The 57,312-nt window shown below is 70.7% G+C and carries 56 protein-coding genes (2 of these 56 running past the window's edge); 37 read left to right on the top strand and 19 right to left on the bottom strand.

The window, feature by feature from the left end; genetic code table 11:
• Both CI089_RS03545 and CI089_RS03550 read right to left on the bottom strand, forming a co-directional pair.
• On the bottom strand, positions 1–159 hold the 5' portion of the coding sequence (locus tag CI089_RS03545) for a PAS domain-containing sensor histidine kinase (RefSeq protein WP_094260287.1). Its footprint begins 1,464 nt before the window's first position; the window shows 159 of its 1,623 coding nt (coding positions 1–159); the start codon lies at positions 157–159; the stop codon falls past the left edge of the window.
• Positions 160–249: 90 nt separating this feature from the next.
• Entirely contained in the window at positions 250–1,248 is a 999-nt protein-coding gene (locus tag CI089_RS03550; protein ID WP_094260288.1) for a glycerophosphodiester phosphodiesterase family protein, read from the bottom strand.
• 157 nt (positions 1,249–1,405) lie between these two features.
• Here CI089_RS03550 and CI089_RS03555 point away from each other — a divergent pair, with 157 nt between their 5' ends.
• From CI089_RS03555 to CI089_RS03595, 9 genes are all read left to right on the top strand, one after another.
• Positions 1,406–2,302, top strand: a complete 897-nt coding sequence (locus CI089_RS03555) for a Bax inhibitor-1/YccA family protein (RefSeq protein WP_179223216.1) — start codon at positions 1,406–1,408, stop codon at positions 2,300–2,302.
• A gap of 88 nt (positions 2,303–2,390) precedes the next feature.
• Positions 2,391–3,620: an ROK family transcriptional regulator gene (locus CI089_RS03560; protein WP_094260290.1), complete on the top strand. Its 1,230-nt coding sequence runs from the start codon at positions 2,391–2,393 to the stop codon at positions 3,618–3,620.
• 105 nt (positions 3,621–3,725) lie between these two features.
• Positions 3,726–5,084, top strand: a complete 1,359-nt coding sequence (locus CI089_RS03565; protein WP_094260291.1) for an extracellular solute-binding protein — start codon at positions 3,726–3,728, stop codon at positions 5,082–5,084.
• A gap of 7 nt (positions 5,085–5,091) precedes the next feature.
• Positions 5,092–6,036, top strand: coding sequence for a carbohydrate ABC transporter permease (locus CI089_RS03570; protein ID WP_094260292.1), 945 nt, complete (start codon positions 5,092–5,094; stop codon positions 6,034–6,036).
• A 1-nt stretch (position 6,037) separates the two neighbouring features.
• Positions 6,038–6,889 (top strand): carbohydrate ABC transporter permease, encoded by an 852-nt coding sequence (locus CI089_RS03575; protein ID WP_094260293.1) that lies wholly within the window; start codon positions 6,038–6,040, stop codon positions 6,887–6,889.
• A 27-nt stretch (positions 6,890–6,916) separates the two neighbouring features.
• Positions 6,917–9,943: an alpha-mannosidase gene (locus CI089_RS03580; protein ID WP_094260294.1), complete on the top strand. Its 3,027-nt coding sequence runs from the start codon at positions 6,917–6,919 to the stop codon at positions 9,941–9,943.
• 73 nt (positions 9,944–10,016) lie between these two features.
• Positions 10,017–10,616, top strand: coding sequence for a hypothetical protein (locus CI089_RS03585; RefSeq protein ID WP_094260295.1), 600 nt, complete (start codon positions 10,017–10,019; stop codon positions 10,614–10,616).
• Positions 10,617–10,829: 213 nt separating this feature from the next.
• Entirely contained in the window at positions 10,830–12,626 is a 1,797-nt protein-coding gene (locus CI089_RS03590; RefSeq protein ID WP_094260296.1) for a ribonucleoside triphosphate reductase, read from the top strand.
• A 1-nt stretch (position 12,627) separates the two neighbouring features.
• On the top strand, positions 12,628–13,353 hold the full coding sequence (locus tag CI089_RS03595) for an anaerobic ribonucleoside-triphosphate reductase activating protein (protein ID WP_094260297.1): 726 nt from the start codon (positions 12,628–12,630) through the stop codon (positions 13,351–13,353).
• A 30-nt stretch (positions 13,354–13,383) separates the two neighbouring features.
• On the opposite strand, the gene CI089_RS03600 is transcribed toward CI089_RS03595, so the two are convergent.
• From CI089_RS03600 to CI089_RS03620, 5 genes are read right to left on the bottom strand one after another with little or no spacing between them, the layout of a single operon-like run.
• Positions 13,384–13,980: a CbiQ family ECF transporter T component gene (locus tag CI089_RS03600; RefSeq protein WP_094261225.1), complete on the bottom strand. Its 597-nt coding sequence runs from the start codon at positions 13,978–13,980 to the stop codon at positions 13,384–13,386.
• Positions 13,974–14,678, bottom strand: coding sequence for an energy-coupling factor ABC transporter ATP-binding protein (locus tag CI089_RS03605; protein ID WP_256977447.1), 705 nt, complete (start codon positions 14,676–14,678; stop codon positions 13,974–13,976). Before CI089_RS03605 ends, CI089_RS03600 begins: the two co-directional genes overlap by 7 nt.
• On the bottom strand, positions 14,675–15,799 hold the full coding sequence (locus CI089_RS03610) for a thiolase family protein (RefSeq protein ID WP_094260298.1): 1,125 nt from the start codon (positions 15,797–15,799) through the stop codon (positions 14,675–14,677). The genes CI089_RS03605 and CI089_RS03610 overlap by 4 nt, the downstream gene beginning before the upstream one ends.
• The gene (locus CI089_RS03615) at positions 15,792–16,901 is read right to left on the bottom strand and encodes an AMP-binding protein (protein WP_256977450.1); all 1,110 of its coding nucleotides are present in this window, start codon (positions 16,899–16,901) and stop codon (positions 15,792–15,794) included. Before CI089_RS03615 ends, CI089_RS03610 begins: the two co-directional genes overlap by 8 nt.
• Positions 16,898–17,572: a biotin transporter BioY gene (locus tag CI089_RS03620; protein WP_094260300.1), complete on the bottom strand. Its 675-nt coding sequence runs from the start codon at positions 17,570–17,572 to the stop codon at positions 16,898–16,900. The genes CI089_RS03615 and CI089_RS03620 overlap by 4 nt, the downstream gene beginning before the upstream one ends.
• Positions 17,573–17,623: 51 nt before the next feature.
• On the opposite strand from CI089_RS03620, the gene CI089_RS03625 reads away from it, so the two are divergent.
• Positions 17,624–18,274: a TetR family transcriptional regulator gene (locus CI089_RS03625; protein ID WP_094260301.1), complete on the top strand. Its 651-nt coding sequence runs from the start codon at positions 17,624–17,626 to the stop codon at positions 18,272–18,274.
• Here the strand turns inward: CI089_RS03625 and CI089_RS03630 are convergent.
• On the bottom strand, positions 18,210–18,614 hold the full coding sequence (locus CI089_RS03630) for a DUF2809 domain-containing protein (RefSeq protein ID WP_094260302.1): 405 nt from the start codon (positions 18,612–18,614) through the stop codon (positions 18,210–18,212). The two genes, CI089_RS03625 and CI089_RS03630, sit on opposite strands and share 65 nt — an antisense overlap.
• A complete protein-coding gene (locus CI089_RS03635; protein WP_094260303.1) occupies positions 18,611–19,501 on the bottom strand; it encodes an NUDIX domain-containing protein in 891 nt (296 codons plus the stop codon). Before CI089_RS03635 ends, CI089_RS03630 begins: the two co-directional genes overlap by 4 nt.
• 93 nt (positions 19,502–19,594) lie before the next feature.
• Between CI089_RS03635 and CI089_RS03640 the strand changes: the two genes are divergently transcribed.
• Together CI089_RS03640 and CI089_RS03645 are read left to right on the top strand one after the other, a co-directional pair.
• The gene (locus CI089_RS03640) at positions 19,595–20,014 is read left to right on the top strand and encodes a GNAT family N-acetyltransferase (RefSeq protein ID WP_094260304.1); all 420 of its coding nucleotides are present in this window, start codon (positions 19,595–19,597) and stop codon (positions 20,012–20,014) included.
• Between the two features lie 99 nt (positions 20,015–20,113).
• Complete coding sequence (locus CI089_RS03645) at positions 20,114–21,499, top strand: HNH endonuclease signature motif containing protein (RefSeq protein ID WP_256977453.1); 1,386 nt, start codon at positions 20,114–20,116, stop codon at positions 21,497–21,499.
• A gap of 45 nt (positions 21,500–21,544) precedes the next feature.
• Here the strand turns inward: CI089_RS03645 and CI089_RS03650 are convergent, their stop codons facing one another.
• Complete coding sequence (locus CI089_RS03650; RefSeq protein WP_094260306.1) at positions 21,545–22,939, bottom strand: glycoside hydrolase family 30 protein; 1,395 nt, start codon at positions 22,937–22,939, stop codon at positions 21,545–21,547.
• A 182-nt stretch (positions 22,940–23,121) separates the two neighbouring features.
• Between CI089_RS03650 and CI089_RS03655 the strand changes: the two genes are divergently transcribed.
• From CI089_RS03655 to CI089_RS03685, 7 genes are all read left to right on the top strand, one after another.
• Positions 23,122–24,114: a LacI family DNA-binding transcriptional regulator gene (locus tag CI089_RS03655; RefSeq protein WP_094260307.1), complete on the top strand. Its 993-nt coding sequence runs from the start codon at positions 23,122–23,124 to the stop codon at positions 24,112–24,114.
• 106 nt (positions 24,115–24,220) lie between these two features.
• Entirely contained in the window at positions 24,221–25,555 is a 1,335-nt protein-coding gene (locus CI089_RS03660) for a Gfo/Idh/MocA family protein (protein WP_094260308.1), read from the top strand.
• Positions 25,552–26,487 carry an NAD-dependent epimerase/dehydratase family protein gene (locus tag CI089_RS03665; protein WP_094260309.1) on the top strand — a complete coding sequence of 312 codons (936 nt, stop codon included), beginning with the start codon at positions 25,552–25,554 and terminating at the stop codon, positions 26,485–26,487. Before CI089_RS03660 ends, CI089_RS03665 begins: the two co-directional genes overlap by 4 nt.
• Positions 26,484–27,383, top strand: coding sequence for a 5-dehydro-4-deoxyglucarate dehydratase (locus tag CI089_RS03670; RefSeq protein ID WP_094260310.1), 900 nt, complete (start codon positions 26,484–26,486; stop codon positions 27,381–27,383). Before CI089_RS03665 ends, CI089_RS03670 begins: the two co-directional genes overlap by 4 nt.
• Positions 27,380–28,498 (top strand): mandelate racemase/muconate lactonizing enzyme family protein, encoded by a 1,119-nt coding sequence (locus tag CI089_RS03675; protein ID WP_094260311.1) that lies wholly within the window; start codon positions 27,380–27,382, stop codon positions 28,496–28,498. The genes CI089_RS03670 and CI089_RS03675 overlap by 4 nt, the downstream gene beginning before the upstream one ends.
• Entirely contained in the window at positions 28,495–29,466 is a 972-nt protein-coding gene (locus CI089_RS03680) for a serine hydrolase domain-containing protein (protein WP_094260312.1), read from the top strand. Before CI089_RS03675 ends, CI089_RS03680 begins: the two co-directional genes overlap by 4 nt.
• Complete coding sequence (locus tag CI089_RS03685; RefSeq protein WP_179223217.1) at positions 29,463–31,715, top strand: beta-galactosidase; 2,253 nt, start codon at positions 29,463–29,465, stop codon at positions 31,713–31,715. Before CI089_RS03680 ends, CI089_RS03685 begins: the two co-directional genes overlap by 4 nt.
• Before the next feature lie 171 nt (positions 31,716–31,886).
• On the opposite strand, the gene CI089_RS03690 is transcribed toward CI089_RS03685, so the two are convergent.
• Positions 31,887–35,789, bottom strand: a complete 3,903-nt coding sequence (locus CI089_RS03690) for a glycoside hydrolase (RefSeq protein WP_094261226.1) — start codon at positions 35,787–35,789, stop codon at positions 31,887–31,889.
• Between the two features lie 112 nt (positions 35,790–35,901).
• Positions 35,902–36,945 carry a LacI family DNA-binding transcriptional regulator gene (locus CI089_RS03695; RefSeq protein WP_256977455.1) on the bottom strand — a complete coding sequence of 348 codons (1,044 nt, stop codon included), beginning with the start codon at positions 36,943–36,945 and terminating at the stop codon, positions 35,902–35,904.
• Positions 36,946–37,056: 111 nt separating this feature from the next.
• Between CI089_RS03695 and CI089_RS03700 the strand changes: the two genes are divergently transcribed.
• The 15 genes from CI089_RS03700 to CI089_RS16210 all read left to right on the top strand — a co-directional run bounded on the left by CI089_RS03700 (position 37,057) and on the right by CI089_RS16210 (position 50,794).
• Entirely contained in the window at positions 37,057–37,980 is a 924-nt protein-coding gene (locus CI089_RS03700; protein WP_023952517.1) for a carbohydrate ABC transporter permease, read from the top strand.
• The gene (locus CI089_RS03705) at positions 37,977–38,855 is read left to right on the top strand and encodes a carbohydrate ABC transporter permease (RefSeq protein WP_023952518.1); all 879 of its coding nucleotides are present in this window, start codon (positions 37,977–37,979) and stop codon (positions 38,853–38,855) included. The genes CI089_RS03700 and CI089_RS03705 overlap by 4 nt, the downstream gene beginning before the upstream one ends.
• A gap of 96 nt (positions 38,856–38,951) precedes the next feature.
• Positions 38,952–40,298: an ABC transporter substrate-binding protein gene (locus CI089_RS03710; protein WP_256977456.1), complete on the top strand. Its 1,347-nt coding sequence runs from the start codon at positions 38,952–38,954 to the stop codon at positions 40,296–40,298.
• Positions 40,299–40,372: 74 nt separating this feature from the next.
• Positions 40,373–41,911 (top strand): arabinosylfuranosidase ArfA, encoded by a 1,539-nt coding sequence (arfA, locus tag CI089_RS03715; RefSeq protein ID WP_094260316.1) that lies wholly within the window; start codon positions 40,373–40,375, stop codon positions 41,909–41,911.
• Positions 41,908–43,671, top strand: coding sequence for a glycoside hydrolase family 35 protein (locus tag CI089_RS03720; protein ID WP_094260317.1), 1,764 nt, complete (start codon positions 41,908–41,910; stop codon positions 43,669–43,671). The genes arfA and CI089_RS03720 overlap by 4 nt, the downstream gene beginning before the upstream one ends.
• A 40-nt stretch (positions 43,672–43,711) precedes the next feature.
• On the top strand, positions 43,712–44,692 hold the full coding sequence (gene galE / locus CI089_RS03725; protein WP_094260318.1) for a UDP-glucose 4-epimerase GalE: 981 nt from the start codon (positions 43,712–43,714) through the stop codon (positions 44,690–44,692).
• A gap of 56 nt (positions 44,693–44,748) precedes the next feature.
• Complete coding sequence (locus CI089_RS03730) at positions 44,749–45,117, top strand: DUF6507 family protein (RefSeq protein WP_094260319.1); 369 nt, start codon at positions 44,749–44,751, stop codon at positions 45,115–45,117.
• Positions 45,114–46,901 (top strand): alpha/beta hydrolase, encoded by a 1,788-nt coding sequence (locus CI089_RS03735; protein WP_094260320.1) that lies wholly within the window; start codon positions 45,114–45,116, stop codon positions 46,899–46,901. The genes CI089_RS03730 and CI089_RS03735 overlap by 4 nt, the downstream gene beginning before the upstream one ends.
• 17 nt (positions 46,902–46,918) lie before the next feature.
• Positions 46,919–47,362 carry a hypothetical protein gene (locus CI089_RS03740; RefSeq protein WP_143738864.1) on the top strand — a complete coding sequence of 148 codons (444 nt, stop codon included), beginning with the start codon at positions 46,919–46,921 and terminating at the stop codon, positions 47,360–47,362.
• Positions 47,363–47,895: 533 nt separating this feature from the next.
• On the top strand, positions 47,896–48,372 hold the full coding sequence (locus tag CI089_RS16195; RefSeq protein ID WP_143738866.1) for a hypothetical protein: 477 nt from the start codon (positions 47,896–47,898) through the stop codon (positions 48,370–48,372).
• Complete coding sequence (locus CI089_RS03750) at positions 48,369–48,773, top strand: hypothetical protein (RefSeq protein ID WP_094260323.1); 405 nt, start codon at positions 48,369–48,371, stop codon at positions 48,771–48,773. The genes CI089_RS16195 and CI089_RS03750 overlap by 4 nt, the downstream gene beginning before the upstream one ends.
• A 71-nt stretch (positions 48,774–48,844) precedes the next feature.
• Complete coding sequence (locus CI089_RS16200) at positions 48,845–49,237, top strand: hypothetical protein (RefSeq protein ID WP_143738868.1); 393 nt, start codon at positions 48,845–48,847, stop codon at positions 49,235–49,237.
• A gap of 118 nt (positions 49,238–49,355) precedes the next feature.
• Positions 49,356–49,784, top strand: coding sequence for a hypothetical protein (locus CI089_RS16205; protein WP_143738869.1), 429 nt, complete (start codon positions 49,356–49,358; stop codon positions 49,782–49,784).
• Positions 49,785–49,788: 4 nt separating this feature from the next.
• Positions 49,789–50,259, top strand: coding sequence for a hypothetical protein (locus tag CI089_RS03760; protein ID WP_143738871.1), 471 nt, complete (start codon positions 49,789–49,791; stop codon positions 50,257–50,259).
• Between the two features lie 142 nt (positions 50,260–50,401).
• On the top strand, positions 50,402–50,794 hold the full coding sequence (locus tag CI089_RS16210) for a hypothetical protein (protein WP_143738873.1): 393 nt from the start codon (positions 50,402–50,404) through the stop codon (positions 50,792–50,794).
• 98 nt (positions 50,795–50,892) lie between these two features.
• On the opposite strand, the gene CI089_RS03770 is transcribed toward CI089_RS16210, so the two are convergent.
• On the bottom strand, positions 50,893–51,864 hold the full coding sequence (locus tag CI089_RS03770; protein ID WP_094260327.1) for a LacI family DNA-binding transcriptional regulator: 972 nt from the start codon (positions 51,862–51,864) through the stop codon (positions 50,893–50,895).
• 64 nt (positions 51,865–51,928) lie between these two features.
• Here CI089_RS03770 and galT point away from each other — a divergent pair, with 64 nt between their 5' ends.
• Both galT and galK read left to right on the top strand, forming a co-directional pair.
• Positions 51,929–53,089, top strand: a complete 1,161-nt coding sequence (gene galT, locus CI089_RS03775) for a galactose-1-phosphate uridylyltransferase (protein WP_094261227.1) — start codon at positions 51,929–51,931, stop codon at positions 53,087–53,089.
• Entirely contained in the window at positions 53,086–54,276 is a 1,191-nt protein-coding gene (galK, locus tag CI089_RS03780) for a galactokinase (protein WP_094260328.1), read from the top strand. The genes galT and galK overlap by 4 nt, the downstream gene beginning before the upstream one ends.
• A 77-nt stretch (positions 54,277–54,353) precedes the next feature.
• On the opposite strand, the gene CI089_RS03785 is transcribed toward galK, so the two are convergent.
• Genes CI089_RS03785 through CI089_RS03810 form a run of 6 tightly spaced genes read right to left on the bottom strand, consistent with a single transcriptional unit; the run spans position 54,354 to position 56,854 of the window.
• Complete coding sequence (locus CI089_RS03785; RefSeq protein ID WP_023952533.1) at positions 54,354–54,524, bottom strand: CsbD family protein; 171 nt, start codon at positions 54,522–54,524, stop codon at positions 54,354–54,356.
• 57 nt (positions 54,525–54,581) lie between these two features.
• Entirely contained in the window at positions 54,582–55,196 is a 615-nt protein-coding gene (locus CI089_RS03790) for a hypothetical protein (protein WP_094260329.1), read from the bottom strand.
• Positions 55,193–55,777, bottom strand: coding sequence for a DUF6286 domain-containing protein (locus tag CI089_RS03795; protein ID WP_094260330.1), 585 nt, complete (start codon positions 55,775–55,777; stop codon positions 55,193–55,195). Before CI089_RS03795 ends, CI089_RS03790 begins: the two co-directional genes overlap by 4 nt.
• Positions 55,774–56,169, bottom strand: a complete 396-nt coding sequence (locus CI089_RS03800) for a hypothetical protein (protein WP_094260331.1) — start codon at positions 56,167–56,169, stop codon at positions 55,774–55,776. The genes CI089_RS03795 and CI089_RS03800 overlap by 4 nt, the downstream gene beginning before the upstream one ends.
• Entirely contained in the window at positions 56,166–56,357 is a 192-nt protein-coding gene (locus tag CI089_RS03805) for a DUF2273 domain-containing protein (RefSeq protein WP_023952539.1), read from the bottom strand. Before CI089_RS03805 ends, CI089_RS03800 begins: the two co-directional genes overlap by 4 nt.
• Complete coding sequence (locus CI089_RS03810) at positions 56,354–56,854, bottom strand: Asp23/Gls24 family envelope stress response protein (protein WP_023952540.1); 501 nt, start codon at positions 56,852–56,854, stop codon at positions 56,354–56,356. Before CI089_RS03810 ends, CI089_RS03805 begins: the two co-directional genes overlap by 4 nt.
• 139 nt (positions 56,855–56,993) lie before the next feature.
• Here CI089_RS03810 and CI089_RS03815 point away from each other — a divergent pair, with 139 nt between their 5' ends.
• Positions 56,994–57,312, top strand: the 5' portion of a protein-coding gene (locus CI089_RS03815; RefSeq protein WP_094260332.1) for an RNA polymerase sigma factor. The gene runs 254 nt beyond the window's last position; only the first 319 of its 573 coding nucleotides appear in the window; it begins with the start codon at positions 56,994–56,996; its stop codon lies off the right edge, out of view.

Raw genomic sequence — 57,312 nt, forward strand, 5'->3', positions numbered from 1 at the left:
TCCCATCGCGATGCAGGCCGCCACGATGACGCCGACGCCCGCGACGTACATCGCGGTGATGCGCGCGGGTTCGACGACCGCGACGGTCATGGAGATCATCGCGGTCGACGCCCCCATCAGATATTGGGCGTACGGCTGGATCCGGGGTCTGCTGAGCATCGGGCCTCATCCGCGGGCATCCGCTCGCCCGACGACGATCACCCTCGCGATCCGGCGGCGCCGCTGTCAAGTCCGAGAACGTCGGACGTGTCAGCGTCCGAAGACCTCGACCCCGAGATCGGGGTGGTCGACGAACACGCCGTCGACAGCGGATGCCGCGAGCTCGCCCCACTCGCCGCGGTAGTCCCCCCACGCGGTCCGCCCGCCGGCGCGTCGATGGCGCCGGACGAGGAAGGCGTTCTCGGGCCGTGCGGTCCACGTGAACACGACCAGCCCGCGCTCGTGCGCGGCGCTGACGAGGTCGCGCCCGCCGTCCGCGCCGCGCGGCGGGTCGAGGATCATCCGTTTGTCGAGGCTCACCCCGGCGACGCGTCCGCGGAGAGCGTCGAGCCCCGCCGGCGAGACCCACTCGCGGTAGCCGCGGGCCCGGCCGCCCTCGGTGGCGACCAGGTCGTACGGTGCGCCGTCGGCCTCGAGGAGGAAGATCCGGGTGCCGTCCACCCCGGCGGCGGCGAGCCGGTCGAGGATGGTCAGCTCGAACGACTCGATCCACAGCGGGAGGTGGGCCGCGTCGAGCCGGGCCGCCGCGAGCTCGGCGCCGATGAGGGCGGCCACGTCGAAGCCCGCGCCCGCGAAGAACGTCGCGTGCTTGATCTCGACGACGATGCCGGGTCTGCGCCCGGACGCCTCGGCGAACCTCGCGACCAGGTCGAACAGATCCCGCAGCCGCAGCATCGGCTCCGCCCCGTCGCTTCGGGCGCTGTCGGGCCGCAGCTGCGGGAGTCGCTCGCGGCAGCGCAGCCGCGACAGTTCGTCCCACGTGAAGTCTTCGGCGAACCAACCCGTGACCTCGACGCCGTCGACCGCCTTCGTCGTGCGCCGCGGCGCGAACTCGGCGTGGTCGGCGACGTCGGTCGTCGAGCCGATCTCGTTCTCATGGCGGATGATCGCGACGCCGTCCCGACTGAAGACGACATCGGGCTCGACGGCATCCACGCCGCTCTCGAGCGCGAGGAGATACGAGGAGCGCGTGTGCTCGGGCAGATACCCGGGCGCACCACGGTGGCCGATCACGAGCGGGCGGGTCACGGTCTCAGGCTAGGGCCGGGCGCGCCCGGTTTCGCTGAGGGCGATCGGCTTCATGGCCTGCTCACAGCAGGGAACGCACACCGCGGGAACCGGTTCCCGTAGGCTGGGTGAACACGGCATCCAGCTGTGTCGACCCTCGACTTGGAGTGTGAGAGCAGTGGCCCTCAATAACCCCGCATTCGACAATCCCGCGTTCAAGGAGCAGCGGCCGGGTCTGACGCCGCCCGCCGCCCCCGGCATGCAGACCGCCTCGGCGCAGCACGCCGGTGTGGATGTCGCCGCCCAGGCGCAGCTCGAAGGCATGTACGCCGCACCGGCCGCCGGTGCCCGTGAGACCTCCCGTATGACGGTCGAAGACACCGTCGTCAAGACGCTCGGGCTCTTCGCGATCCTCGTCGCAACGGCCGTCGTGGGTTGGGTCTGGACGCTCCTGCCGGTGACTCCCGCGAACCCCAACCCCACGATGATGCCCTGGATCATCGGTGCGCTGGGCGGCTTCGTCCTGGCGATGGTCGTCACCTTCACCTCGCGAAAGAAGGTCCGCCCCGGCCTGATCTTCGGTTACGCCGCATTCGAGGGCCTCTTCGTCGGCGGCATCTCCGCCTACCTGGAGTTCATCTTCCCGGGGATCGTCATGCAGGCGACCCTCGCGACCCTCGCCGTCGTCGGCGTGACCCTCGCGCTGTTCGCGAGCGGCAAGGTCCGCGCGTCGGCCAAGGCCACGAAGATCTTCATGATCGCGATGCTCGGCTACCTCGTCTTCTCGCTGCTCAACGTCGGCCTGATGCTCTTCGGCGTCATCCCGGGCGACCGGATGTTCGGCCTGCACAGCATGGAGGTGGCCGGCATCCCGCTCGGTCTCATCATCGGTGTGCTCGTGGTCATCATGGCCGCGTACTCGCTCGTGCTCGACTTCGACAACATCCAGCAGGGCGTGCGCAACGGCGCGCCCCGTCAGTACGGCTGGGTCGGCGCGTTCGGCATCATGGTCACGGTCGTCTGGCTGTACGTCGAGATCCTCCGCATCATCGCGATCCTGCGCGGCAACAACTGACGCTCCCCCGCGATCCTCGAAGGCCCGTCCGGTTCGCCGGGCGGGCCTTCGTCATGCGCCCGCGCAGTATGGTTCGACGGGAGGAACCATGAGACGCGGCTCGAATCTGCCGGCCGTCGGCACGTACAACCAGACGCTCGTGCTCGACCTGATCCGGCGCTCCCCCGAGGGCATCAGCCGTATCGAACTGGCCGCCCGCACGGGGCTCTCCGCGCAGACGCTCAGCAACGTCGCCCGCCGTCTCGTCGCCGAGGGCTGGGTACGCGAGGGCACCCCGGTCGTCACCGGCCCCGGCAAGCCCCGGACCCCGCTCCAGCTCGACCCCGCGGCGCGCTGCGCCGTCGGCATCCATCTCGATCCGGCCGTCGAGACGGTCGTGGTCGTCGACCTGCTGGGCCAGGTCGTCGCACAGACCGAGCGCACCCCACGGCCCGATGCGACACGCGAGCAGATCCTCGACGACCTCGTCGGCACCGTGGAGTCCCTGCTCGCCGAGGGCGGCCGATCGCGCTCCTCGGTGCTCGGGATCGGCGTCGCCACCCCGGGCCCGCTCGACGCAGAGGCGGGCGTCCTGTTCGAGCCCCCGCTCCTGCCCCCGGTCTGGCACGACCTCGCCCTGGGGGCTCTGCTGCACGAGGCGACGGGGCTGCCGACGACGGTCGAGAAGGATGTCGTCGCGGCGATGGTGGGCGAGCTCTGGCGGGACGCCGCCCAGGAACTGCAGGACTCGATCTTCGTGTACTACGGGGCCGGCGTCGGAGCGGGGCTCGCTGTGGACGGCACGCCGATCCGGGGCCGAACGGGCAACGCCGGCGACGTCGCCCACCTCGTCGTCGAACCCGGCGGTCCGGCGTGCGGATGCGGTCAGCACGGATGCCTCGGCGCCGCCATCGCGCCCGAGCGACTGCTCGTCGACGCCGGCGTCATCGACGGCGGAGAGCCGGTCGCCGCCTCTGCCCTCCGCGAGCACGTGCGCGATCTCGCCTCACGCGCGCAGCGCGGGAACGACCGCGCCATGACCGCCGTACGGCGCGCGGGGGCGAGCCTCGCGCGGGCCGTCGTGCAGATCAACAACCTCCTCGACGCGGATGTCGTGGTCGTCGGCGGCCCGCTGTGGACGCTGCTCTCGGCGACCGCGGGTCCCGCCCTCGTCGAGGCGGTCGCGTCCAGCACCGAGACGGCCACGGTCCGCGGCATCCGGGTGCTCGAGAGCGGCCTGGTCACCGACGCGGCCGCTGTCGGCGCCGCGTGTCTCGTGCTCGACGCCGCGATGACGCCGCGCCCGACCGACCTGATGATCGCCGGCACGACGGACTGACCTCGGCAAGAAAGGTCCGGCGAAGCCTTGTTCTTTTATTCCATTTGGTTTATAAAAGACGTGCGCGCGCACCAGCGCCCTCGTCAAAGCAAAGGAGCTTCGACCATGAAGAGATCCACCACGACCGCGGCGGTCGTCGGAATCGCGGCGTTCTCACTCGCTCTCACGAGCTGTGGCAGCGGTGGCGGGGACGGCGACGCGTCGTCCGACACGATCCGGGTCGCCTATCAGAAGACCACCTCGTTCACGGCGATGGACGAGCTGATGAAGAAGGTGAAAGAGGAGTACGAGGCCGCGAACGAGGGGATGACCGTCGAGCTCGTGCCGATCGAGGCCGAGCAGGACCAGTACTTCACCAAGCTGGCGCTGATGAACGGGTCGGCGGGGACCGCCCCCGATGTCATCTACGAGGACACCTTCCAGATCCGATCGGATGCCGCCGCCGGATACCTGCAGCCCATCGACGACTACCTCGCCGACTGGGACCAGTGGGAGCAGTACGACGACGGCGCCAAGCAGGCCGGCCTCGGCGACGACGGCAAGACGTACGGCGTCTCGCTCGGCACCGACACCCGGGGCCTCTACTTCAACAAGCAGCTCTTCGCTGCGGCCGGCCTGCCCGAGGACTGGGCGCCGAAGAGCTGGGACGACGTGCTCGAGGCCGCGCGGACCATCAAGGAGAGCAATCCCGACGTCATCCCGTTCAACATCTACGCGTCGCAGGCGCTGGGCGAGGCGACCTCGATGCAGGGCTTCGAGATGCTGCTCTACGGCACGGAGGACGAGCTGCTCGACACCGACACGAACAAGTGGGTCACCGGGTCGGCCGGGTTCCTCGACGCGCTCGAGTTCTACCAGACCGTCGCCGAGGAGAAGCTCGGCCCCGACCCCGCGCAGGCGCTCGACGCCGGTTGGGGCACGAAGGTCAGCACCGAGCTCCTCCCCCAGGGCGGAATCGCGATCGCGCTCGATGGCTCGTGGCTGCCGAGCAACTGGATCGACGGCGAGAACGCCTGGCCGGAGTGGGAGCAGACCATGGGCTTCGCCGCGATGCCGACGCAGAACGGCGGCGGCGACGGCTTCACCTCGATGTCCGGCGGTTGGACGCTCGCGATGGGATCCAACGCGAAGAATCCGCAGGCCGCGTTCGATTTCATCGCGCAGGCGCTGACCTTTGAGAACGCGCTGATGTACCACCAGGAGGCCGGGCAGATCGCGGTGCGCAAGGATGTCGCCGCCAGTCAGGAGTACCTCGACTACAACCCGTCGTTCGAGTTCTTCTCATCGCTCGTGCCGTACACCCACTTCCGGCCGGCGACGCCCGACTACTCGCAGATCTCGGCGAACATCCCGCGCGCGACCGAGTCGATCTTCACCGGTCAGGCGACACCGCAGGATGCCCAGGCCGCGTACGACTCCGCTCTCGTCGGCATCGTCGGCGAGGAGAACACGCAGGCGGGCTGATCCAGCGATGACCGCCACCGCCACCGTCACCACCGGCGGTCGGCACCGTCCGGGCCGGGACATCACCTCCCGGTCCGGCCGGTCGGCCGGCCGTGCCGCCGCACGACTGCTCCCGCTGCTGCCCGCGGTGCTCCTGCTGCTGGCCTTCATGCTCGGACCGATCGTCTACGCGCTCTACGGCTCGCTGACCGACCGCGCGATGACCGGCCCCCGCGCCGCGAACCCGCAGTTCATCGGACTCGACAACTACACGGCCCTCTTCACCTCGGGAGAGTTCTGGCTCTCTCTCGGGCTCACCGTCGTGTTCGTCCTCGCGTCCGCCGTGATCGGTCAGAACGTGCTCGGGATGCTGCTCGCCGTCCTCATCCGCAACTCGGTGAAGCCGCTGCGTTCGCTCGTCGGCGGACTCGTGGTGCTGGCGTGGGTGCTGCCCGAGATCGTCGCCGCCTTCGCCCTCTACGCCTTCTTCCAGACCGACGGCACGCTCAACACGTTCCTCGGCTGGTTCGGACTCGAGGGCACGAGCTGGCTGTACTACTTCCCGATGCTCGCGGTCATTCTCGCGAACATCTGGCGGGGTACCGCCTTCTCGATGATGGTCTACAACGCGGCACTCGCCGAGGTGCCGCCGGAGCTGATCGAGGCCGCGACGATCGACGGCGCAGGAGCCTGGCAGCGCTTCATCCGCGTCACCCTCCCCGTCATCCGCCGTTCCATCTCCACCAATCTGCTGCTGACGACGCTGCAGACGCTCGGCGTGTTCACGCTCATCTGGGTGATGACCGGGGGCGGTCCGGGAACGCAGTCGTCGACGCTCCCCGTGCTGGCGTTCCAGGAGGCGTTCAAGTTCGCCCAGGTCGGATACGGCACCGCGATCGCGGTCGTGACGCTCCTGATCGGCGCGGTCTTCTCCGCCGTCTACATCCGCATCCTCAAGCCGGAGGTCGATTGACATGGCCACCATCGCCACCTCCGTCTCGGCGCCGCGGAAGCGGGCTCAGACCGCGCTGTCATCGGTGATCCTCGCGGCCATCGGCGTGCTCTTCCTCGTGCCGCTGCTGTGGATCGTCTTCGCGTCGTTCGACGGCGACGCGAAGGTCACGATGAAGGTCCCCGAGACGTGGACGCTCGAGAACTACACGCAGGTGATGACGTGGGAGCTCACGTTCCAGCCCCTCCTGAACTCGATCCTCGTCTCGCTCGGAACCGCCGTCATCACCGTGGTCGTCGGAGTGCTGGCGGCCTACCCGCTGTCGCGCTACGCGATGCGGTTCCAGAAGACCTTCATGTACGCCATCCTCTTCGGCACCGGGCTGCCGATCACCGCCATGATGGTGCCCGTCTACGCGCTGTTCGTCTCGTTCGGACTGCTCGACTCGGTCTGGGGCGTCATCGTCTTCATGGCCGCGACATCGCTGCCGATGGCGATCTGGATGCTGAAGAACTTCATGGACTCGGTGCCGATCTCTCTCGAAGAGGCAGCCTGGGTCGACGGCGCCGGGTCGATGCAAGCCCTCGCGCGCATCGTCATCCCGCTCATGCGCTCGGGCATCGGCGTCGTGTTCATCTTCGTCTTCACGACCGCCTGGGGGAACTTCTTCGTCCCCTTCGTGCTGCTGTTCACGTCGTCGAAGTTTCCGGCGGCGGTGTCGATCTTCAATTTCTTCGGTCAGTACGGCTCGATCGCCTACGGGCAGCTCGCCGCCTACTCGGTGCTCTACGCCGCACCGATGGTGGTGCTGTACGTCCTCGTCCAGCGCTTCTCGGGCGGCTCGTTCGCCCTCGCCGGCTCCGTCAAGGGCTGACCCGCTTCCTCCGTGAAAGGCTCCTCCATGCACGACCGCTCCACCCTCGCGCTGCTGCGCATCGACCGATTCGTCCGCGAACGTCTGGCCCCCGCGATCCACCGCGCTTCGCATCCGGTCTCGGTCACCGCCTGGGACGCACCGGGCGAACCGGTGCCCTTCGACGAGGCCCGCGCAGGCGCTTACCGCCCGATCGAGGTCGGTCAGCCCTGGGGGCGCCCCTGGGGGACGACGTGGTTCCGCGTCACGGGCGATGCGCCGGCCGACTGGTTCGACGACGGCCGGCCGATCCCCGGGACGCGCGCCGAGCTCGTCGTCGACCTCGGCTTCACGTCCGGGCAGGCGGGCTTCCAGTGCGAGGCTATGGTGTGGTCGCTCGACGGCCGGCCGCTGCGCGGGATCGCCCCGTTCAACAATGCGGTGACCGAGGCGGTGTCGCCGGGCGGTGCGATCGACGTCTTCGTCGAGGGCGCCTCGAACCCCGACGTCGGGAGCATCTTCACCTTCGCGCCGACACCGGTCGGCGACCGGGCGACCGCCGGGGAGGATCCCGTCTACGTGCTGCGGACGGTCGATGTGCGACTGCGCGACCTCGAGGTCACGGCTCTCCTGGCCGACACGTCGGCGCTCCGGGGGCTCGCGGCGCAGCTCGACGCGACCTCTCCTCGGCGTGCCGACATCCTTCTCGCCTTGGAACGGATGATCGACGTCGTCGACCCGCACGACGTCGCGAGCACCGCGGCTGCGGGCCGCGCCGTGCTCGCTCCCGTTCTCGCGGCTCCGGCCTCGGCGAGCGCGCACACGCTGCACGCCGTGGGGCACGCCCACATCGACTCGGCGTGGCTGTGGCCGGTGCGCGAGACGGTGCGGAAGGTCGCCCGGACCTTCTCGAACGTCCTCTCGCTCATGGACGAGGATCCCGACTTCGTCTTCGCCGCGTCGTCGGCGCAGCAGTACGCGTGGGTGAAAAAGTACTACCCCGACCTGTTCGAGCGCATCCGGGCACGCGTGGCCGAGGGCAGGTTCGTGCCGGTCGGCAGCATGTGGGTCGAATCCGACACGAACCTGCCGGGCGCGGAGGCTCTGGCCCGGCAGTTCATCGCCGGCAAGGGGTTCTTCCGGCGCGAGTTCGGCATCGACACCCCCGAGGTGTGGCTTCCCGATTCGTTCGGCTACAGCGGTGCCCTACCGCAGATCGCGAAGGCCGCGGGCGCGCGCTGGTTCCTCACGCAGAAGACCTCGTGGAACGAGACGAACCGGATGCCGCACCACACGTTCCGGTGGGAGGGCATCGACGGCACGCGGCTGTTCACCCACTTCCCGCCGGTCGACTCGTACAACTCGGTCGTCTCGGCGGCCGAGCTCGCGCACGCCGAACGCAACTACGCCGACAAGGGGCGCGGCACCGTCTCGCTGCTCCCGTACGGCTTCGGCGACGGCGGCGGCGGCCCCACCCGCGAGATGACAGCCGCGATCGCCCGCACCACCTCGCTCGAGGGCTCGCCGCGTGTCGTCCACTCGACGCCCCGGCGATTCTTCGAGACCGCCGAGGCCGAGTATCCCGAGCCGGAGGTCTGGGTCGGCGAGCTGTACTTGGAGTTCCACCGCGGCACCTACACGAGCCAGCTCGCCACCAAGCAGGGCAACCGCCGCAGTGAGCACCTGCTGCGCGAGGCCGAGCTGTGGGCGACCACCGCGGCCGTGCGCACCGGCGCGCCCTATCCCGCCGAGAGGCTCGCCCGAGTGTGGGAGACGGTGCTGCTGCAGCAGTTCCACGACATCCTGCCGGGATCCTCGATCGCCTGGGTGTACCAGGACGCCGAGCGCAACTACGCCGCGGTCGCCCGTGAGCTCGAGGAGATCATCGGCGACGCGTTGACGGCGTTGGCGGGGGCGACCGCGCCGGGAGAGACGCACGAGCTCCGGGTCAATGCCGCGCCGCACGCGCGCGGCGGTGTTCCGGCGCTCGGAGCCGCGCTCGCGGCCCCGGCATCCCGCGTGCGCCCCGAACGCTCGCCCGAGGGCTGGGTGCTCGACAACGGCGTCGTGCGCGTGGTGGTCGACGATCGCGGCCTGATCGTCTCGGCGGTCGACCTGGCGAGCGGCCGGGACAGCGTGCCGCCGGGCGCGGCGTCCGCGCTGCTGCAGCTGCACCGCGACACCCCGACCCAGTGGGATGCCTGGGACGTCGACGTGCACTACCGGAACACCGTGACCGACCTCACCGACCTCGACGGGCTCGAGGTCGACGGCGACGAGATCGTCGTCACCCGGTCGTTCGGGTCGTCGCGGGTCGTCGAGCGCATCGGGCTCGATGCCGGGTCGCGCACCGTGTCGCTCGGGTTCGAGCTCGACTGGCACGAGTCGCAGAAGCTGCTCAAGCTCGCGTTCCCCGTCGACGTGCACACCGACAGTGCGACGTCGGAGGTGCAGTTCGGTCACATTGAGCGGAAGACCCACACGAACACGTCGTGGGATTCCGCCCGCTTCGAGACCGTCGCGCAGCGATGGGTGCGCGTGGGCGAGCCCGGCTTCGGTGTCGCGGTCGCGAACGACTCCACCTACGGTCACGACATCACGCGGGCCGAGCGCTCGGCCGGCGGCGGCACGATCTCGATCGTCCGCCTGTCGCTCATCCGATCGGCGCTGTTCCCCGATCCCACGCAGGATCAGGGCGCGTATGCCCTGCGGGTCGGCCTGGTCGTCGGCGCGGACGTCGAGGATGCCGTCGTCGAGGGCTATCGGTTGAATCTGCCCGAGCGGCTGGTGACGGGGAGCGCAACCGAGATCGAACCGATCGTGGCGGTGGAAGACCCGGGGGTCGTCGTCGAAGCGGTCAAACTCGCCGAGGACGGCTCGGGCGACGTCGTCGTGCGGCTGTACGAGGCACTCGGCCGCCGTGTCGACACGGTCGTGCGCCCCGGTTTCGACGCGCTCGCGGTGGTTCAGACCGATCTGCTCGAGCGCGAGGTCGCGGCATCCGCCCTCGTCGACGACGCCGTTCCCCTCTCCCTGCGCCCGTTCGAGATCGTGACGCTCCGCTTCGCCCGCTGACGACGCGAACCCCGGAGCCGCAGCACGGTGCCCGCCGGATGTCGCGATGTCGCGATGTCGCTAGCATCGTCGCGTGATGACCCGGCGCCTCGTTCCCCTCGTTCTGGTGTTCGCCGCCGCCGCGCTGACTGCGGGCTGCACCCCGGCTGCGGAGGGCACGGGCGCCGGCACCGACGGCTCGACGCCGGCCGCGAACGCGCCGGGCGCACCGAGCGCGGCCCCCGAGGACGAAGGGACGCGGGCGTTCGCGAGCCCGGACTGCACTGCCGTCGAGGCTGTCGTCGCGCCCTACATCGACGGCCTCGTCGCGCGCGAGGACAACGGATCGGACGAGTACGGCACGCTGTGCGGATGGGGTGCCCCCGAGGGCACGATCGACCTCGACGACATCCGCTCGGTCGAGGTGTCGATCAGCCCCGACCCGGCTCCCCCGCTGAGCGCCGCCGAGCTGGAGACCATCGGGTTCACTCCGATTCCGGATGCCGACGTCGAGGCCGCGGGCGGCATCGCGTACACCGCAGGCACGACGGTTGCGGTGGCGGGAGTGATCGTGACGACGGTCGCCCTCCCCGACGTCGAGGTCATCGTCACGGGCGGGCAGTGGGCCGACCGGCCGGCGCTCGACGGACCCGCCGCGGTCGACGTGGCCGCGCGCCTGCTCGGCCTCCGCTGACCTCGCGCCCCGCGGCGAGTCGCCAGCTTCGGAGGATCTCGCAAACGTCGGACCGACGCGCACGATGAGTCCGATGTTCGCGACATCCTCCGCCGTTGACGCGCGGGCCCTGACGCGTATTTGTTCCGGCGCGCCACGCGGATCGGGCACATCATGTAGTGGCTGAATCGAGATCCGACCCCCATATCTGGGAAATCTCGTGAAGGGACTCACATGACCACGCGCTCCATCGCCGTCCGGGCGACCGTCGACGAGTATCTGCAGAAGCACGACTGGCGCGTCAACGCGAACGCGAACCAGGGCTACAGCCTGGGCGGGCTGATCCTCAACGCCTCGGGCAAGCTCATCGCCAACTACTGGCTCGACGAGGTCTATGCGCCCGAGGCCGGAGCCGCGCACCGCGACGGTGACATCCACATCCATGATCTCGACGTGTTCGCCGGCTACTGCGCCGGCTGGTCGCTGCGACAGCTCCTCGAACAGGGGTTCAACGGCGTGCCCGGCGCGATCTCGTCAGCCCCGCCGAAGCACTTCTCGAGCGCCCTCGGTCAGATCGTCAACTTCCTCGGCACCCTCCAGAACGAGTGGGCGGGTGCCCAGGCGTTCAGCTCGTTCGACACCTACCTCGCGCCCTTCGTGCGGCTCGATGGGCTCGATGAGCGAGCCGTGCGCCAGGGCATCCAGGAGCTCGTGTTCAACCTCAACGTCCCCTCGCGGTGGGGCACCCAGACCCCGTTCACCAATCTGACCTTCGACTGGACCTGCCCCGACGACCTCGCCGACCAGCGCCCGCTCGTCGGCGGGCGCCTCGCCGACTTCACCTACGGCGACCTCGCGCCCGAGATGGCGATGATCAACCGCGCTTTCCTGTCGGTCATGACGGAGGGCGACACCGACGGCCGGGCGTTCACCTTTCCCATCCCGACCTACAACATCACGAAGGACTTCGACTGGGACGCCCCGGAGGTCGAGGCGCTGTTCGGGATGACGGCGAAGTACGGCCTGCCCTACTTCCAGAACTTCGTGAACTCCGACCTCGATCCCGGAATGATCCGCTCGATGTGCTGCCGCCTGCAGCTCGACCTCACGGAGCTCCTGAAGCGCGGCAACGGCCTGTTCGGCTCGGCCGAGCAGACCGGTTCGATCGGCGTCGTCACGATCAACTGCGCCCGGCTCGGGTTCGTGCACGCCGGCGACCGCGCGGGCCTGTACGCGCAGCTCGACCGGCTGCTCGAGATCGCCCGCGACAGCCTCGAGGCCAAGCGCATTGCCATCGGACGCCACCTCGACGCCGGTCTCTACCCCTACAGCAGGCGGTACCTCGGAACTCTCGCGAACCACTTCTCCACGATCGGGGTCAACGGTCTCAACGAGGCGGTGCGCAACTTCACCGACGACCGGCACGACATCACCACCGAGGAGGGGATGCGGTTCGCCGCAGACCTGCTCGATCACGTGCGCGCTCGCATGGTGGAGTTCCAGGAGCAGACCGGGCACCTCTACAACCTCGAGGCCACCCCCGCCGAGTCGGCGACCTACCGCTTCGCCCGCGCCGACATGGCGCGCTTCCCGAGCATCCGCCATGCCGGCACGGCGGCCAATCCGTATTACACGAACTCGTCGCAGCTGCCGGTCGCGTTCACCGACGACCCGTTCCTGGCGATGGAGCTCCAGGAGGGGCTGCAGCAGAAGTACACCGGCGGCACCGTGCTGCACCTCTACATGGGCGAGGCCGCACCGACGGCCGAGGCGTGCAAGGCTCTCGTCCGCCGTTCGCTCGAGCGGTTCCGCATCCCGTACATCACGATCACGCCGACGTTCTCGATCTGTCCCCAGCACGGGTACCTCTCGGGCGACCACGCGTCATGTCCGCAGTGCGGCGCCGGATGCGAGGTGTGGACACGGGTGATGGGCTACTTCCGGCCGGTCTCGTCGTTCAACATCGGCAAGCGAGGCGAGGCGGCCGAGCGTGTGCCCTTCTCGTACGAACGCGCCGCGGCGGTCGTGTGACGTGGCCGCCGTCGCGGGTCGCAGCGCCTCCGAGCTGCGCATCGCGGGACTCTCGCGGTTCTCGACCGTCGACTGGCCCGGCCGCCTGGTGGCGACCGTGTTCCTCCAGGGATGCCCGTGGGACTGCCGCTACTGCCACAACCCCGAACTGATCGATCCGCGTAGGCGCGGCAGGATGCCGTGGGAGGGGGTCACCGCCTTCCTCGGCGAGCGCCGCGGCCTGCTCGACGGGGTGGTCTTCTCGGGCGGTGAGCCGACGATGCAGCGCGCCCTCCCCGACGCGGTCGCACGGACCCGCGAGCTCGGGTTCGACGTCGGGCTGCATACGGGCGGCGCGTACCCGGACCTGCTCGAGGCCGTGCTGCCGGCCCTGTCGTGGATCGGCCTCGATGCCAAAGCGGGGGCCGACGACTACGCCGGCGTGACGGGCCGAGGTCCGAGCGGACGCGCCGCGCTGCGCTCGCTCGACCTCGTGCTCGCCGCCCAGCGCGAGCGTGCCGCCTCGCGGCATCCGCTCGACGTCGAGGTCCGCACGACGGTGCACCCAGACCTCATCGACGACGCCCGGCTCGGCGAGCTCGGCGAGCTGCTGGCCGACCGCGGGGTGCGGCGGTGGGCGATCCAGCGGTTCCGCGCGACGGGCAGTCGGTGCGGGGCGCCGGTCGCCGCCTCGCTGCGGCTCGACCGCGTGCCGCGGGAACGGTTCGAGCGCGTCGACGTGAGGTGAGACGCGGGGGTTGCGCGAACTCGGCGCGGTTCAGCGCACGCCTCGCGCGGTGAGGGCGTCGCCGAGGTCGTCGGCGTGCTTCAGGGCCAGAACGATGAAGGCGAACACCGACGAACGGATGCCGCGACCCGCGCCCCGCGCCCGGTGGGCGTCCCGGACGTCGCGGGCGAGCCGCGCGAGCGTGGGCACGGTTCCGAGCGCCACGACGAGCAGCAGCGCCATGCGCTCGGCATCCACCCCCACCCGGCGCGCCGGCCGGAGGGCGCGTTCGAACAGGTCGAGCAGCGCGGTGACGGGCGTGGTGAGGGCGAGGAGGGCGGCGAGGAGCACAGCGACGGCGACGCGCACGGTGCCGAGCACCGCCGGCTCGAGCCCCAGAAAGACGGCCTGCCCCGCGAACGACACGACCAGCAGCCACCGCAGCGCCCACACCTGGCGCCCGAGCTCGCGCCAGCCCGTGCCCGGCACGGCGTAGCAGGTCAGGGCGAAAAGGGCCCCGCCGAGCGCCGCGGGAACGCTCGAGGGCACGAGCGAGATACCGAGCACGAGCAGCAGGAGGATCGCCGTCTTCGGGCCCGCCGGCATCCTGTGCCAGCCGCGGTCGCCGGGGCGGTAGAGCGTCAGCATCCGCGCCACGACCGCTCGTACCCGTCGACGACCTCGTCGGCCGCTCCCCACGCGGCGACGCGACCGCCGGCGACGTGCACGGCCACCTCGCAACGTCGAGCGAGGGCGAGGTCGTGGGTCACGAGTAGCAGCCGGTGGCCGGTGTCGGCGAGGAGGTGTGAGGCGATCCGGTCGGCATTGCGCCCGTCGAGGAACGCGGTGGGCTCGTCGGCCACCACGAGCTCGGGATCCCGCACGAACGCGCCGCACAGCGCGAGCAGCTGCTTCTGGCCGCCCGACAGCTCGTGCGCCGGATGATCGCGCAGCCCGGCGAGCCCGAACCGGTCGAGCGCCCGGTCGACCCGTGCGGCGCGCTCGGCGCGGCTCGTCCGCTCGCTGCGCAGCGAGAACGCGACGTCCTCGGCGACCGTCGGCATGACGATCTGCGCGTCGGGGTTGCTGAAGACCACGGCGATGCGGCGTCGCAGTTCGGCGGCGTCGCGCACGGCGTCGAGGCCGAGGACCTCGACGCGTCCCGCCGTCGGGCGCGCGAGCCCGCCGACGAGCCGGGCGAGCGTCGACTTGCCCGAACCGTTGTCGCCGACGACGGCGATGAGGCGGGCATCGAGGTCGAGCGTGAGGTCCGCGAGCACGTCGGCGTCGCCGAGGCGCACCCCGACGCGGTCGAACCGGATGCCGCGCCCGTCACCGCGCGTCACCGGACGACCTCGACGACGAGCGCAACGCCCATCCCGCCGCCGACGGATGCCGCGGCGACACCGATCGATCCGGCCGGCGCACCGCCGCGGACGAGTCGGGAGAACAGCCGCACGACGGCGACGGCACCGCTCGCCCCCCACGGATGACCGAGGGCGAGCGCGCCGCCGTCCGCACAGACGCGAGGGTCGTCGTCGGCGATCCCGAGCCGGCCGAGCACTGCGAGCGACTGCGCCGCGAAGGCCTCGACGATCTCGAAGGCCGTCACGTCGGCGAGGGCGGTCCCCGCGTCGGCGAGGGCCGCCTCGATCGCGGGCGCCGCGCCGATACCCGGCAGCGCGGGGTCGCAGCCGACGACGGCGCCGCCGCGGACGAGGAGGCCGGCGGCATCAGGATGCGCGGCCCGGTCCACGAGCGCGACCGCGGCCGCTCCGTCGCCGATGCGTGTGGCCGTCCCCGCCGTGACGGTGCCGCCCGCGCGGACGGGCTGCAGCCGCTCGAGCACGCGGGTACCGGCACCGATCCCGTCGTCGTGGCGGACGCCGGCGATCGCGACGATCTCGTCGTCGAAGCGCCCCACGTCGCGGGCGCGCGCCGCGCGGTCGTGGCTGCGCCGGGCGGCGGCATCCTGTCGCTCCCGATCGATGCCGTCGTGCGCGGCGAGCGCGTCGGCCGCGTCGAGCATGTCGGGGTCGGCGACCCCCGCGGGAGCGAAGGGGGCACGCTCGTAGGCGACGCCGCCGACGCTGCGCACCGGCACGGTCGACGCGCTCTCGACCCCTCCGGCCAGGCGCGGCCGCGGGTCGCCGGCGGCGATCGCGCGCCACGCGTCGATGACCGCGGCGAGGCCGCTCCCGCACTGACGGTCGACGGTCGACCCCGTCACCCCGAACCCCCATCCCGCGGCGAGCGCGGCGACGCGGGCGGGATTGCCGCCGGGGCCGCGGCAGTTCCCGAGCACGACGTCGGCGACGTCCAGCGGCGCGCCGAGCACGGCGGCCGCATCGTCGGCCGCGGCGCGGAGGACGGGTGCGGCGAGACGGTCGACGCCCAGTCCCGCCAGGCCCCGTCCGCGCGTCGTGAGAGGGGTGCGCCGCGCGGCGACGATGACGACCTCAGGCACGCGACGCCCCGCCGCCGTGCAGCATCCGGCGGACGTCGGCCCGAGCCGGCTTGCCGGTCGTGGTGCGGGGCACGTCTCCGACGAACCACAGGCGGGGAACGTGCGCCGGGGCGAGGACGGCCGCCGCCGCCGCACGCAGCGCAGCAGGGTCGGGCGTCGCTCCGGGCCGGGGTTCGACAAGGGCCGCGACCAGCGCGCCGACGCCGAGCCTCGGCACCCCGACGACGACGGCGTCGGCGACGCCGGGGAGGTCTCGGAGGACCCGTTCCACGTCCGCCGGTACGACGGACACCCCGCCTGAGACGATGGCGTCGTCGGCACGCCCGTCGAGTCGCAGCACACCGTCGCCGATCGTCCCCCGGTCGCCGACGCTCGCCCACTCCCCCTGGCGTCGCAGGGGTCCCGCGGCGCCGAGGTATCCGTGCGCGACGAACGGCGAGCGCACCCGGACCTCGCGCGAGCGGACGTCGATCTCGACCCCGGGGAAGGCCCGCAGACCGCGCCCGTCCTCGTCCACCGCGACGAACGAGAGCTCCGCCGCGCCGTAGTACGACACGACGCGCACACCGGCGGCCTCCGCCTCGCCGCGCAAGCTCTCGTCGAGGTCCGCCCCGCCGACGAGCGCCGCCCGCAGGCCCGACGGGCGATCCGCCAGGAGGGCGCGCAGGTGCGACGGCGTGCCGTGGAAGAGCGTCGCCGCCGCACGGCTCTCGGATGTCACCGGGGGCGGGCCGCCGGCGAGCGCATGCGCCAGCGAGAAGAGCGTGAGCGATGACGAGGCCGGGCCCGGCAGCAGCATCCGGTCGTCGTCGCGGGCGTCCAGAAGGCGCTCGATCGCGGCGAAGGACGCCTCCCACGACGCCGCGGAGCGGATGACGATGCGGGGCGCCCCGGTTGATCCCGATGTCGTCGTCGCCCACGCGACGTCGGCGGGCAGCGTGGTATCGGCCGCGAGCCGCTCGATCTCCGCACGCATGCCCGCGGGCCACCGATCGTCGACGACGAGCGGCACGTCGCCGCCCTGTCTGACGGCCGCGAGCCGTTCGATGATTGCGGCGGGCTCCGCGGACTCGGCGCGGAGCGTGACGATGCGGGCGGTCACTCGGCGGAGGATGCGACGACGCGGTCGTCGGCGGACGATGCCGTGACGGGAGCGTCGGCCCCTTCCGTCTCGGCGGTGCGTCGCCGGGTCGTCCATGTGCGGCGGAACGCCCGGGGGTACCCGCGGACGAGCGCGCCCACGAGGGCGGTCGCGATGACGGCCTTGACGATGTCGCCGGGCACGAAAGCGAGGTTCGCGAGGGCGGCCTGCTCGACCGCGAGCCGCAGGACGAGGCTCTGCACCGGGATGCCGCAGGCGTAGACCACCAGCACGCCGCCGACGAGCATCCCCGCGGCCGTCCGCCACCACACCGGCCGACGTCCACCGGCGTGCACGATCAGACCGACGACGACCGCTCCGACCAGCCAGCCGAGCAGATATCCGCCGGTCGGGCCGACGAAGACGGCGAGTCCGCCGCGGCCGCCCGCCAGCAGAGGCAGCCCCACGGCGACGAGGGCCAGGAAGGTCGCGACCGAGGCCGCGCCGACCACCGGCCCGAGCACGGCACCGGCGAGCATCACTCCGAGGGTCTGGGCCGTGATCGGCACTCCGCCGAACACCGTGAACGAACCGGGCAGTCCGAGGACGGCGATGAGCGCGGCGAACACGGCGGCGCGGGCGAGATCGGGCGCATCGAGCGAGCGGCGGGCATGACGTCGGGACGGGGTCACTATTCCTCCTGAACACCGTTCACGTGAACGGCGTTCAGGTAGAGTAGCCTCATGATCGCCGACGACTCAAACCGAGGGGGCCGAGCGCCGCGACGCTCGCGGGACGACGTCGTCGACGCCGCTCTCGACCTGCTCGACCGCGTCGGGCTGCCCGACCTGTCGATGAGGCGTCTCGCCGAGCATCTCGGCGTGCAGCCGAGCGCGCTGTACTGGCACGTCGAGAACAAGCAGCAGCTGCTCGCGGCCGTGAGCGCGCGCATCCTCCGTCCGGTCAGCGCAGACCACGAGGCGGGCACGAGCCTCGATGTCGCCGCACGAGATGTCGCCGTGCGCCTGCACGACAGCCTGCTCGCCTACCGCGACGGGGCCGAGGTCGTCTCCAGCTCGCTCGCGCTCGGGCTCGTCGAGCCACCCGCGCACGCACGGCTCCGGGCCGTCGCACTCGAGCGCGGCGAGTCGGCCTCTCTCGCCGACACGATCGGCGACACCATCACCCATTTCGTCGTCGGCTTCACCTTCCACCAGCAGCAGCGCCGCAGCGCCGACGCGTGGGGCGCGGCCTCGGGCGGCGTCGCCGCCTCGCCCGAGCGCATCGCCGCCGGCGACGACGACGGCTTCACCGCGGCGCTCGACCTGATCATCGCCGGGGTGACGACGGTGCTCGCCGGCGGCGCCACGCGGCATCCAGCGCCCCGGCGATGACGATCGTCACGACGTAGACGAGCAGATCGCGTGCGTCGAAGACCGTCCCGAGCACCAGGACCGCCGGCGGGAAGACGGCAGCTGCCCGCGCGGGCAGATCGCTCAGCTGCAGCAGCTCGACCGCGAGGCACCAACCGCCGGCGACCGCCGCGACGACGACGGCTCCGGCACGGGGTGCGACGGCGACCACCAGGACGTAGATCAACACGGCGTACAGCGCGTCGCCGGCGATGTCGGTCGCGGCGGTGTCGGGCAGGATGCCGTGGACGACGAGTCCTGCCGCGACGACCGCGACGGCCAGCGCGGCCGCGCCCCAGCGCCGGGCGGCGGGGCCGGTCACAAGCGGTCGCGGAGCCACGACGTCGCGACCGCCCGGGCCCCCGCCGCCTCGACGCGAGCGCGCAGCTCGCGATCCGAGGTCACGACACTGACCCGCTCACCCGCGGCCACCGCGGCGGTGGCCGCCTCGACGATCGCGTCGTCACCGGAGGCCGGTGCACGACTGAGCTCGACCCCCGCCGGAGCGATGACGTCGCGGGCCTGCCCTTCGACGACAGCCACCACACGCGGGAACCAGACGTCTTCAGGAAGCTCCAGGCCCGCGGCATCCGTCCCCCGCTCGGCCAGCGCCGCCACCTCGGCGAGCAGCCGCGCGGCAGCGCCGGCGCGGTCGCGCCACCAGCCGTCGGGGACCGAACCGACCACGTTCGCGACGTCGACGACGACGGTCGGACGCACCGAGAGCAGGCTGCGCAGCCGCGGCCAGGATGCCGCGAAGCCGGGATGCAGCGGGAAGGACTCGACCTCGTCGATGGGAACCCACGCGAGCTCGCGGCTCTCGGGATCGCTGATGACCGGGCGGAAGGGCGTCGTGACGTCGGCCACGAGGGTGCCGTAGGTCCACACGCCGACATCGAGCACCGACAGGAACCGCGGCGCGACGGCATCCGCGGGAACGCCGGCCTCTTCGGCCGACTCGCGCAAGGCTCCGTCGCGCGCGGACTCCCCCGCGTGACGCGCGCCTCCGGGAAGACCCCAGGTGTCGCCGAAGTGGCTCCACGACACCCGATGCTGCAGCAGCACGCCGCGCTCCGGGTCGACGGCCAGCAGACCCGCGGCACCGAAGCGCCCCCAGTACCGCTCCCCCGAGGGTGCGACGACCCATGCGTCGCCCGGATCGCGCGGGCCGTGCGGCGGGCGCGGGGCGTCGGCGGGATCGTCGGTCATCCCCACAGCCTGACACAGCCGCGGTCCGCGGGCTCGTGATTGGCATCGTGTTACCAGCGGGTTCTCCCCGCGGCTGCGGCGCACAATGGGGACGTGGAGTACGAGATCGATGACTCACCCGCCCGCATCCAGCGCGAGGTCGTATGGCGCTGGCTCTCGTCCGAGGCCTATTGGGGCCGCTGGCGCGAACGCTCCGTGCTCGAGGCGCAACTCGACGCGGCCTGGCGGGTCGTCGGGGCCTACCGTGCCGACACCGGAGAACAGGTCGGCTTCGCCCGCGCGGCCTCCGATGGTGCGAGCTTCGCCTACCTCGCCGACGTCTTCGTCGTCGCCGAGCACCAGGGCGCGGGCGTCGCGCACCGGATCCTCCGCCGCATGATCGATGAGGGTCCCGGGCACGACTTCCGCTGGACGCTGTTCACGCGCGACGCGCACAGTCTCTACGCCGAGTTCGGCTTCGAGACGCCCGACGAGACCGCGATGGTCCGCCGGGCGGCACCCGCCAAGCGCTGAGAGAGCGAACACCGCCGGACGCGCTGCGGCAGTAATCAGCTCGGCGCCGCCTGTGGATGGTCGGGACGCGATGTCGGAGGTCCGTGACATGATTCGAACATGCATTCGAATGGCGGACTCGGCGGCGGGATGGGCAGCGACGGTGATGTCGACGTCCTCGCTCAGCTGGTCGCGGATGCCGAGGGGGTTTCGGATGCCGCGCGGGCGGTGCAGATCCGTGAGGTTCGGGTGCTCGCGGCAGCGGGGGTTCTCGCGGAGAAGCAGGCTGCTGGGGCATCCGAGAAGGTCAAGGCGCGGGAGATGGCGCTGCGTGGCATCGCGGCGGAGCTGGCCGGGGTGTTCGTCGCGACCGACCGGACCCTGCAGCGCCGGATCGATGAAGCCCGCGATCTGGTCGAGAACTACCCGGTGACGATGGCGGCCTGGGAGGCCGGGCGCATCGTCCGCGGGCACGTGAGGGTCATCCAGGAGGTCGGATGCCTGGTGCCCGTGGAGGAGCGGGCGGAGTTCGAACGCGTCGCGGTCGAACGGTGCGAGGGCGAAAGGCCCAACCGGGTGCTGGAGGCATTGCGGATGATCGCGGAACGGATGCACCCGCGGAGCTTCACCGAGCGGCACGAGGAGGCCGCGGCCGGTCGGTGCGTGCGGGTGCAGCCCAGTTCGGATGGGATGTCGGATCTCATCGCGACGCTGCCGACCGTCATCGCCGACGGGATCGTCGACCGGCTGACCCGGCAGGCGCGGGAGATCATCAACGCGCGCGCACAGGCCGACGAGGTTGTCGACGCTGGAACAGGCGACGGGTCGTCGTTCGTCGACGATGCGCGAACGATCGACCAGGTCCGCGCCGACGTGTTCTCCGACCTCTTGCTCGCCGGGACGCCGGCCCTCGATCCCACCGCGAGCGGTGACGGCGACGGAACGCTCGGGGCGATCCGCGCACACGTGCAGGTCGCGGTATCCGCGCTGACACTCATGGGTCAGGACGAGGGGCCCGCCGACCTCGCCGGGCGCTCCCCCATCGACGCCGCCACCGCCCGCGAGCTCGCGGGCAACGCGACCTCGTGGGACCGGCTGCTCACCCACCCCGTCACCGGAACCGTGCTGGAGTGCGACAGCTACCGGCCCACGAGCGCGATGATCAGACTGCTGCGAGCGCGGGACCGGCACTGCCGGTTCCCCGGATGCCGACAACCCGCCATCCGCTGCGAACTCGACCACACCATCGCCGCATCCGACGGCGGGGGCACCCACGTGTGCAACCTCGCCAACCTCTGCAAACGACACCACGACGTCAAACACCACACCCGCTGGCACGTCCAACAACTCCCCGGCGGGCGGCTCGTATGGACCTCACCGACCGGACGCATCTACCGCGAAGACGCACCACCACCACTCGTCGCCTTCACCATCGTCGTGCCGTCCGGCGGTGACGACCCGCCACCTGCGCCATCGGGAACCTGGGATGAACCGCCGCCGTTCTAGCGTGAGCCGCGGGACGCTCCGGCGCCGCGCACAATGGAGCGCGCGTCAGTCCGCGGCGATATGGATCGTGCTGAACGAGTCCGCGGGAAGGACGACGTCGAACGCCGCGCCGTCGAGAGCGACCGTCACCGGCAACTCGTCGGCGAGATCGTTCTGCATGACCACGACGATCGAGCCGTCGGGGTTCTCGAAGGCGAGCTGGTTCTCGTGACCCGTCCAGCTGAACGCGTCGATGCGCGTCGCGCCGGTCTGCACGTGGTGCGCGAGGTGCTTCATCACGAAGAACTCGTGGGTGTACCGGAATCCGTTGGTCTCGGGATCGACGACCACGAGCGAGTTCTGGGCCCATCCCCAGCGGCTGACGCCGCCCTCGTCGAGCGCGAGGTTCCAGTAGGTGTACGCGTTCGCGCCGGCCTCGAAGAAGCGCTTCATGAGAGACCAGGTGTACCGCGCGAAGCGCCAGTCGTTCCGACCATCACCGCACTCCTGCTCCGTTTGATAGAGCGACAGATGCGGCGCTATCCGGTGCGCATCGGCGATGGCGCCCTTCCCGGCCCACTGGAATCCCGCGCCGGAGATGAAGGGCCCGGCATCCGGATCGGCGAGCACGGCCGCCAGGTGCTCCGGCGCCGGGCGCTCCTGCGTCCCGAAGAACACCTCCACCCCCAGCTCCCGCATCCGCGGGCCGAGGACGGCGATGAAGCGGGCCAGCCCCTCGGGCGTCCACGTGCAACTCGGGAACACCTGCGGCGAGTTGAACTCGTTCTGCGGCATGACCATCGAGATCTCGATGCCCTCCGCGCGGTACGCCTCGACGAATCGCGCGAAGTACTCCGCATAGGCGGTCAGGTAGCGCGGCTCCTGGATCATCATGTCCGTACCCTCGGCACCGACCTGATCGGGCCGGAGCCCGTTGTCGATGTCGTTCCCGCGCCACGGCAGGGCGGCGGCGTAATGACCGTTCGTCTTCATCCACGACGGCGGGCTCCACGGCGATGCCCACAGCTTCAGGTCCGGGCGCCGCCGCAGGGCCTCGTGGATGTACGGGATGAGCGACGCGCGATCGTGCTCGATCGAGAAGTGCTCGAGGTCGAGATCGCCGTCGACCTCGTCGTACGAGTACCAGTCGGTCGAGAAGTCGTTCGCGCCCACCGGCATCCGGCACACCGAGAATCCCGTGCCTCGCCCCGGGGCGAACAGCTCGTCGAAGATCTCAGCCCGGTCGGCGTCGTCCAGCCGGGACAGCGCGCGCCAGCCGAGCTCGTTGAAGCAGACCCCGAACCCCTCGACGGTCTGGTGTCGACGGTCCGTGCGCAGCAGCACGTTGGGCATCCCCGTCAGCGGCGCGAAACGCGGGGGCGGCATCTCGACCCACGCGCGCTCGCGGTCGGTGCTGACCCAGCTGATGCGACGGTTCGGGGCGACGGCATTGTCGGACATGCGGGCCTTTCGGATATGCCTGGCGAACGCACCGCATCACGACGACGCGACGTTGCGTTCCCCGCCATCATGGCAGAGCCGCGTTCCGCGGCGCCCGCGATCGTGTTCCCGGCCACCATCGCCTCTCGTCATAAAACGTTTCCTCACCATAGGATGGCCGGACCGGAGAGGGCGGGGGCGCGATGGCCGGGGCGAAGCAGACGACGATCACGGACGTCGCCGCGCACGCCGGCGTCTCGCTCGCCACCGTCTCGCGCGTCATGAACGGCAATGCCACCGTCGACCCGGCCCTCGCCGAGCGAGTGCGGGCTTCCGCCGCGCAGCTCGGCTACTCGGCGAACCCGCTCGCCCGCAGCCTCGTGCTCGGCCGCACGCAGACCATCTCGGTGGTCGTGCCCGACCTGTCGAACCCCACATTCCAGGGGATGCTGCGGGGCCTGAGCCGGGCCGCGGTCGCCGACGGCTACCACGTGCTCATCGCCGACTCCGACGAGCACGTCGACGAGGAACGCCTGCTCGCCCTCGAGTCGCGGCGGCGTTCGGACGGACTGATCCTGTGCGCTCCGCGCATGAGCGACGAGCAGCTCGCAGAGGTCGTCGCCCAGGTCGCCCCCGTCGTCCTGGTGAACCGAACGGGCGACGCTCCGAGCGTCGCAGCCGACTATCGCGCACCGCTGCGGGCGATCATCGATCACCTCTACGCGCAGGGCCACCGCCGGTTCGCCTACCTCGCGGGTGCGGCGCTCAGCGCGTCGAGTGGCCAGCGCCTCTCCGCGCTCGACGACGCGCGACGCGAGCTGGCCGGCTGCGAGATCGTCGAGATCCCCGCTGGCGTCGACTTCGCGAGCGGGGCAGGCGCCCTCGACGACGTGCTGTCTTCCGGCGCGACGGCGGTACTGGCGTTCAACGACCTGTCGGCGATGGGCCTGCTGAGCGCGGCGACCGAGCGCGGCATCCCGGTCCCGGGCGCACTGTCGATCGCGGGCTTCGACGACATCCCGTTCGCCCGCTACACCTCACCGGCACTCACGACGGCCGCCGTGCCGATGGGCGAGCTCGGTGCACGGGCGTGGTCGGCGCTGCACGACCTTCTGAACGGCCGCACGCCCGAGCCCGCCGTCACGGTTTCGCCCGAGGTGATGGTTCGCGGCAGCACCGGGGCTCCGAACACCTGATCACCGCTCCCTCGCGCCCGCGGAATCGCCCGTGCTAGTCTCAGAAAACGTTTCCTGAGAGCGCTTTCCGCCAGCGGCGCCTCAGCTCCGGGCACGAAGGAGAGCCATGACCCGCACGCGCTACGCGCTCGTGGGCGCGGGACACCGCGCCCAGATGTACGTCGACGCCATCGCCGGGACGCACGCCGACCGGGCGGAGCTCGTCGCGATCTGCGAGCCCAACCCCGTGCGGGCCGAGCACTACCGCGACCAGCTGATCGAGCGCGGGCTCCCCGCCCCGACGCTGTGGTCGCCGGATGACCTCGAGCAGATGGTCCGGGAATCCCGGGCCGAACGAATCATCATCACGGCCCGCGACGATCTGCACGCGTCGCTCATCGTCCGCTCGCTCGACGCCGGCGCCGACGTCGTCGTCGAGAAGCCGCTCACGATCGACGCGCCGAGCGCCGCGGCGATCGAGGACGCCGTCGAGCGCACAGGTCGCTCGGTCGTGCTGACGTTCAACTACCGGTACTCACCCCGCAACAGCGCCCTGCGCCAGGTGATCCAGGACGGCCGGATCGGGCGCGTGACCTCGATCGAATTCTCGTGGCTGCTCGACACGAAGCACGGGGCCGACTACTTCCGCCGCTGGCACCGCGAGAAGGAGCACTCTGGCGGCCTGCTCCTCCACAAGGCCAGCCATCACTTCGACCTCGTCAACTGGTGGATCCGCGACGAGCCGCGCCGCGTGTTCGCATCCGGCGGCCTGCGCTTCTACGGGGCGGAGAACGCCCGATCCCGCGGGCTCGGCGAGCGCCCGCTCCGCGGCACGCACGACGGCAGCCGCGACCCGTTCGAGCTCGACCTCCGCGACGACGATCGCCTGCGCGCGCTGTATCTCGAGGCCGAGAGCCACGACGGGTACCTGCGCGATCGCGACGTGTTCGGCGAGGGCATCACGATCGAGGACAACCTCGCGCTGGTCGTCGACTACGCCGGCGGCGCGACGATGTCGTACTCACTGAACGCCCACGCCCCGTGGGAGGGATACCGCGTCGCCGTCAACGGCACCGAGGGTCGCGCCGAACTCGAGGTGGTCGAGCGCGGCGCCGTCCTCGAGAACGAGGGGCTGCACCCCGTGCTCGACCCCTCGGCCGTCGAGACCGGAGGGCCGGTCTCGCTCCGCCCGCAGGGCGAACGCCTGATCGTCCAGCGCCACTGGGAGGACGCCGTCGAGATCCCGATCGCCTCGGGCGAGGGCGGCCACGGCGGCGGCGACGAGCTGCTGCTCGCCGACGTCTTCGTGGGCCCCGGCGACGACCCGCTGGCCCGACCCGCCGGATGGGCCGACGGAGTGCGGTCGATCGCGGTCGGAATCGCGGGCAACCTGTCGCTGGCCACGGGTCTTCCCGTCCGCACGTGCGAGCTCGGCATCCGGCTGCTCGCCGACGGGCGATGAGTCGCGTCGTCGTCACCGGCGGCGCGGGCCGCCTCGGCCGCAGCCTCGTGGGCGGCCTCGTCGCGGCGGGCCATCGCGTGGTGTCCTTCGACCGGACGGTCTCGGACGCCCCCGAGCTGCGGGGAGCCGATCAGATCGCGATCGACCTCCTCGACGCCGAGGCCACCGTCGCGGCGTTCCGCGCGCAGCGGGCGACCGCCGTCATCCACCTCGCCGCGATCGCAGTCCCCTTCAGCGCCCCCGAAGACGTCATCATGCGCACGAACACGGCACTGGCCGCCTCGGTGCTCGGCGGTGCCGTGACCGTGGGGGTCCCGCGAATCGTCGCCGCCTCGAGCCCCACCGTGCTGGGCTACGGCGCACCGCGCGGCTGGGTGCCCGGCCGCTTCCCCCTCGACGAGGACACGCCGCCGCAGCCGTGGAACAGCTACGCCCTGTCGAAGCTCGTGATCGAGCAGACGATGCGGATGCTGCACCGCCAGACCGGCGACGCGGTGCGCTTCGCCGCGTTCCGCCCCTGCTACGTCATCGCCCCCGAGGAATGGCGCGGAGCGCCGACGCAGCAGGGGCACACCGTCCGCGAGCGCCTCGACGATCCGAGCCTCGCCGCGCCCGCGCTGTTCAACTACGTCGACGCGCGTGACGTCGCCTCGTTCGCCGATGCGCTGCTCGCCGCCCTGCCGACGATCCCGAACGCCGAGACGTTCTTCGTCGGGGCCGACGACGCCCTCGCCCGCCGCCCGCTCGCCGAGCTCATCCCCCGCTTCCACCCCGGCACCGAGGAGGTCGCCGCCGTCCTCACCGGCACCACTCCCGCCTTCTCCAACGCGAAGGCGCGGCGCCTGCTCGGCTGGGCGCCCCGTCATTCCTGGCGCGACGCCCTGACCGAAGACTCTTCCCCCACCGACATCAGAAAGGACGTGCCGGCATGAACTTCGGCGGCATCCTCTTCTTCCCCGTCACCCCGTTCGACGCCTCCGGCGACGTCGATCACGAACTGCTGGCGTCGCACGTGAGCCGTGGCGTCGAGCAGGGCGCCGGCGGGGTGTTCCCCGCGTGCGGCACGGGCGAGTTCCACGCGCTGTCGACCGCCGAGGCGGGTGCCGTCGTTCGTACCGCGGTCGCAAGCGTCGCGGGCGCCGTTCCCGTCGTCGCCGGCACCGGCGGCCCGCTCGGCCATGCCCGCGAGACGGCGCGCGCCGCCGCGGACGCCGGGGCCGACGCGCTCCTCGTGCTTCCGCCGTACCTCGTCGGCGGACCGCAGGCGGGACTCGTCGCCTACGTCGAGGCGATCGCCGCCGCGTCCGACCTGCCGGTGATCGTGTACCACCGCGCGAACGCGCAGTTCACACCCGAGTCGATGCGCCGTCTCGCCGACAACCCGCGGATCGTGGGGTTCAAAGACGGCACCGGCGACATCGGCGCGACGCAGCTCATCGTCCGCGCGATCGCCGATGCGGGCCGCGACGATTTCGCGTTCTTCAACGGTCTGCTCACCGCCGAGCTCACTCAGGCGGCGTACCGCGGCATCGGCGTGCCGCTGTACTCGTCCGCCGCCTTCGCGATGATCCCCGAGGTCGCGAACGCCTACTACCGGGCCTACGTCGAGCACGACGAGGAGCGCCGTCTCGCGCTGCTCGACGCGTTCTACACCCCGTTGGTCGCCCTCCGCGACGAGACGCCCGGATTCGGCGTCTCGCTCATCAAGGCTGGCCTGCGCCTGAGCGGACAGGCCGTCGGCGGCGTGCGCGCCCCGCTCGTCGACCCCACCGCCGTCCAGGAGCGCCGCCTCGCGGCGATCCTGGATGCCGGGCGCGCTCTGCTGTGACGGTGATCGCCGCGCTCGACGCGCGCCTGATCCGGGTCCCGCTCACCCGCCCGTGGGCCGCCGACGTCACCTCGGTCGGCGTCATCGCGACGCATCTGCGCCGCAGTGACGGCGCCGAGGGCTGGGGCTTCTCGTGGACCCCGCAAATCGGGGCCGAGGCGGTGCTCGCCCTCCTGCGCCACGACATCGCGCCCGCCGCCGTGGGGCTTCCCGCCGCCCCGGGCGAGGCCTGGCGGAGCCTCTGGGAACACGTGCACGAGGCGGGCGGCGGGGGCGTGACGACGATTGCGCTCGCGGGTCTCGACCTGGCGCTGTGGGATGCCGCGGCGCGCGCGGCGAACTCGTCGGTCTCGACCCTGATCGGACGACGGCGCGAGAGCGCACGCGTCTACGGCAGCGGCGTGAACCTCCACTACTCGATCGATGAGCTCGTCGCGCAGGCCGAGCGGTGGGTCGAGCGCGGCTTCGGCGCGGTGAAGGTCAAGGTCGGCAAGCCGGACGTCGCCGAGGACCTCGACCGGCTTCGCGCCGTCCGCTCGGCGCTGGGCCCGGATCGCGGCCTGATGATCGACGCCAATCAGCGCTGGGACCTGGGCCGCGCCACGCGGTCGCTCGACGTCCTCGCCGAGGTCCGACCCGCCTGGATCGAAGAGCCCTTGCGCGCCGACGACACCGACGGCCACGCCGAGCTCGCACGTCGGCTCGGCGGCGGACCGCGCATTCCGATCGCGGTCGGCGAGAACCTGCACAACGCGTACCGGTTCGCCGAGATGCTGCGCCGCGGTGGCGCGCAGATCGTCCAGCCCAACATCGTGCGCGTCGGCGGGATCACGCCGCTGCAGCGCATCGCCGCGATCGCCGAGGATGCCGGGGCCGAACTGCACCCGCACCTGCTGCCGGAGCTGTCGGGCCAGCTCGCGCTGACCCTCCCCGGCGGCATCGCCGAACCCTGGGTGGAGGACGTCGAGGATGCCGGCTTCGCCGAGCTCGGCGCCCTCCGCGATCCGTGCCCCGTCGAGATCCGCGACGGACGCCTCCGCGAGACCGACCACGTCGGGCTCGGCCTGCGCTTCCCCGCGCCTCAGGAAAGCGTTTCCCGTAGGCTGGCGCGATGACCTCGAGTTTCACGGCCGCGTTCGACTGGGCCCGCCGTCACGTCGGAGACGGCCGCCTGCCGTCCGCGGTCGTCGGCGTGGCGGACGCGCGCGGCATCCTCGCCCTCGACGCCGTCGCCGCGGACGTCGACGACCGATACGCGCTCTTCTCGATCACGAAGCCGCTGCTCGGCATCTCCGCTGCGCGCGCCATCCAGCGCGGCGAGCTCACGCTGCAGACTCCGCTGACCCGTGCCCTGCCCGAGTTCGGCCGCAACAGGGACGACATCGTGCGGCTCTCGCACCTCGTGAGCCACACGAGCGGCATCAGCGAGCCGCCGCTCGACACCCGGCTGCCGCTGCGTACCGAGCTGCTCACCCGCGGCCGCGACTTCGTCGCCGGAACGGCCTCGCGGTACTCCACACTCGCGGTCGAGGGCGTCGCCGCCCTCGTCGAGAACGCGGCCGGGCGCGCGTGGCACGACGACATCACCGCCTGGGCGTCGAGCATCGGCGCCGATGGCCTGTCGCTCGACCTCGACGGCACGGCGCCGATCGCGGATGCCGCCGCCGCGGGCGCCGACATGACGGCGTTCGCCGCGCAGCGCAATCCCGGTGCCGGCCTCGCCGGGAGGGCGCACGACCTGCTCGCGCTCGGGACCGAGCTGCTGCGGATCCACGGCGGCGCCCGCGACGGCATCCTCTCCCCCGCGACGCTCGCCATGATGCGGCGGCCGCTCACCGGCGACATCCCGCGGCTGGAACCGTACCCTGCCGAACGCGGCCAGGACTGGGGTCTCGCCTGGAACCTGCGCACCCGCGCGCCGGGCCTGATCGACCGCGACGTCTACGGCCACGGCGGCTGGGCGGGAACGGAGTTCTGGGTCCACCCGAGCGCCGGCATCGCGTGGGTGCTGCTGACCAACCGAGCGCTGCGCCCGGGCGTCGACATCGACGAGCTCGACAACGCGATCGTCGGGGCGCGGTGAGCGAGCTGCTCCGCGCCGAGCATTCCGCGTGGCCGAGCCCCGAACGGCCCGCACCGCTTCCGGCTCCCCACGAACGCGCCCGCGGAATCTCGGTCACCGACCGCGCCCTCTACCGACACGGTGAGGGATGGGTGCCGGTATCGGGCGAAGTGCACTACAGCCGGCTGCCGCGCGAGCGCTGGACCGAGCGGATGCGGCAGCTGCGCGCCGCCGGCGTCTCGGTCGCCTCGACCTACTCCTTCTGGAACCACCACGTCGCCGAGCGCGGGCACCCGCGTTTCGACGACAACCTCGACATCGGGGCGTTCATCGACGAAGCGGCCGCGGCGGGACTCGACGTCATGCTGCGGATCGGGCCGTGGGCGCACGGGGAGTCGCGCAACGGGGGCTTCCCCGACTGGGTGCAGGCGATGCCGATCGCCCATCGCAGCGACGATCCCGCCTATCTCGAGCTCGTTCGCGAGTGGTTCGGCCAGCTCGCCATGGCGCTCGGCGGCCGCGCACGACCGGGCGGGCCGGTCATCGGCATCCAGCTCGAGAACGAGCTCTACGACCGCCCCGAGCACCTCGTCACTCTCAAGCGCCTCGCGCGCGAGGCGGGACTGGCGGCGCCCCTGTGGACCGCGACGGCCTGGGGCGGGGCGATACTCCCCGACGGCGAGGTGATGCCGGTGTTCGGCGGCTATGCCGACGGTTTCTGGGTCGACCCCGCAGCCCCGTGGGATCCGACCTTCCGCGCGCACTACTTCCCCTCGCACGACTGGGACGACCCGGGGGTCGGCGCGGACGTGCGTGCGGCTCAGGGGTTCGCGGCGGCGAGCGCTGCCGCCGATCTGCACGGCTTCCCGCCGGCCACCTGCGAGCTGGGCGGCGGGATGGCCACCGCGTACCACCGGCGCCCGGTCCTCGCCGGGCGCGACGTCGCCGCGCTCGCCCACGTGAAGATCGGCAACGGGTCGGCCTGGCAGGGGTACTACATGTTCGTCGGCGGCCGGAACCCCGAGCCCGGACTGCAGGAGACCATCGACACGGGATACCCCAACGACCTGCCCGAGTTCGGGTACGACTTCCACGCGCCGATCGGACAATCGGGCGACCTCGCGGATTCGGCCGCCCTGCTGCGCGCACAGCACGCGTTCCTGGCCGCCTTCGGCGACCGCCTGTCCGGCATGTCGTCGTCGTTGCCCGAGATCCGCGCCACGTCACTCGACGACCGCAGCACCCTCCGGTGGGCGCTGCGATCGACCGGCGATGAGGGCATCGTCGTGATCTCGCACCATCAGCCGTTCGAGCAGGTCGAGGACGTCGCGGAGGTCCGGCTGCGCATCGTGCAGGGCGACGCGGAGACGGTGTTCCCGTCGCGCCCGATCACGGTGCCCGCGGGGACGCTCGCTCGGTGGCCCGTCGGGCTCACCGTGGGACGCACGCGCATCGCCTGGGCGACGGCATCCCTCATCACGGTGCTCACGGGCGCCGCTCGCCCGACGCTCGTGCTCGTCGAGGACCGCGGCGTCCCCGTCGAAATCACGGTCGGCGACTCCGAACCGCGGGATGTCGAACCGGGCCTCGTGCCGCTCCACCTCGGCGACCTCGACGTCCTGGTGCTGCCCGCCGGCGCCGCCGACCGTCTGTGGGTTCGGCCGGGCTCGCATCCGGAGCTGTGGCTGACCGACGGCGAGCTGGCCTGGGATGCCGACGGCGCGCTCCTCCGGGGCGCCGTCGAGGGCCACAGGTACGACCCGCACACGCGCGATTGGTCGGTCGCGAGAGCTGCGCCGGATGCCGCGGGCCGCGGTCTCGCGATGGAGAGCGCGGCGGCGGAGGTCGAGCTCGTCCGTCCGCCGGCCGCTCCGCCCGCGGACTACGGCTTCGGTGGGCCGCGCCACCGTGCGCCGTCGAGCGAGACGTTCGCCGAGCGGGCCGCCCACTACCGGGTGCAGCTCCCCGCGACCTCGTTCGAGCCCGAGGCGGACGCCGTGCTCGACCTCGACTGGGCGGGCGACGTGGGACGGGTCGTGGTCGACGGCCGCGTCGTCGACGACCGCTTCTGGGACGGCACGCGCTGGTCGCTGTCGCTTCGGGATGCCGGAGTCACCCCGACGAGCGAGCTCGCCGTCGAGATGCTGGCGCTGTCGCCGGCCTCGACGATCGCGCTCGCCGCCGGTGCCGAGTCACGTCGAGCGGACGCTGTGGCGACGAGCCTCCGCGCCTCGGTGCGCCGTCGTGGCCCCTGGCGGCGCCTCGTGTGATGCGCCGCGCGGCCCGCGCCGGTAGGGAACTCGGAGAATGGCGCGAGAACCGGATGCCGCGCGGGCCGAAGCTCCGTGAAACGCGGGATTCTCCGGAGACGACGCAGGCCGTGCCGATCGTTCCATCGATCGGCACGGCCTGCGTTGTCAGGCGCTCAGGCGCTCAGGCGCTCAGGCGTCTCTCGCTCCGACGCGACGGCGACGAAGCACGAGAGCTCCGGCGCCGAGCACGAGCAGCGCGAGCGCGCCGAACAGCGTCGCGGTGATGCCGTCGGCATCCCCGCCCGTGCGTGCGAGGTCGCCCGCACCGGTCGAGCCGGCCGCGCCGTTCGCTCCGGTGCCCGTGGCCGAGCCGCTGCCCGAGCCCGAGGTTCCCGCGCCACCGTCGGTACCGCCGCCCGCGCCACCGTCGGTGCCGCCGCCCGTTCCCGGGTCGACGACGGCGGCGGCCGGAACGATCGCCGCCGAGCGAGCGCTGCCGGCCATGAAGCCTGCCGCGTCGGCGGTCACCTCGACGGAGATCTCCCGCCCCTCGTCCGCGGCGGTCAGCGCGTAGCTGTCATCGGTGGCGCCGTCGATCGCGGCCCCGTCACGCAGCCAGACGAACGCGGGCGTCGCGTCCGCCGGATCGGTGACCGTCACCGCGCGAACGGTCGAGCCGACGCGCGGCTCCCCCGACACGACCGGCGTCGCGACGCCGACCGCCCGGTTCACCGCCACCGAGTACGTCTGCGAGGCGCCATCGGGAGCCGTGACCGTCACGGTCCCGACGCTGGTGATCACGTCATCCGCCGCGGCCGCGGCATCCGCCGCCATCCGCTGCGCGTCACGTGCCTGGTCGTCGCCGGGCTGCGTCACGACGACGGTGGCGTCCTCGTCGACCGCGAGCGCGTGGATCGTGGGCCATGCCGACCCCGTCGTCGTGACGGTGTACTCGAGCGTGTCCGGTGCGAACCCGTCGACGGGCTCGTCGCCGACGGTGAGACGCGCGAGGTCGGCGACGCCCGCCGGGGCTGCTGCGGCCGCGAAGATCTCGACCTCCGACACGATCATGTGCGTGTCGGGGCGCGCGTTCAGCACGACGCGCACCTCGTCGGCGGCGCCGGAGACCGGCACCTCGACGCGCGGCGCACCCGTCGCGGGCTCCGGCACGGTGACGAGCTCGCCCTCGACCCACTCCCCGCCGCTCACGCGGTGCTCGACGCGCATGGTCGCGGGCCAGCTCAGCGAGCTGCCGTCGCGGTAGAACTGCACAGCGACGCGCGTGAGGGTCTCGCGCTCGGCGAGGACGTAGCTCAGCGTGTCCTGCGGGTTCTTCGCACCAGAGCGCCAGTTCGACCATCCCTTGTCGGTCGAGCTGCCGTTGATCGTGTTCCGCACGTCGTATTGCGCGCTCTCGGTGAAGGTCGCGCTCGGAGTGCTCTCGGGAGCGACGTTGCGCTCCGACGCGGCCGTGACGATCACGGTCAACCGAGCATCGAGCTTCTCGCCGCTCGGACCGGTCGCGACGCCGGGCACCGAGACCGTCCCGGGCTCCGCGAACGCGTCATCGGCGATGCCGTCCCACATCCATTCGACCGGAACGGAGAAGCCTGCACCCGAGGGACGCAGCTCGGCCTGCACCGTGCTGTCGGCCTGGCTCCTGACGGTGTCGAGGGCGCTTCCCGCGGGGACGGTGACGGATGCCGGACGCGTCGCGGTGTACGCGCCGATCTCGACCGTCGCGGTGGCTTCGAACGAGCCGCCGAACAGCTCGGTGCCCGTGCCGCGAACCTCGACCGAACCGGTGCGCGAGAAGTCGACCCCGTCGAGCTGCCACGTCACCGGGGCCTTCCGGACGGTCCCTCCCGTGTACCGCACATCGACGGTCGCGGGCAGCGTCGGAACGACACCGACCGCGGTGGCGACGGTGACGGGCTCGGTGCCCGCGACGCTCGTGCTCGCGATGCGCCACTGCTGGTTCCCTCCGCCGTTCGAGGTCCACAGGCCCACTGCGGCGCCGGACGTCGTGCTGCCGCCGTTCACGTCGAGGACGCGCTCTGCGGCGACGTTCAGCACCGAGTAGTACGTGCCGTCCGTCGTCGAGGCCATCCATTGCAGTGCGGGATCGGCCGCGGCTGCCGCCGGATCCGCGTCCACGAGCGCCGTGGCCGTGCCGCGCGACGCGAGGAACTGCCCCGAACCGTTCTGCAGCGTGAAGCGGTGGCGGTTGGTGCCCGCACCCTCGATCGTGCGGACGGTCCAGGCCTGTCCGCGGGCGGACTCGGCCGTGGTGGCGAGCGAACGGACCGCGAGGGTCGAGCTGCCGTCGAGGGCGAGTCCGCTCTGAAGGCCCGTGAGCTGCACCGTCTCGCCGTCGCGGAAGGCGGCGGCATCCGGTGAGACGCCCGAGACGCCGTCGATCACGAAGGTCACGACCGACTTGGCGGGAACCGTGAGGGTGGCGGTTCGGGATGCCGCATCCACGGCGACCGGCTGCCCCTGCTGGAGCGCGTTGACGGTGGGCTCGGCCGCGGTCGACTGGGTCGTGACGACGGGGGTCACGGTCGCGCCCGGGGCGACGGTGCCGAAGTCGCTCAGGTCGATCTCGACGGTGCGGTCGGCGGCCTCGGCGTTGACGTGGACGATCGTGGCGCCCTCGCCGTCGGCGTCGATCGCCGCGGTCGACTGCGCGTTGTCGGTCGCGATCAGCCGGTCGCCGGGGGTGATGTAGTGCGTGAAGTTGCGGACGGTGTTGAACTTCTCGTTCGTCAGCACCTTGCAGGAGGGGTCGGCGTCGCCGTCGCGGAGACGGCGCTCGGACTGCCCGTCCTTGTTGCAGTCGAAGTCGATGAAGACGCTGCCCCAGTTGAGCTTCTCGACCTTCTCCATGTTGTAGAGGTCTTCGACCGGCTGCCAGAACACCCACGCGTCGGGCTCGAGCTCGCGCAGGTCGCCGACGATGTGCTGGGCCATTCCGAGGCCGTTCTCGATGTCGTCGGTGACGAAGCCCTTATCGCGGTCGGTCCAGTTGCCCTCGACCTCGCTCATCCACAGCGGCTTGTCGGCGGCCTTGGCGATGTCGCGGACGACCTGGCGCCCGCCGGTGCCGTACGTGTGGACGTTCAGCTGATCGACGAGGCCCTTCGCCTGCGCCGACCAGGTGTTCCAGTTGGTCGCGAAGATGCCGGGGTTGGTCTCGTCCATCGCCGAGATCACCGCCTCCGTGCTCGTCCCCGGCTGCGCGAGGCGCTCGGCGAGGGCTTTGATCATCGCGTCCTGCGCCTGCGGCCCGATGTGCGCGCCCTCCTGCCGGCCGCCGGTGGGCCAGGTCGCCCCGTCGGGGATCTGCGTGGACCAGTAGTTCGTGTTGGGCTCGTTGAACGGGTCGATCGTGTCGAACGAGATGCCGTGAACCCGCTCGAGCTCGTCGACGACGTTCACGAGGTAGCCGGCGAACTTCTCCATGTCGGCCGGGGCGAGCTGCTCGCTCGTGGCGTTGTTGATCCCGCCCGAGACGTAGCCGCTCTGGGTGAGGAAGTAGGGCGGGGAGTTGCTGAACGCCTCCCAGTGCGTGACCTTGTCCTTGAGTGCGTCGAGCCACCAGCGCTGCGCGGAGTCCTGCGTGAAGTCGTAGGCCTCGGGATCGTCGGGGTTCCAGGCATCCCGGTAGCGGTCTCGGTCGGCGAAGGTCGAGGTGATCGCGCCTTCGCCGTCCGTGGCCTGCAGGTCGGGGTTCCAGAAGCCGGGCACGGCTCCGCCCGGACGCAGGTACGGCGGGACGTCGGTGGCGTTGCCGCCGCCGATGTTGTAGCGCGCGATGTTGAGGTTGAGGCCCTCGTCGCCGAACACGGCGTCGAAGAGCTTCTGCCGGACGTCGGCGGGGTAGTTCCCGGTCGCGTTGGCGAACCAGACCAGGCTGGTGCCCCACCCCTCGAACGGCTTCTCCGAGGCGGTGGCGGGATTCGGGGTGATGCGCACGGACGCGGGGTCCGCGGCATGCGCGGGCGGGGGTGCGGCGGCGGCCGCGGTGGAGAGCCCGCCGGCCGCGAGTGCCACGGCACAGGTCATCGACAACAGTCGAGCTGACTTCATCGTCATTCCTATCCGGCCGCTCCGATGCGACCTCAGGGGGGTGATGTTGACGTCAACATGTTGACGTCAACACCGAGCCTAAGGGACTCCTGTGCACCGGTGCAACGGTTGATCAGCGGCGAGGGCCCGAGCTCGCGCGCACGACGAGCTCGGTCGGCACGAGCGTGCGCTCGGCCGGCACCTCTCCCCCGTCGATCTCGGTGAGCAGCGAGCGCACGGCGGCCGCGCCGATGCGGTCGAAGTGCTGGCGCACCGTCGTCAGCGGCGGCCAGAAGTTCGCCGACTCTGGGGCGTCGTCGTAACCGACCACGCTGACACTCGCGGGCACGGGCCGATCGGCCTCGTGCAGCGCCCGGAGCAGTCCGAGCGCCATGCGGTCGTTGGCGGCGAACACCGCCGTCACCGTGTCGTCGGCGGCGAGCGAGCGCCCGATCTCGTACCCCGACTCGGCGGTCCAATCCCCCACGTGCACCTCGGGCACCCGGGCTCCGCGTGCGACGAGCGTGTCGTGCCAGGCGACGCGTCGGCGCTCGGCGGCGAACGACTCCCTCGGCCCGGAGATGTGGTTGACCGTCTCGTGCCCGAGGTCGAGCAGATGCTCCGTCGCGAGACGCGCGCCCAGCGCTTGGTCGTTGTCGACCACGGGATACGGATAATCGGCGCTCGAGTCGACCACCACGACAGGGAGGCCCGTGGGCAGCGCGAGCTCGCGCTCGCCCAGCCGGTGCGTCTCGATCAGGATGATGACGCCGTCGACGGCGTGCTCGGCCAAGCGCACGAATGCGCCCGACACGTCGGACTGCGTGGCCGACTGCACGGTGATGACGGTGAGCGAGTACCCCGCCTCCGCGGCGACGGATGCCACGGCATCGAGCGTCCGCGTGTTGCCGTAGCTCGCGAGCGAGAACATGATCACGCCGATGCTGCGGAAGCGCCCCGAGCGCAAGGCGCGGGCCGCACTGTTGGGCCGGTACCCCAGCCGCGCCATCGCATCCTGGACGCGAGCCCGGGTCTCGGGGTCGACGTTCTCGCGACCGTTCGCGACGCGCGACACCGTCTGCCCCGACACGCCGGCCATCGCGGCCACGTCGGCCATCGACACCTCGCGGCGCCGTGGCCGCACGTCCGGGCCTGCGGCTGCTCGTGCTTCACCCATGCCCGGATCCTCCTCGATGTTGACGTTGACATGCTAGCGTGCCCGAGTTATGTTTACGTCAACATCCGCGCTCAATCGGCGAGCGCCTGCATCACAGAAGAGGCACGGACGATGACGACCACTACGGCACCCCCTCCCGCCGTGCGCACCGCGCGGAAGCGGCGGCGCGTCAGCGTCGAACAGCGCGGATGGCTCTTCGTCGGCCCGTTCGCCGTGGTGTTCGCCCTCGTCTTCCTCGCGCCCCTCGCCTACGCGCTCTACCTCAGCTTCTTCCGCGAGCAGATCGTGGGCGGCAACGCGTTCGTCGGGTTCGAGAACTACCTCACGGCCTTCGCCGACCCGAAGCTGTGGGACGGCTTCCTCCGCGTGCTGCTGTTCCTGCTCATCCAGGTGCCGATCATGCTCGTGCTCGCCCTCGCCGCCGCCCTCGCGATCGACAGCGCGCGCCTGCACGCGTCGGGCTTCTACCGGATCATCATCTTCCTGCCCTACGCCGTTCCCGCCGTCGTCGCGGTCCTCATGTGGGGCTACATCTACGGCGACCAGTTCGGTCTCGCCGGCAACATCAACGATCTCCTCGGCGCACAGGTCCTGCGGCCCTTCCTGCCCGAGTGGATGATGGTCTCGATCGGCAACATCGTCACGTGGCAGTTCGTCGGCTACAACATGCTGATCTTCTACTCGTCGCTCAAGACCATTCCCGGCGAGCTGTACGAGGCGGCGTCCCTCGACGGCGCCGGCGCCTGGCGCACGATCCTCTCGATCAAGATCCCCGCCCTGCGCGGCTCGATCGTCATCGCCACGATCTTCTCGATCATCGGCAGCTTCCAGCTCTTCAACGAGCCGAACATCCTCAAGCCCCTGGCCCCGAACACGATCACGACGTTCTTCACGCCGAACATGTACGCGTACAACCTCTCGTTCGCCGGCCAGCAGTACAACTACGCCGCCACCGTCGCGATCATCATGGGCGTCATCACGGCGGTCATCGCCTACGTCGTCCAGTTGCGCGGATCCCGTCAGGAGATGCGATGACCGCTCCCGCCCTCGCCCGCAGCACGCCGTTCGCCCGGCGGAAGTCCGTCGTGCTCACCGTCGTGATGAGCCTGTTCATCCTCTACACGCTGCTGCCGCTGTTCTGGCTGGTCATCAACGCGACCAAGACCCAGGGCGACCTGTTCACGACCTTCGGCCTCTGGTTCGGCGACAGCTTCAACCTGTGGAACAACATCGTCGACACGTTCACCTACCGCGACGGCATCTTCCTGCGGTGGCTCGGCAACACGCTCCTCTACGTGGTCGTCGGCGCGGGCGGTGCGACGGTTCTCGCGACGATGGCCGGCTACGGCCTGGCGAAGTACAACTTCCGCGGCCGCAAGGCGGTCTTCGCCGTCGTCATCGGCGCCGTGGCCGTTCCCGGCACCGCCCTCGCGGTCCCCACGTTCCTCATGTTCAGCCAGCTGGGCCTGACCAACACCCCGTGGGCGATCATCATCCCCTCGCTCATCAGCCCCTTCGGCCTGTACCTGATGTGGGTGTTCGCGAGCGACGCCGTCCCCACCGAGCTGCTCGAGGCGGCCCGCATGGACGGCGCCAGCGAGATGCGCACGTTCTTCACCATCTCGACGAAGCTCCTCATGCCCGGCATCGTCACCGTGCTGCTGTTCGCGGTCGTCGCGACCTGGAACAACTACTTCCTCCCGCTCATCATGCTCAGCGACCCCGCCTGGTACCCGCTCACCGTCGGGCTCAACCAGTGGAACGCGCAGGCCACGGGAGCGGCGGCGCAGCCGATCTACAACCTCGTGATCACCGGATCGCTGCTGTCGATCATCCCGATCGTCGTCGCGTTCCTCCTGCTGCAGCGCTTCTGGCAGTCCGGCCTGAGCGCCGGCAGCGTCAAGCAGTGAGCGCACCCCCAGACTCCGTATTCCGCACCACCTGAATCCACAACGACCCGAATCCACAACAACCCGAATCCACAACAACGAAGTGAAGGAACTCCCATGACACCCATGCGCAAGGGATCGGCGCTGCGTCGCGCCGCATCCGTCGTGGCCCTGACCGCAGCCGCCGGCCTCGTGCTGGCCGCCTGCTCGTCCTCCGGCCCCGCCGCGGGCAGCGGCAACCCCGACGACCTCGACGCGGCCCTGAAGGCCGGCGGCGAGATCACCTACTGGTCGTGGACCCCGTCCGCCGAGGCGCAGGCCGAGGCGTTCATGAAGAAGTACCCCGAGGTCAAGGTCAACGTCGTCAACGCGGGCACCAACACCGAGGAGTACACCAAGCTCCAGAACGCGATCAAGGCCGGCTCGGGCGCCCCCGACGTCGTGCAGATCGAGTACTACGCCTTCCCGCAGTTCGCCCTCACCGACGGCCTGCTCGACCTCGCGCCCTACGGCTTCGGCGACCTCGAGAGCGACTACACCGCCTCGACCTGGAACTCCGTCGACTTCGACGGCAAGATCTACGGCCTGCCGCAGGACTCGGGCCCCATGGCGCTGTTCTACAACAAGGCGGTCTTCGACCAGTACGGCCTGACGGTCCCGACGACGTGGGACGAGTACATCGCCACCGCGCGTCAGCTCACCGCCGCCGACCCGACGAAGAAGATCACGAACGACACCGGTGACGCCGGCTTCGCCACCAGCATGATCTGGCAGGCGGGCGGGCAGCCCTTCTCGGCCGACGGCACCGACGTGACGATCAACGTCGCGGACGAGGGCTCGAAGAAGTGGGCCGACACCTGGAACACGCTCGTCGAGGACGACCTGCTCGCCAGCACCCCGAGCTGGAGCGACGAGTGGTTCAAGGGCCTCGGCGACGGCTCGATCGCGACCCTCGTCATCGGCGCCTGGATGCCGGGCAACCTCGAGTCGTCGGTCGCCGACGCGGCGGGCGACTGGCGCGTGGCTCCCATGCCGACCTACGACGGCACCCCGGTCTCGGCCGAGAACGGCGGCGGCGGCCAGGCCGTCACGAAGCAGAGCGAGAACCCGGCCCTCGCCGCCGCGTTCCTGAAGTGGCTGAATAACGACGAGGAGAGCCTGACGATCTTCGCCGAGAGCGGCGGCTTCCCCTCGACGACGGCGCAGCTCGAGTCGGACGAGTTCCTGAACAAGGCACCCGAGTACTTCGGCGGCCAGAAGATCAACGAGGTGCTCGTACAGGCGGCCAAGGACGTGCGTCCGGGCTGGCAGTACCTGCCCTTCCAGGTGTACGCGAACAGCATCTTCAGCGACACCGTCGGGCAGTCCTACGCCTCGAAGTCCGACCTGAACGAGGGCCTCGCCACGTGGCAGGACCAGCTCGTGCAGTACGGCAACGACCAGGGCTTCACCGTCAACAAGTGACGCCCGACGAGGGGCGGGTCGCATCGAGCTTCGGTCCGGCCCGCCCCTCGCCATGTCCCCCCAGGAGAAGAACAATGACCTCCCCCACCCGCATCTCGCTCGACACGTCCACCCCGGGCCCTGTCGTACCCCGGCGACTCTTCGGCACCTTCGTCGAGCACATGGGGCGCTGCGTGTACGACGGCATCTTCGAGCCGGGTCACGCCACGGCCGACGACGCCGGCTTCCGCGAGGACGTGCTCGAGCTCGTGCGCGAGCTGGGCGCGACGGTCGTGCGCTACCCCGGGGGCAACTTCGTCTCGGGCTACCGGTGGGAGGACGGCGTCGGCCCGCGCGACCAGCGCCCCGTGCGCCTGGATGCCGCCTGGCACAGCACCGAGACCAACCAGGTCGGGCTGCACGAGTTCGCCGCGTGGGCCGAGCAGGCCGGGCTCGAGCTCATGGAGGCCGTGAACCTCGGCACGCGCGGCGTCGCCGAGGCGGCCGACCTGCTCGAGTACGCCAACCACCCGGGCGGCACCGCACTGTCGGAGCGCCGCCGCGAGAACGGGCGCGCCGAGCCCTTCGGCATCCGGCTCTGGTGCCTGGGCAACGAGATGGACGGTCCCTGGCAGATCGGCCACAAGACCGCCGACGAGTACGGCCGCCTCGCTGCCGAGAGCGCCCGCCTCATGCGGTTCATCGACCCCGACATCGAGCTCGTCGCCGCGGGCAGCTCGAACCACGAGATGCCGACGTTCGGCGAGTGGGAGCGCACCGTGCTCCGCCACACCGCGGGACTCGTCGACCACATCTCCGTCCACGCCTACTACGAGGAGACCCCGGGCGACCTCGCGAGCTTCCTCGCCTCCGGCGCCGCCCTCGACGCCTACATCGGCGAGGTCGCCGGCATCATCGACGAGGTGCGCGCCGAGCGCGGCATCACCGACCCCATCGGCATCAGCGTCGACGAGTGGAACGTCTGGAACCAGACCCGCTGGAACGAAGTGGACAAGCCCGAGGTGTTCACGGGCGACTGGCCCGTCGCCCCGCGCCTCATCGAGGACGACTACACCGTGACGGATGCCGTCGTCGTGGGGTCCCTGCTCATCACGATGCTCCGCCGCGCCGACCGTGTCTCGATGGCGAACCTCGCGCAGCTCGTCAACGTCATCGCGCCGATCCGCACCGAGCCGGGCGGCGCGGCCTGGCGGCAGACCACCTTCTTCCCGTTCCAGCTGACCGCGGCCGCAGCATCCGGGCACGTCGTGGTCCCGGCGATCGACACCGGCGTCATCCCGACCGCGCGCTACGGCGACGTGGGCGCCGTCGACGCCGTTGCGACGATCGCGGACGACGAGCTGTCGATCTTCCTCGTGCACCGGGGGCTCGACGCCGAGACGCCGGTCACGATCGACCTCGATCGCCCGGCTGCGGGCGCCGAGGCGCTCGTGCTGACCGTCCCCGCGGGCGGCGACCGGCACACCGTCAACAGCGCGTCGTCGCAGCCCGTCGCCCCGGCGCCCCTCCCCGTCGACGTCCACGACGGCGCCGTGACCCTGACCCTCCCCCCGCTCTCCTGGGCGCGCGTGAGCGTGCGCCTGAACCCCGGAACGAATCGAGTGACCCCGTGACGACCTTCAGCATCGGCGAGACCGACTTCCTCCTCGACGGGCGCCCCCACCGGGTCATCGCGGGAGCCCTGCACTACTTCCGCATCCACCCCGACCACTGGGCCGACCGCATCCGCAAGGCACGGCTCATGGGGCTCAACACGATCGAGACGTACGTCGCCTGGAACGCCCACGAGCCGGTGCGCGGCGAATGGGATGCCACGGGCTGGAACGACCTGGGGCGCTTCCTCGACCTCATCGCGGCCGAGGGTATGCATGCGATCGTGCGCCCCGGCCCGTATATCTGCGCTGAGTGGCACAACGGCGGGCTGCCGGTCTGGCTCACGAGCACGCCCGGTATCGGGCTGCGCCGCTCCGAGCCGCAGTACGTCGAGGCGGTCAGCACCTACCTGCGCCGCGTCTACGAGATCGTGGCGCCGCGCCAGATCGACCGCGGCGGCAACGTCGTGCTCGTGCAGATCGAGAACGAGTACGGCGCTTACGGCTCCGACCACGACTACCTTCGCACGCTCACCGACCTCACCCGCGCCTGCGACATCACGGTGCCGCTGACCACGGTCGACCAGCCCGAGCCCCACATGCTCGCGGCCGGCACGCTCCCCGACCTGCACACGACCGGATCGTTCGGCTCGCGCGCCACCGAGCGGCTCGCGACGCTGCGTGAGCACCAGCCGACGGGGCCGCTGATGTGCTCGGAGTTCTGGGACGGCTGGTTCGACTGGTGGGGCGGGGTGCACCACACCACGGATGCCGCGGCCTCGGCATCCGAGCTCGACGCCCTGCTCGCCGCGGGAGCGTCGGTGAACATCTACATGCTGCACGGCGGCACGAACTTCGGCACCACGAACGGCGCGAACGACAAGGGCCGCTACGCCCCCATCGTCACCTCGTACGACTACGACGCCCCGCTCGACGAATCGGGTCACCCGACCGAGAAGTACCACGCGTTCCGCGAGGTGATCGCCCGGTACGCCCCGGTGCCCGACGAGGTACCGCCCGCGCGGCCGGCGGCCCCCGTGCTGTCGGTTCCGCTGCGGACGACGGGCGACTGGCTGCCGACTGCGGATGCCGCGGCGGGTGCCGGCGCGAGCGCGGCGGTCACTCCCCCGACGTTCGAGGAGCTCGGACAGCTCGGACCCCTCGTGCGCTACGACGTCGCGCTGCCCGCCGAGGCGTTCGGAGATTCCGACAGCGCCGTGCTCGCCGTCGCGGAGGTCCGCGACCTCGCCTGGGTCGCCGTCGACGGCGCACCCGTCGGCCGCCTGCAGCGCGCGCTGCACGAGCGCTCGCTGCCGATCCCGCGCGGGTCGCGACTGACGGTGCTCGTCGAGGATCAGGGGCGCGTCAACTACGACGTCCGTCTCGGCGAGAACAAGGGCCTCGTCGGTCCCGTGACCCTCGGCGGCCACGAGCTGACCGGCTGGTCGGCGCAGCCCGTCGACCTCACGGCCGTCGCCGCCGGCATCCCCGCTGCTCCCGAGCACACGGCGGTGGGCCGCACCGGTCTCGTGGGCACGTTCGACCTCGACGAGCCCGCCGACCTCTTCCTCGACACGGATGCCTGGAGCAAGGGCTACGCGTTCGTGAACGGGTTCTTCCTCGGCCGGTACTGGCGCAACGGCCCGCAGCGCAACCTGTACGTGCCCGCTCCCGCGACGCGTGCCGGGTCGAACGAGATCGTCGTCGTCGAGCTCGAGCACGTCATCGAGCCCGACGCAGCGTTCGTCGCCGCGCCCGACCTCGGCCACCGCGAGGAGTGACCGTGAGGGAGCCCCGCCGCGATCGGGCAGGATGGATGTCATGAGCTGGATGGTCACCGGTGGTGCTGGATACATCGGCGCGCATGTCGTGCGCGCCCTCGCCGCGGCGGGTCTCGACCCCGTCGTCCTCGACGACCTGTCGAGCGGGCACGCCGGGTTCGTCCCCGAGGGCGTTCCGTTCGTCCGCGGCTCGATCCTCGACCGTCCGCTCGTCGAGGGCGCCCTGCGCGAGCACGGCGTCGAGGGCGTCATCCACGTCGCCGGCTACAAGTACGCCGGCGTCTCGGTGACCCGTCCCCTGCACACCTACGCGCAGAACGTCGAGGGCACGCGGATCGTGCTCGAGGCGATGGAGACCGCGGGTGTCGACAAGATCGTCTTCTCCTCCAGCGCCGCCGTCTACGGCACCCCCGACGTGCCTCTCGTCACGGAGGACCTGCCCAAGCGTCCCGCGTCGCCCTACGGCGAGTCGAAGCTCATCGGCGAATGGCTGCTGCGCGACCAGGCGGTCGCGACCGCGGACTCCCCCGCACCCCTGCGCCACACCTCGCTGCGCTACTTCAACGTCGTGGGCTCGGGCGATCCGTCCGTCTACGACACGAGCCCCCACAACCTCTTCCCCATCGTCTTCGAGAAGCTGATCGCCGGTGAGACCCCGCAGATCAACGGCGACGACTACGACACCGAAGACGGCACGAACGTGCGCGACTACGTCCACGTCGCCGACATCGCGGCGGCCCACGTCGTCGCCGCCCAGCGCCTCGCGGCGGGCGAGAGCGTCGAGCCGGCCTACAACCTCGGGTCGCAGAACGGCCTGTCGGTCCGCGAGATCATGGACGCGATGGCCCGCGTGACGGGCATCGACTTCACCCCGAGGATCGGCCCGCGTCGCCCCGGCGACCCCGACCGCATCGTCGCCACCGGCGAGCTCGCCGCCCGCGACCTCGAGTGGGCCAACCGCTACTCGGTCGACGAGATGGTGCGCACCGGCTGGGAGGCCCGCCGCGCGGCATCCGTCTGACCGGCCCCGCCAGCGGCGACCTGGATTCTCCGCCGCGGGCTCTCTAGGGTGGCCGTGTGCGGTATTCGATCGATCCCGGCGGGGTGACCGAGCTCGTCGCCGAGGTGTCGGCCCTCGCAGACGAGATCGAGAGCCATCGCACGGCGGCGCTTCAGGCCGTGGACGCAGCCGAGAGCGCTCTGCTCACCGGCGCTGACAGCGTGCGCACCGCGCTCGGCGAGGTGTTCGCGAGACGACGGGTCACCGCCACGGCAGTCAGCACACGGCTGTCGGAGATCCTCACCGGTATCGAGGACGCCACCCTCGCCTATGTCGCGGGCGACGACGAGATGGTCACCGGCACGGCTGCGGCCCTACCCGGCACTGCCCCGCAGATGCTCGAGGCCTCGGAGTACCACGGCGCCTTCTCCGGGGGGCCGCGGTGACCGAGCTCGTCGGCGTCGACGGCGTTCCCGACCTCCCCGCCGACGGGGCCGCGCTCGTTGCCGCCGCCGACACGCTGGCGGCATCCGGGCCCCTCGTCGGTGACCGTCTCGACGATGTCGGAGCAACGTGGCACCGGGTCCCGATGGTCTACGACGCGCCAGAGACCCAGACCGCTGCCACGGCGGTCCTCCCCGTGCTGCGGGTCGGGGAGGACTTCAGCGACGCCGCGCGCAGCGCATCCGCCGCTCTGCGAGAGCTCGGCGAAAGCCTCATCCCTCTCGAGCGCACGCGCAGCGCGCTGCTGGCCGATATCGAGGCCCATCGCACGCAGGTGCTGGCCTACCGCGCGAGCGACGCCGCGGCGGCCGAGGACCCGGCCGACCCGCTGGCTGGATGGGGGCCCTACGGTTACAGCGCGAACACCGAACTCCTGCTGCGGTGCCGCAGTCTGCGGGCGATGTTCGAGGATGCGGTCGACCGCTGCAGCGCGAGCCTCCGCCGCATCGGCGACGGCCCGTTCCTGATGACCGGCCTGGGACATGCGACGGCAGGCGTCGGTGTTCCGCGTACGACGTGGAGCGCTCGAGCCGACGACTTCCGGAACGCGCTCGGTATGCGTGCGCTCGAGCGACTGACCACAGCCGACGCCGACACGATACGCGAGCTGCTGGCCGCGCATCCGGAGTGGATCACGCTGCTGCGCGAGACCCCTCCGGCGCCGGCGCAGGTGAGCAGCTGGTGGACGGGACTGGATGCCGCGACCGCGGCGGCGCTGTCGGCCGCAGCGCCGGTCGTGCTGGGGTCGCTCGGCGGAGTTCCGGCGCAGGTGCGGGCGGCCGCCAATCGCGTGAACGTCGATTCGCGACGGAGCGAGCTGCGCGCCCTGATCGACAACCGCGGATACGTCCTGATGTCGGGTACCTATGAGCGTGTGCGGGCTCCGATCCCCGACGGCTGGCTGGCGGAGCTCGATTACCTCGATCGCGTTGCCGCGGGCGAGGTGCAGCTCTACCTCTACGATCCCGACCGCGAGCAGATCATCGAGATGTTCGGCGATCCCGACCGTGCGGATGTCATCATGTCGTTCATGCCCGGCACCAACACGACGATGGAGTCGTTCTACACCTCGACCGAGCAGAGCGGGATCACGGCGCTCACCCGGTGGCAGGTCGAGAACGCCCGATTCGACACCGCGGTTGCGGGGTTCGTGGTCAAGCAAGGGCCGTTCCCGCAGCTGACCTCCGACATCGTGGCGACGGGACCGCAGAACAACGACATGATGGAAGCCCTCGGTCGCTCCTACGCCGACTTCACCTTTGAGCTTGACGCGATCGCGCCTCGCGCGGCGGTGGTGAGCGTCGAGCACTCCGCGGGATCGGCTGCAGGCGGTGCGGCCGAAACCGCCGGGGCGCACTTCGACGCACGCGTCGCCCTGGCCGGCATCGGCATGACCAACGACTGGAAAGCGCAGGACGGAACCGAGTACTACGCCATGCAAGCACCCAACGACATCAACAAGAACGTCGACAACATGCAACTCGGCAACTGGGGCTACGGCATCCCGGCCACCACCGCGAACGGGTTCACCGAAATCGACTCCGGCCTGCCCGACACCCCCGCCTGGGTACACGGCCTCCGGGTCATCGACCCCACCCTCGGCACAGTGCTCGACCTCGCCGGGCAACTAGAAAACCACAACCGCATCATCAGCGCCGACCCTCGCCTGAACGGGGTTGTGCTGGAGGCAACGCAAGACGTGATCGCGGAGGTGGACGCGGGATGAGACGCAGGCGATGGTTTGTGACTCTGGCGGCCATGCTTGGAACGGGGATGATGATGAGCGCGTGCGCGGCACAGCTACCCACGTGGGACGATATCCGCGCCGAAACGAACGCAACGATGCAGGAGGTGGTGGATCTCCTGCCCCCCGAGGTGGTGGTCGACGACTTAACCAATTCCAGGCCGTACGGATGTGAGCGCGGCGTGATGTACACCGGTCACCTCGACATCGACCCCGGCCCGCATTTCGACATCCCAGCGTTCATCGAATCCCTCGACGACACACTCCCCGAGGGGTTCGAACCCAGAACGAGTCAAGTCCGAGTCAGTTTCGCCCGTGCCCTATTCACCGCAGAACCCTACGGAAGCACCCTGCTGAAGGTGACAGAGAACACAGCCGGCGGAAGGAACACGATCGATGTCTTGGCGATCTCCCGTTGCGGCGAACCACCCCAAGGCGACTGAGCGACCCGTGAACTGATGCGTTGCCGGGCACCACTAGTCATCATCGCGGCTGTAGCGATAGGAGCGCTAATGACGGGGTGTAGCGAGCAGCTACCCAGCTGGGATCAAGCACGTTCTGAGGCCGACGCCGCAATGCGGGAGGTCGTCGAACTCCTCCCCCCGAATCGGTCGTTGTCGACCTGACGGACCCCACCCCATACGGATGCTCGCAAGGAGTCATGTACACGGGGCACCTTGCCATCGACGCAGGGGCGGGCTTCAATGGACCGGCTTTCGTCGATGCTCTCCCTAGTCGTCTCGCGGGTTCATTCAGCCTGGAAGCATCCCCGGTCCCCGCACGCTACCCAGAGGTCAGTCTCATCGCAGAGGAACATGGTGACGCCTCGGTCACGGTGGGGGCAGGCGTCGACGACGATATGCACAGGATCGATATCCTCGTGATTTCACGCTGCGCACAGACGCCCGACGACTCCTGATTGGCGTGGACTTGCGGGAGGCTCACCCAGCGACAACACGGAGAAAGGGAGGCAGCTATGCGAGAACACAACGACGCACGGAAGAAACTCCTGACAAGCGGGACGCTCATCGCTTCCTTCTCCGCGGTGACAGGATGCTCGTCCCCCACGCTTCCCACCTACGACACCGTGCGCGGCGAGACTGAAGCCGCGATTCAACGCATCGCTGACGAGCTCCCTGCTGGAGCACGATTCAGCCCGCGCCCGGAGGGGAGCCCGTATGGATGCGACAGCGGCGGTGTGATGTACACCGGGCAGTGGGACATGTACCCCGCCCCTGGGTTCGACGGACGCCGCTTCATCGAGACGCTACCCGACCAGCTTGGTGACGGATTCACGGTCGAAGAGCTTGGGTTCGACCCCGGTTTCCCCGCGCTCGGCTTGATTGCCGACGCTTACGGCGGCACAGGGGTAAACGTCTCTGTGGGTTCGATAGACGGCGCGGACGTTGTCGGCATCACCGCCCTGTCGCGGTGCGCACAACCACCCGAATGACTCCGGGTGCGGCCGAAACCGCCGGGGCGCACTTCGACGCACGCGTCGCCCTGGCCGGCATCGGCATGACCAACGACTGGAAAGCGCAGGACGGAACCGAGTACTACGCCATGCAAGCACCCAACGACATCAACAAGAACGTCGACAACATGCAACTCGGCAACTGGGGCTACGGCATCCCGGCCACCACCGCGAACGGATTCACCAAAATCGACTCCGGCCTGCCCGACACCCCCGCCTGGGTACACGGCCTCCGCATCATCGACCCCACCCTCGGCACCGTGCTCGACCTCGCCGGGCAACTCGACAACCACAACCGCATCACCAGCGCCGACCCGCGCCTCAACGGGGTTGTGCTCCGCCGGCTTCAATACTTGCTCGCCGAGGTCCCGACTCCATGACCCGCCGATTCCGCGCTCTGGCGGCATGCACTGCCGGCCTCGCGCTCCTCTACGCCACGACGGGATGCACAGTGACCCGACTGCCAAGCTACGATGCTGTCCGCGCCGAGACTGAAGCCGCAATTCAACGCATCGCTGACGAGCTGCCCGCCGGAACGCGATTCAGCCAGCGACCCGAGGGCAGCCCGTATGGATGTGACAACGGCGGTGTGATGTACACCGGCCACTGGGATATCTACCCTGGCCCTGGTTTCGACGGCAGCCGCTTCATCGAGACCCTTCCTGACCGGCTCGGCGATGACTTTACCGTCGAGGATCTCGGATTCGAGCCAAGCTTTCCGGCCCTCGGCTTGATCGCCCATGCGTACGGCAACACCGGCATAAACGTTTCGGTAGGTTCGAAAGACGGTACTGACGTCGTAGACATCACCGCGCTGTCGCGGTGCGCACAACCACCCGAATGAGCCCGCCCACCCTCGAGCTACCCCAGACTTCGCGCGATACTGTTGATCGATGACGATGAGGAGACCGGTAGCCCTCCCGCTCGCCGCCACAATCGCATTGAGCCTAGGAGGATGCGCAATGTCTGAGCCTCTGCCGCTCTTCGAGGACGTACGCGACGAGGCAAACACAGCCCTTCGGGAGGTTGTTGCCGAGTTCCCGACCAGTGCACCCGTGGAACAGTTAGGCGAAGACTCATTAGGATGCCGGGGAACGGGCGTCCCATCAGGTTCGTCCGGAGTGACGTACACCAATCACATCGCCGTTGTGCAATCGGAAACTTTTGATGGCGCCGCTTTCATCGAAGCGCTACCCGATCGCCTGGGGGACGCATATGTCGCGCGCGAATCTGAGATAAAACTCAACACCCCGTCCATTGACGTCGTCGCGCGAGATCACGGCGGTTCTTTGCTCTCAGTCTCCGCACGCGAACACGAGGGGGAGAAGTTCCTAGAAGTCTACGTGTTCAGCCGATGCGGACAGCAGAGCGTGGACCGGGCCGCACGGTGAGGCCATGAGACGAGTCGCACCGCGCGCGGCGACCGCGACGCTCATCACGGGCGCTGCCGGCGCAGTGGTGGTCGGATGTGCGCCACAGCTACCCACGTGGGACGATATCCGCGCCGAAACGAACGCAACGATGCAGGAGGTGGTGGATCTCCTGCCGACCGAGGTGGTCGTCGACGACTTAACCAATTCCAGGCCGTACGGATGTGAGCGCGGCGTGATGTACACCGGTCACCTCGACATCGACCCCGGCCCGGATTTCGACATCCCAGCGTTCATCGAATCCCTCGACGACACACTCCCCGAGGGGTTCGAACCCAGAACGAGTCAAGTCCGAGTCAGTTTCGCCCGTGCCCTATTCACCGCAGAACCCTACGGAAGCACCCTGCTGAAGGTGACAGAGAACACAGCCGGCGGAAGGAACACGATCGATGTCTTGGCGATCTCCCGTTGCGGCGAACCACCCCAAGGCGACTGAGCGACCCGCCGGCCGAAGCGACTCGATAGATCGTGGATGTACTCGTGAGTGAACACAACGACACAACGACGCCTCGGGAAGACGCCGCCACGCGCTGGGTAGCGCGCTACTCGCCTCCCTTCTCGTCACGACAGGATGCTCGGTGAACACACTTCCCACCTACGACACCGTTCGAGACGAGACCGAAGCCGCGATCAAACGCATCGCCGACGAGTTTCCGCCGGGGACACGGGCGGTCCCACGACCCGAGCAGAGTCCATACGGATGCAGCGGAGAGGGCGTGATGTACACCGGGCATTGGGACATCTACCCCTCCCCAGGGTTCGACGCGGCCCGCTTCATCGATGATCTTCCCGACAAGCTCGGAGACGGCTTCGTCGTTGACGATCTCGGCGTAGACACCAACTTTCCCCTGGTCAGCTTGGTCGCCGACGCTTACGGCGGCGCCGGCATCGATGTCTCGGCGGGCTCGATAGACGGCGCCGACTTCGTGGACATCATCGCCATGTCCCAGTGCGCACAACCGCCCGAGTGACCTCGGATGCCGCTTCGGGCGCAGTTCTCGGCGTAGGGCGCGGCTCGAGGCGCGCTCGAAGCGCGTAAGTGCGCCCGAAGGGCACGCGCCGCGGCGGGTCAGGCGCGCGCCGAGCTGGCCCGGACGACCAGCTCGGTCGGCACCGTCTGCAGCGGGGCCGCGCCTCCGGTCTCGATGACCTCCACGAGCGCCTCGACGGCGCGCGCGCCGAGGGCGTCGAAGTCTTGCCGGACGGTCGTCAGCGGCGGCCGGTACTCCGCGGCATCCACCACGTCGTCGAATCCGACGACAGCGACGTCGTCCGGCAGCGCGCGACCGGCGTCGCTGAAGGCACGGAGCAGGCCGAGCGCCATCTGGTCGTTCGCGGCGAACACCGCCGTGGCGTCCGCGAGCGCTGCGCCGGCCGCGTGACCGCCGCGTGAGGTCCAGTCGCCGCGGACGACCTCGGGCACCGCGGCATCCGCGGCGATCAACGCCTCGCGCCAGCCGCGCTCGCGTTCTTGAGCCGCGAACGAGGCCGCGGGCCCCGCGAGGTGGTGCACCGTCGCGTGCCCCAGCTCGAGCAGGTGCTGCGTCGCCCGCCGGGCGCCTCCCGCGTGGTCGGTCTGCACGATGGCGAAGCGGTCGTCGGGCGGCGAGTCGACGACGACGAGGCGGAGGTCGGCGGGCGGTGCGGTGTCGCGAGCGAGCCGCGTCGCCTCGTTGAGCACGATCGCTCCGTCGACGCCCTGGTCGCGCAACTGGGCGAATGACTCCGTGATGTCGCGCGCACCGGCGACCGTCACCACGGCCAGAGCGTAGTCGCGCTCCCCCGCCGCGTCGGCGATGGCCTGCAGCATGCGCGAGTTGCCGACCGAGGCGAGGGTCGAGACGACGAGGCCGATCGTGCGGGTCTGGCCGGTGCGCAGCGCCCGGGCGGCGCGATGCATGCGGTAGCCGAGCGTCGCCATGGATGCCTCGACCCGGGCCCGCGTCGTCGGATCGACGCGCGGGCTGCCATTGGCCACACGCGAGACGGTCTGCGCCGAGACGCCGGCGTGAGCCGCCACCTGGGCCATCGAGACGCGCATGCGGGTCCTCTCCTCGGGGTGTGTTGACGATATCACGGCCGGAATGTAGCGTGTTATCGTGAACATCAGCGCTCCTCCCGCCGTGCCGCTCGGCGCGGGCGTCGTCAAACGCTCCACGCGACTCGACGACGACCGCGAGCTCATCTACTACGACGACCCCGACACGACGCTCGGGCCCGAGCGCGCCGTCGACGCCCGCACCCTCGACCCGCGCCCCGAGACCGCGACGATGCGGCAGGACGTGCTGACGGGCGACTGGATCTCGATCGCCGCATCGCGCCAGAACCGCGCCTTCCTCCCCCCGGCCGAGCTCGACCCGCTCGCCCCGCAGACACCCGCCAACCCCTCCGAGATCCCGTCGCGCTACGACGTCGCCGTCTTCGAGAACAAGTCGCCGTCGTTCGGTCCCGCCCTCGCCGAGGCGTTCGGCGGCGCGCCCGCGGCAGCCGACCCGCCCCGCGGCATCGACGACCTCGCGCACCTGGGCCTCGGCCGCACCCGCACGAGCGTCGGACGCACCGAGGTCGTGTGCTTCTCACCCGAGCACGCCGGATCGTTCGGCACCCAGACGGTCACCCGCGCCCGCACCGTCATCGAGGCGTGGGCCGATCGCACGGCCGCGCTCTCCGCGCTCCCCGGCATCGAGCAGGTGTTCCCGTTCGAGAACCGCGGCGAGGCGATCGGTGTCACGCTGCCGCACCCTCACGGGCAGATCTACGCCTACCCGTACATCACGCCCCGCACGACCCGCTTGCTCGACTCGATCGACCGCACGGCTCCCGACCTGTTCCAGCGCATCCTCGAGTTCGAGCAGGCGGGCCCGCGGGTCGTGCTCCGCGGCGAGCACTGGACGGCGTTCGTCCCGTTCGCCGCGCGCTGGCCCATCGAGGTGCACCTCATGCCCCACCGGCACGTCGCCGACTTCGCCGAGACGAACGATGCCGAGCGAGACGAACTCGCCCCGCTCTACCTGCGCCTGCTGCGCGGCATCGACGCGCTGTACGACACCCCGACGCCGTACATCGCAGCGTGGCACCAGGCCCCGGTCCGCCACGCGCGCGACACCGCCCGCCTGCACCTGCAGCTGACGAGCCCGCGCCGCGCGGCCGACAAGCTCAAGTTCCTCGCCGGGTCCGAGGCCGCCATGGGCGCCTGGATCGGCGACATCCCGCCCGAGACCGCGGCTGCGCGTATCCGCGAGGCCGTAGAAGGAGTGACCCTGTGACCGACACCGATCCGCGCACCGACGCGCGCGACCTGCTGGCCTCCCTCGGCGCGACCGCGACGAGCGAATGGTCGGCCCCGGGCCGCGTCAACCTCATCGGCGAGCACACCGACTACAACGACGGCTTCGTGTTCCCGTTCGCGACACCCCACCGCACGCACGTCGCGCTCGCCCCCCGCACGGACGGGCGCCTGCGGGTCATCTCGACGTTCGACACCGTGCCGGTCGAGGTCGCGATCGCCGACCTCGACGCGATCTTCCCGACCAGGGGCGGCGAGCACGCCGTGCCCGAGTGGTCCGCATACCCGCTGGGCGTCGCGTGGGCGCTCATCCAGGCCGCCGGCGCAGACCCGACCACGCTGACCGGCGCCGATCTCGCGTTCGCGTCGAACGTGCCGGTCGGCGCGGGCCTGTCGTCGTCCGCCGCGATCGAAGGTGCCACCGCCTCGGCGCTCAACGAGCTGTGGAGCCTCGGACTCGACCGCGTCGCGCTCGCGCAGGTCGGCCGTCGCGCCGAGAACGAGGCCGTCGGCGCTCCCACCGGAATCATGGACCAGATGGCGTCGATGCTCGGTGAGCCGGATGCCGCGACGTTCCTCGACTGCCGTTCGCTCGAGACCGACGAGGTCGAGCTCGGCTTCACCGCCGCGGGGCTGACGCTGCTCGTGATGGACACCAACGTCAAGCACGCGCACTCCACCGGCGGCTACGGCGAGCGGAGGGCTTCCTGCGAGCAAGGCGCGCAGCTCATGGGCGTGCCCATGCTGCGTGATCTGTCCGTCGCCGATCTCGACCGCGCCGCCGGCATCCTCGACGACGTCACCTTCCGCCGCGTCCGCCACATCGTGACCGAGAACCAGCGCGTTCTCGACACGGTCCGGACGCTCCGCGAGCAGGGGCCGCGAGCGATCGGCGAGTTGCTCGACGCCTCGCACGTGTCGATGCGCGACGACTTCGAGATCTCGGTGCCCGAGCTCGACCTCGCGGTCGAGACGGCGCGCGGTGCGGGCGCCATCGGGGCCCGGATGACCGGCGGCGGCTTCGGCGGCGCGGCGATCGCGCTCGTCGAGACCGGAGCCGTCGACGCGGTGACCGACGCCGTCGAGAAGGCGTTCGCGGATGCCGGCTACGCGGCTCCGACGATCTTCCCCGTCAGCCCGTCGGCGGGCGCGCGCCGCGACAGCTGATTCCGCGCTCGATAATCACGCGCGAACGACGAGAGGGGGGATGCCGACACGGCATCCCCCCTCTGCAGTCACGCGACTTACTTGAAGGCGTCCTTGACGTCTTCGCCCGTCTTCTTCGCCTCGGCTTTGACCTGGTCGGCCTTGCCCTCGGCTTCGAGCTTGTCGTTGTCGGTCGCCTTGCCGATGGCCTCCTTCGCCTTGCCGGCGATGTCCTGGGCGGCGTTCTTGATCTTGTCGTCGAGACCCATGATGGGCTCCTCTCTTTCGGTGGTGACGCCCCGGGGCGGGGCTGTGGACGTGTGCGGTCAGGACAGGCGGCGCTGGTCGTGCGCCAGCTTGGCGCGCAGCCCCGTGTGGATCGAGATGTAGGTCGTGAGCTGCTGACCCGTCAGCGTGCCGAGGTTGCCGACGAGACGTTCGACGGTCTCGGCCACGTGCAGCGGCGAGGTGTTCTGCCGCGGAGTGACGCTGACGTGCAGCACCGGCTGCTTCTTGATGTCGTTCGCGCTGACGCGGGCGCTGAGGATCTCGTCGCGGTCGCCGAGCGCGTTCTTCAGCGCGTCCGCCGCGAAGCCCTCCGTGACCGTGATGCGACCGAGGTCGCTCTCCGCGCCGGTCGCCCGGAGCGCTGTCCGGCGGCGGCCGTGGATGCTGCGCACGACCAGCACGATCAGCAGCACGACCAGCAGGGCGAGGGCGGCGAGGACGCCGACGGCGAGCCAGGTGAGGCTCGTGCCCGCGATGACGGTGGCATCCCACGCCTGCTTCGCCCAGTCCTCGGCCCCGGACCCGACCGAGGTCCAGGTGTCGGCGGCGGCCGGCCACACCGCGGCGGCGATGATTCCGCCGCCGACGACGACGAGCACCAGTCCCAGGATCAGGAGGATCGTGCGGTTGACCGCGCGGTTGGTGTTGTTCATGCGTTCTCCTCCTGTTCGCGGGGCCGCTCGACCCGCACCGAGGTGCGCAGCTTCGACGCGAGCCGATACGACTCCAGCTCCGCATCCGCCAGGGCGCGGACCTGCGTCTCGTCGACGGGGACTCCCACCGCGGGGGTGAGGGTGACGTCGACCGAGCGGTGGCCGACACCGACCCGCACCTGGTCGCGGGGCAGTCCGCTCTCGTCGCTGACCCGCTGCGCGATCGCCGAGGCGATCACGCCGTTGTCGGAGACGACGGCGCTCTCACCGACGACGAGCTGGTGCTTCGACAGGCGGCCCGGGGCGACGGCGAGCACCACGAGGATGATGCCGAGCACCGCGATGACGGCGCCGATGGCGACGCTGACGCCGACCGGTACCTCCGTCGGGAGTCCGACGACCCACCCGAAGGCGGCGGCGGGACCGAGGAGAAGGGCCGGTTGACCGGCGAGGTTCAGCACGATCTCCGTGCCGACGTACACGAGCGCGAGGATGACGAGCACGACGGCGACGATCATCGCGACGGTGCGCGGCGAGTGCGTCTCACGCCGCACGACGCGGCGCAGCACGGGACTGCTCATCGGACTCTCCTCCTGACGGGTGTCGTGGCGCCGGTGACGGTGATGTCGACGCGCGTGACGGGCTTGCCCAGCACGCGGCCGAGCTCTTCCTGCACGCGGCGCTGGGCCTCACGGGCGATGTCGACGACGGCTCCGGCGGCTCGCACCGCTTCGGTGTCGTCGAGCGACGGGACGGGGAACGGCGCCTGGATACGGACGGCCACCCCACCCCGGTGATCGGATGCCGTGACCGACACGCGGTCGACGTCCACGCCGATGACCTGGGATGCGATCTGTTCCGAGACCTTCCGCACCACGCGCTCGCGCATATCGACCCGTCCGGCGAGACCGGACGCCCCGCCGGTGGCGGCCGTGATGCCGCCACCGGGACGGATGGCCTCTGCGACGGTCATGACGAGGTGCGCCGCCCGGTCAGCACGTCGGCCAGCCCGCGGACGTCGAGCTTGCCGGACGCGATGCGGCCGACCGCCGCGCCGATCGCCATGAAGAGGGCGACGAGGAGGAATCCCCAGAAGCCGAACAGCAGGGCGGCGGCGGCGAGGATGGCGCCGATCAGCGCACCTGAGACGGTGGCGCTCATGCGACGCGCGACTCGGACTCGTCGTCGTCGTCAGCGCCGGCGATGTGCACGTCGTTGACCTCGACGTTGACCTCGACGACCTCGAGGCCCACGAGACGGCTGATGGCACCGGCGACGGCGGCACGGACGTTGTCGGCGACCTCCTGGATGGGGGCCGGGTACTCGACGACGATCGTGAGGTCGGCTGCGGCCTGGGTCTCACCGACCTCGACCTTGACGCCCTGCGACAGGTCGGTGGCGTTGATGGCGTCGCGGATCGCGCCGAAGGCGCGGGCTCCGCCGCCACCGAGGGCGTAGACGCCGGCGACCTCACGGGCTGCGATGCCGGCGACCTTGGCCACGACGCCGTCGGCGATCGTGGTCTTGCCCGCGGCATCGGTGTCGGCCGGGACACGCGACGACGAGAACGTGCGGTCGACGCGCGAAGCCTGCGGCGCGGCGGCCTGCGACTTCGTGGTCTCAGCAGCGGGGGCGGTGTTCTTCTGGTCCTCAGCCATGACGTTTCCTTATCTGTCTGCGTTGTCCGATGCAAGCTCTCGGCTCGTCATTCGGTGAGCGTTACGTTCGCTCTACAGATAAGAGGGCGGCTCATCCGGAATCGTCACAAAAAAGTTCGAGAAGTTTTCTGGGGGAACGATGCGAGCCGAAGACAACGGGTCGAACTCCGACCTGCAGGCCGCGCCCGACGGCATCCTGGCGGCCCGAGCCGCCTCCGGGGACGCGGATGCTTTCGACGTCCTCCTCCATCGTCACTCCCGCCTCGTCCGGGCTTACGTCTACCGCATCGTCGGCACCCTCTCCGAGACCGACGACGTCGTGCAAGAGGCCTTCCTCACCGCGTGGCGGCAGTTGTCCACCTTGCGCGACCCGAATGCCGTAAAGGCGTGGCTGATGAAGATCGCGAGCCGCGAGGCGTATGCGCATCTCAGGAAGCGCCCCGACCATGACACACTGG

This window comes from Microbacterium sp. Yaish 1, from assembly GCF_002245215.1.
Classification (GTDB): Bacteria; Actinomycetota; Actinomycetes; order Actinomycetales; family Microbacteriaceae; genus Microbacterium.

Excerpts from the sequence above, each read along its gene's own strand:
- CI089_RS03560 (WP_094260290.1), top strand. The coding sequence starts at position 2,391 with ATGAGACGCGGCTCGAATCTGCCGGCCGTCGGCACGTACAACCAGACG.
- CI089_RS03565 (WP_094260291.1), top strand. The coding sequence starts at position 3,726 with ATGAAGAGATCCACCACGACCGCGGCGGTCGTCGGAATCGCGGCGTTC.
- CI089_RS03570 (WP_094260292.1), top strand. The coding sequence starts at position 5,092 with ATGACCGCCACCGCCACCGTCACCACCGGCGGTCGGCACCGTCCGGGC.
- CI089_RS03575 (WP_094260293.1), top strand. The coding sequence starts at position 6,038 with ATGGCCACCATCGCCACCTCCGTCTCGGCGCCGCGGAAGCGGGCTCAG.
- CI089_RS03580 (WP_094260294.1), top strand. The coding sequence starts at position 6,917 with ATGCACGACCGCTCCACCCTCGCGCTGCTGCGCATCGACCGATTCGTC.
- CI089_RS03590 (WP_094260296.1), top strand. The coding sequence starts at position 10,830 with ATGACCACGCGCTCCATCGCCGTCCGGGCGACCGTCGACGAGTATCTG.
- CI089_RS03600 (WP_094261225.1), bottom strand. The coding sequence starts at position 13,980 with ATGCTGACGCTCTACCGCCCCGGCGACCGCGGCTGGCACAGGATGCCG.
- CI089_RS03625 (WP_094260301.1), top strand. The coding sequence starts at position 17,624 with ATGATCGCCGACGACTCAAACCGAGGGGGCCGAGCGCCGCGACGCTCG.
- CI089_RS03635 (WP_094260303.1), bottom strand. The coding sequence starts at position 19,501 with ATGACCGACGATCCCGCCGACGCCCCGCGCCCGCCGCACGGCCCGCGC.
- CI089_RS03645 (WP_256977453.1), top strand. The coding sequence starts at position 20,114 with ATGCATTCGAATGGCGGACTCGGCGGCGGGATGGGCAGCGACGGTGAT.
- CI089_RS03650 (WP_094260306.1), bottom strand. The coding sequence starts at position 22,939 with ATGTCCGACAATGCCGTCGCCCCGAACCGTCGCATCAGCTGGGTCAGC.
- CI089_RS03655 (WP_094260307.1), top strand. The coding sequence starts at position 23,122 with ATGGCCGGGGCGAAGCAGACGACGATCACGGACGTCGCCGCGCACGCC.
- CI089_RS03660 (WP_094260308.1), top strand. The coding sequence starts at position 24,221 with ATGACCCGCACGCGCTACGCGCTCGTGGGCGCGGGACACCGCGCCCAG.
- CI089_RS03665 (WP_094260309.1), top strand. The coding sequence starts at position 25,552 with ATGAGTCGCGTCGTCGTCACCGGCGGCGCGGGCCGCCTCGGCCGCAGC.
- CI089_RS03670 (WP_094260310.1), top strand. The coding sequence starts at position 26,484 with ATGAACTTCGGCGGCATCCTCTTCTTCCCCGTCACCCCGTTCGACGCC.
- CI089_RS03680 (WP_094260312.1), top strand. The coding sequence starts at position 28,495 with ATGACCTCGAGTTTCACGGCCGCGTTCGACTGGGCCCGCCGTCACGTC.
- CI089_RS03690 (WP_094261226.1), bottom strand. The coding sequence starts at position 35,789 with ATGAAGTCAGCTCGACTGTTGTCGATGACCTGTGCCGTGGCACTCGCG.
- CI089_RS03695 (WP_256977455.1), bottom strand. The coding sequence starts at position 36,945 with ATGGGTGAAGCACGAGCAGCCGCAGGCCCGGACGTGCGGCCACGGCGC.
- CI089_RS03700 (WP_023952517.1), top strand. The coding sequence starts at position 37,057 with ATGACGACCACTACGGCACCCCCTCCCGCCGTGCGCACCGCGCGGAAG.
- CI089_RS03705 (WP_023952518.1), top strand. The coding sequence starts at position 37,977 with ATGACCGCTCCCGCCCTCGCCCGCAGCACGCCGTTCGCCCGGCGGAAG.
- CI089_RS03710 (WP_256977456.1), top strand. The coding sequence starts at position 38,952 with ATGACACCCATGCGCAAGGGATCGGCGCTGCGTCGCGCCGCATCCGTC.
- arfA (WP_094260316.1), top strand. The coding sequence starts at position 40,373 with ATGACCTCCCCCACCCGCATCTCGCTCGACACGTCCACCCCGGGCCCT.
- galE (WP_094260318.1), top strand. The coding sequence starts at position 43,712 with ATGAGCTGGATGGTCACCGGTGGTGCTGGATACATCGGCGCGCATGTC.
- CI089_RS16195 (WP_143738866.1), top strand. The coding sequence starts at position 47,896 with ATGCGAGAACACAACGACGCACGGAAGAAACTCCTGACAAGCGGGACG.
- CI089_RS03750 (WP_094260323.1), top strand. The coding sequence starts at position 48,369 with ATGACTCCGGGTGCGGCCGAAACCGCCGGGGCGCACTTCGACGCACGC.
- CI089_RS16205 (WP_143738869.1), top strand. The coding sequence starts at position 49,356 with ATGTCTGAGCCTCTGCCGCTCTTCGAGGACGTACGCGACGAGGCAAAC.
- CI089_RS03760 (WP_143738871.1), top strand. The coding sequence starts at position 49,789 with ATGAGACGAGTCGCACCGCGCGCGGCGACCGCGACGCTCATCACGGGC.
- CI089_RS03770 (WP_094260327.1), bottom strand. The coding sequence starts at position 51,864 with ATGCGCGTCTCGATGGCCCAGGTGGCGGCTCACGCCGGCGTCTCGGCG.
- CI089_RS03785 (WP_023952533.1), bottom strand. The coding sequence starts at position 54,524 with ATGGGTCTCGACGACAAGATCAAGAACGCCGCCCAGGACATCGCCGGC.
- CI089_RS03790 (WP_094260329.1), bottom strand. The coding sequence starts at position 55,196 with ATGAACAACACCAACCGCGCGGTCAACCGCACGATCCTCCTGATCCTG.
- CI089_RS03795 (WP_094260330.1), bottom strand. The coding sequence starts at position 55,777 with ATGAGCAGTCCCGTGCTGCGCCGCGTCGTGCGGCGTGAGACGCACTCG.
- CI089_RS03800 (WP_094260331.1), bottom strand. The coding sequence starts at position 56,169 with ATGACCGTCGCAGAGGCCATCCGTCCCGGTGGCGGCATCACGGCCGCC.
- CI089_RS03805 (WP_023952539.1), bottom strand. The coding sequence starts at position 56,357 with ATGAGCGCCACCGTCTCAGGTGCGCTGATCGGCGCCATCCTCGCCGCC.
- CI089_RS03810 (WP_023952540.1), bottom strand. The coding sequence starts at position 56,854 with ATGGCTGAGGACCAGAAGAACACCGCCCCCGCTGCTGAGACCACGAAG.